Origin of the sequence: Pectinatus brassicae, from assembly GCF_014201835.1 — a bacterium.
GTDB lineage: Bacteria > Bacillota > Negativicutes > Selenomonadales > Selenomonadaceae > Pectinatus > Pectinatus brassicae.
Map to the genome: position 1 here is coordinate 1 of NZ_JACHFH010000011.1, position 57,671 is coordinate 57,671.

The window sequence follows — 57,671 nt, forward strand, 5'->3', positions numbered from 1 at the left end:
CTGGCAGGCTTATATACAGGTTACCACATTAGGGTTTACCGCTTAAGCTTTCCGGAACCACGCGACTATCGCGTGGTTTTCTTATATACAAAAAAAGAATGCTGCACAAAAATAAACTGTGCAGCATTCTTTTTCTTTTAATATTTAATTTAATAAAAATTATTTTTGAGTTGTAGGTTTAGTAATAAAGCGACTGCTTAAAATAACTAATATTAAAAATGCAATAATACCAGTAGTTAAAGCAACTTGCCCAAGAGCACCTAAATTCCCAAGTAATATTCCGGGAATAAGATAATCTGTATCAGCGAAAGTAGAACTAGCAAGACTCATATTTCCAAGAACCGGCAATATAAATAATGGCAGCCAGCTGATTAAAAGACTGTTTATTATAGTTCCAATAATTGCACCGCGTCTGCCGCCCTTAGCATTACCATAAATAGCTGCTGCTGCACCACAGAAGAAGTGTCCGACTACACCAGGAATAATTACAACTGTATGCATTGCAACCATAGCAAACATCGAAATAGTACCAACGATAAAGCTGATAAAAAATCCTAGTAAAACAGCATTGGGCGCATAAGGGAAGATGATAGGAACATCTAATGCCGGTTTTGAATTTGGAACAAGTTTCATGGCAATTCCTTGGAAAGCAGGAACAATTTCAGCTAAAATCATACGAACACCTTGAAGTACTACAGCAAAACCAGCAGCGAAGGTACCTGCCTGTACAATAGCAAATACGATAAAATTAGTACCATGGCTCAATTTTTCTTCGACAAAGGTCTGACCAGTCAAAGATACTAAAATTAGATAAACAACTACCATAACTATCGTAATAGATACTGTAGAATCTCGCAAAAAAGAAAGGCTCTTTGGAACGTTGATATCCTCGGTGCTATGTTCTTTATTACCAAAATGTTCACCAAACCAACCCGATATGGCATAACCAATATTACCTGTATGCCCCATGGCTACAGCATCACCACCGGTAATAGCACGCATATATGGCTGACATAAAGCAGGTGTAATTGTTAAAAGAGTGCCTTCAAATATACCACCAAGCAGGATAGTCTGTATACCACTGCCCATACCAGCAGATACAAGTACGACAGCTGTTAAACAAGAAACATATAACATGGCCTGACCGGTTAAAAATATGTATTTATAACGGGTGAATCTAGATAATAATACATTTACTATCATACCAACAAACATAATTAGTGCAGTTAAAGAACCATATTGAACCAGCGCAATAGCGACTACAGCTTCATTACTAGGAACAACACCTTGTACATTTAGAGCAAACTGAAACATCTTGGCAAATGGGTCTAATGAATTACAGAGAATACCAGCACCGCCGGTTAGAATTAAAAAGCCAGCGAAGGTTTTTATTCCCCCTTGTATAACGGCAGTTCCTTTCTTTTTCTGTAAAATTAAGCCAAGAACTGCTAATAAGCCAACAAGTAATGCTGGTGTTTGCACAATACTAATAAATAAGTTTCGAATCTCATCCATTGATATCTCTCCTTACTAATGGAATAATTGTAAAATGACATGTACTATATAATATTAACTGTGTGAGATGCTTTCTTTATCAAGAATATTACTAACGGCGGTTTTGATTTCATTTTGGTCTATTAAGCTTTTTAATAAAATAACCCGTTCAGCTGGAAGATTTGCTACAGCTTCGCCAAGTGTTTGGTCGACAAAAAAATAATCAGCAAGATCCGGGGTTGTACTTCCAACATCTGAATGGTCAACAGAGATCTCTTCTGTTACATTCATAGCATTTAAAACGTTCTGAATATTCATTTGGACCATAAAGCTGCTTCCTAACCCTGATTGACAAATACATAAAAATTTCATAATAAAATTCCTCCTTTGAATTATAAACGGCGATATTATTCGCCTGAAAACACATTGGCAAGGTCATCAATAGTTACAGCAGCTAATAATTGCTGGACTTTATCAGCATTTAATAATACGGATGCTAATTGCTGCATAATAGCAACATGGCTGGTATTATCGGGAGTTGCTAAAAAAAACCATAATCGTGCGGGATGCTTGTTATCGATAAAAGAAACTTCTTGGGTGGTTTTGAGTAAGGAAATACAGGCCTGTTTTGTACTAGACAGCGGTCTGGCATGTGCAAGAACAATCTGCGGACCAATATTCATATACGGACCTTTTTCCAGGCATATCGATATTACCGAGTTAATATATTCGGTAGTAATTAATTTTTTATCAAGCAATGGCTTTGCTGATAGGGTAATGGCATCCTGCCAGGATATGCCATCTCCAGTTACTTGCTGGATTTGCTCTTTACCAAGTAATTCCATAAAGATCATATCCTTTCTTGTTTTTATTATGCTATTATAATATCGCTTTACATGATTAGGAACAAGTGCAATAATGATATTATGAAAATGCAAGTAATGAACTACTTTGATAAAAGGAAATTTACAAAATATGATTATTTTTTCCCAGTATAAACATGGTAATGAATTATTAGATACTCTTTATAAATCAGAAACAGCAATTTCTATTGAAAATCTTATGGACAGGCTCCAACTATCACGCCGGAGCATTATGTATATTTTAAAGAATATAAACATGGAATTATCTAGAAAACAGATTTTACCAGTAGAAAATATCAAAGGTATTGGTTATGTTATTTCCCCAAAAGCCAAATGTAAATTGAAGGCTTATGATACAGTGGTACAAAATAAAATAGTTTTATTTATACCCAATGATTGGCGGCTGGATATAAAAAAGATGACGCAAGAACAAAGTTTAATTATTTTTGAGTATATCATTATTACCAATGAAACAACGTCAATTAATGAGCTTATGCAAATCTTTCAGGCATCACGAAATACGATATTAAGTCGGCTGCGTGCATTGGATGTTTATAACAAAGAGAATCGTTTTGAGGTTCAGGTAACTTCCAAAGGCAGAATAATTATTGGTACTGAATCGGCTCAACGCAAATGGATTTTAGAAAAATTTGAAATAATACTATTGCTTTTAAAAAATAATTATAAAATTGATTATGATCAGGAAATTGTGCAGTATCTTCATGAATTTGAACAACAATCAGGAAATTATTTTACTGATGACGCCAGATATATTTTGAAATATTTCTTGACGTGGTATTTTAATCGGCTGTCGAGAAAAAAGACACTGAATACAGGGGATACGGAAAGAGGTAATGCTGTAAAATATGATATTGACTGGGAAATAAAGTTTTTACAGGGAAAAGGGGTCTATCAGCAAAATGAATATGAATATTTAGCAGAAATATTAAGAGCATATGCATTAGCTAAAATAAATAATAAAACGCAGCTTTATAACAAAATGCATAAAGTCGCCGAAGCAATGACTGATAAATTTTTCTTAATTTCTGGTATGACACCAGGAATTAATCATCAGATGATGATTGATTCGCTAGCAGTGCATTTAATATCGCTTTATCATCGTGTTACCGCTGGTCTTAAGTATAATAATCCTCTTTTAGAGCAAATAAAGACATCATATCATAATTTATTTATAATCACTCGAACTGCAGCACAAGTATTGACTAACTATTTGGGTGAACAGCCATCAGATGATGAGATTGCCTTGCTTGCTACATATTTTGGCAGTGATATTCGTAGCGAGCAGATGAATGAATGCGCTAAACAGATACTGGTAGTATGTTCCAGTGGAATAGGTACATCACAATTTCTTTTAATGCAGCTACGGGAAAAATATCCCAATATTCAATTTACCGGGCCATTCAGTGTAGCAGAATATCTCCAGCTGTCTTTCAAAAATATTGGTTTAATCCTTACGACTACTTTATTGGAACAATCGCCAAACGAAATGGTGCCCATTGTGCAGATTTCAGTACTGCCAACTAAATACGAATGGGATTTCCTTGATAAAAAGCTATTGTTATCGGGATTCGCTGTTGCTGAATATCAGCAGGAAAATATTCAGCAACTTATGGATTTAATCTCAAACTATGCTAAGATTGAAGATATTAATGGATTAAACAGAAGCCTTACAGAATATTTTAAAGAAAAGAGAAAAGAACAGGGCGGAGCCTTAATTTCTCAGCAGAATAACAATGATTCATTGTTAAAATATATTACATTTATTCCTGATCAGATTGCAGATTGGAAAAATGCAATTCGAAGTGCTTTTCAGCCACTATTACAGCATCATTTTGTAAAGAAAGAATATATAGAACGCATTATTACGTTGACGGAAAATAATGGCGATTATATGCTGCTGGGAAGAGGATTCTTGCTGGCACATGCCAAGCCGGATGACGGCGTTTTAAATCTGTCTGCAGCTGTTTCTTTGTGTAAAAAGCCTATTCAATTAAATTCAGGTAAGCATATAAAATGTATAATTTGTCTGGCACCAGTCGATCAAACAAGCCATTTGAATTTTTTGTCGGCACTGCTGCAAAATATTAATGATGATGTCTGGTGTAATAAGTTGTATGAGACAAAAACTAAAAATGAGCTGGAATATTTTTTATTGGAGTCATTTTAAAGTATATATTAATTATAAATAGTAAAAATGCTGGTAACCTTGAATAATAATTACAAGATTATCAGCATTTTTTATGGAATTAGAATTGTCATTTATTATTAGTGCAGTATTTTTTTATTAAGCGGCTGGCCTTACTTTGGCTGATTTTTAATTTCTGTGCGGTTTTATAAGAACTTTTTGTTTCCTCATAAGCAGAAATGATAATTTTTTTCTCTACATAATCTAATGTTTCTTGTAAAGAGCCACAGAAAAAATCTTCGGTAAAGTAATTATCTTGTGTTTTTTTTGAGTTGTCTTTATCAATAGCAGGTTCTGATATAGGCAAATCAATACTATCAATTACAGTTCCCTTGTTAATGACAACAGCACGTTCAATAATATTGGATAATTCACGGACATTTCCCGGCCAGGAATATTTTAGGAATAAATTAAGCACTTCTTCAGAAAATTTACGCTTTCGACTGTATTTATTATTGAATTGTTTTAAAAAATAAAGTGCCATTGATATTATTTCTTCACGGCGGTCTCGCAAGGGCGGAAGTTCTACTTCAAAAACATTAAGGCGGTAGTATAAATCTTCACGGAACAGTTTATCCTGTATCATTTTATAAATATCTCTGTTGGTAGCGGCTACTATACGGCAATTCATATGCTGCAAAGTACGACCGCCTACTTTGTAGTAACTTTTATCCTGTAATACCTGAAGAAGTTTAGCTTGCATTTTTAGCGATAATTCGCCAATTTCATCTAGAAAAAGTGTACCATTATTCGCCAGTTCAATAAGGCCGCTGTTTCCTTTGCTGTTTGCACCAGTAAAAGCACCACGGGCATAGCCAAATAATTCGGATTCCATAAGCTCATCAGGGATAGAAGCACAATTTATGGATATGAATGGACCATCAGGCTGGGGGCTGTTTTTGTGGATATAATTAGCCATATGACTTTTACCAGTACCAGACTCACCCAATATTAAAACGGTAGAATTTGTTTTGGCGATTTTATGAATTGTCGGGATTAATTTCATCATTCGTTCACTGTAGGAAAATACAGAGGGAATATCACCGCTATAGTTGCGTAATGCTTCCAATTCCTTTTTATAACGAGCTATAAGTTTGTTAGCTTTGGTTAAATCATTGGTGATTTTTTTATTTTCGGTAATATCACGCGAATTTTCTATAATATATTCTATATTGCCTTCTGAATTAAATATAGGTATAGCTGTAGTTAATAATGTTCGTCCGGTTTTGGTATATTGTTCAATAGTCATTGGAATTTTTTCTTTAAGTACTCGGGGACTTAGGCGAGGATACCAATAGTTTGCTAATGAGATTTCAGTATTGTTTTTACCGATGAGTTCAGCACATTTTGTGCCGCAGTGTTCTTCAACAGCACGATTAGCATAGCAGACAATACCTTGAGCATCAATAACATATATTTCATTTGGTGAATAATCGAGAAATTTTTTTAATATGTCGTAGCTGATTTTTTTATTAATAGTCATATTATTCCCTCTAAATAAAAAAAAATCCCTGAAAGCAAAAAGCTCTCAGGGACATCATTGTCGCAGATATAGATATAGATATAGATAAATGATATCATATAAGTAAATATTATTTTGTTTTAAACAATTGTTTTTGCTGATAGATATTAAAATATTGGTAAAGTAACTTGTAAAAATATAGGTATAATGCTATAATTACAAAAAAAAGGTACTGTTATAATGAGCGAAGAAGCTTAGAAATACTTTGGATAAAAGATTTCTAAGCTTTTTTATTAAAACTATTATGATGACAAATGATATTGATGAGGCTGTTTTTTAGCAGCATTATATTTAGGCTCAGGTCATGGTGCAGCTGTTGGAGCATTAGGGCATTTTTTTACAGCATTATTATCTGGATTTTCGTTGTCATTACCGGTGCATATTATAATTATGATTGATATGGTAGTTACGATGATCATATTTGGTAATATTTTTAAAATATAAAATACTATATAAGACTGTTTATGTAAGATATTAATATAAGGTGTGTCATCAAAAATAAGTAAAAATAGTTAATTAAAATAATATTTACTTATTTAACTACAACTTTTATATTGTATTTGTGTAAATGTTGTGCTATAATTTCCTTGTGATCAAAAAAATTAATACCGTTATTATAGCAAAGAAGCTTATAGATATATCTATCAGAATATCTATAAGCTTTTTTATTCTGAAAGAGGACGATTGATGTGAAAAAAAATTTTCTTATGGATGGCCTGCGTCGTGCACTGGAAGATTTAGATACTGAAAAAGTTCTTCAGTATTCCAGGCAGATAAAGATGATTGCGTTTGATCCGCTTATGGTAATAAATGGTGCATTAATACCAGCAATGCGGAATATCAGTAACGCTTTTGATGAGGGCTCATTGTTTGTACCTCAATTATTAGTGGCAGCAGATGCATTTGAGCAATCAATAAAAATTCTGACGGCAAAAATGTCAGGATCACAATTAAAAAAACTAAAAAACGGTAAAATACTAATCTATACAGTGGAAGGCGATATCCATGATGTTGGCAAGAACATCGTTAATATTGTTTTTCAAAGCAATGGTTTTGAGATAATAGATTTAGGCAGAAATGTTAATGCCCATAAAGTTATAGATGCAGCACAAGCATACGATGTTGATATGATTATTTCATTTGCCTTAATGACAACTACTCTGCCGCGCCAGAGAGAATTAATTGATGTTCTCGAGGAAAAAGGCATACGTAATAAATACAATGTTATTATTGGCGGGGCAGCTGCATCATACCAATGGGCAGCAAAAATTGAAGCCGATGGTTATGCGGGATCTATATCTGAGGGAATAGTTATGACTATGAACTTAATAAAGGAAAAAGTAGAAGCTGTATAATTATTAAAATATGCATGGAGGATGGATCGAATAGATCACGCAGACTCTAAATCTGTGCAGTCGAGTGAAACTCTCGGATTCTCCGCCAAAATATTATCCTGTGAAAGGTGAATATACATATGTCCAAAAATAATGCAGTAAAAATTGAAAATAGTGAACTGGAACAAACTAAAAAGCGTTATTATCGCAAAAACACCGATTTTGCCAAATTGATTGAGAAAATAAAATTATGGCCTGCACGTTCAGGGGTTTTACATGGAGTGAAATCTGTGCAATTAAAAGGTGAAATTATTGAAATAACTACTCACTGTGGAGAAAATTTTATTGTAAGAAATTCACGCAACAGCAGAGCTGCTCGTTGGCTGCGTAATAAATGGTGTGGTTCAGCATGTCGTGCCTGTAAAATTCCTGACTGGAAAATACAAAAATATAGTTCTACAATGCTCAGTAAGCAATGGGGTTCAACATTACAGTAAGCTAACAATGGATTTTATAAATGAATAGTAGTTTGGAAAGCAGGCAGTATTATGAAAAAATTAATAAAACTTTTTCTTTTGACAGGTTTTCTGGGAGCAGGAAAAACAACCTTATTAAAAAAAATAATTGACCATTTAAAAGAACATAAAATTGGCATTATAATGAATGAGTTCGGCAATATAAGTATTGATGGAATGCTTTTGCGTGACCAGGGGATGGAAGTGCATGAAATAAATAATGGCTCAGTATTTTGCAGCTGTTTAAAAGGCGAATTTGTTGATTCTTTAATAACGTATTCGCAGCTGCCTATTGAATATTTATTTGTTGAAAGCTCTGGTATGGCTGATCCGTCTAATATTAAATCATTATTAGAAGAAGTTATTGGCAAATCTGCTGGCATTAGTTATGATTATCGTGGTGCTATTTGCATTGTTGATGCCAATAATTTTCTTGATCAGCTTGAAGTTTTGCTGCCGATCGAAAGGCAGGTTAAGACAGGTAATTACATTGTCTTAAATAAAATGGATATGGTTTCAGCTGATATGGCTAAACAAGTAACAAATAAGCTGATAGCTTTAAATTCTAATGCACAAATAATTGAGTCGTCATATTGTGATGTTTCCCTTGACTTTATGGATGGTAATGTAACTGATATTTTAGATGATTTTCCAGGTGCACAAAGCTGTAGCATAAATACGCCATCTAATAGACCGGTAGGACATATTATAAAACTAAAGGGGATATTTGAGGAAGATAAAATACGCTTGTTTATTGATGGGATAATTCCCTGTATGATTAGAATAAAAGGGTTTTTCCACTTTAACACTGGCTGGAAGCAAATTGATGTATCAGGGAATCATATTGAAATAAAAAACACCAATATTCGGCCGGAAATGTCTGAAATGGTACTTATTTCTACGAAAGGGTTGCCGGCGTTGCGCGAAATATATACTCAGTGGAGTAAATATTTTGACATAGAATTAGAACTGAGTTAAGTAAAATTAATATGGATAATTTTCAGATGGAATTATTTGGAAAATATTAATGGTAAAAGCCCCCTTATCATTTATTAAAGATAAGAGGGCTTTTACCATGTGATTAATTATTAACTGCAAGTCAGGTAGGTTATAATATCTGTAGGATTTATAGGAAGGGATGTATTGTTTTTAGAGTTATGAATCGATGAGTTAAAAGGAATTTTACCATGATTATTTATTTCCTGAATAAGCATATTAATTGCCATGGTCATAGTCAGACCCGACTGTTTAAGAATGTTTTCCGCATTCTTTTTGGCAGGTTCATCGATTTTTATTTTTAGAATAGTTTCATTAGACATAATACCAACTCCTTTTATGTGTGATTATTATAGCACAATAATATTTTTTGTGTAATAGTATAAATTATTATTTTTATTAAATATTGTTGTAATTGATATCATGTAAATAATTGCAGGAATAAGATATATTTTATAGAATTAAAATGTATCTTATTAGAATTAAAATAACAACAACTTCTATTGTAAAAATCATTTTGTATTTCAATTATGTACGGAAATTTTATATTAATATCAGCAATATTCAAAAATAATATAATATAGTTAGTTGAACCATTTACCTTTTAGTAACCGACATAAATATTGTTGAAAAGCGGAAAGGAAATGAGAAAATGAAAAAAATAGAAATTGAAGATTTACAAAGAATTACTGAGCTTTCAAAAAGAAAAATTTGGAAAATAGCAAAAAGAAATGGCAGGGACCCTAAATTATATTTACATTGGTCAGCTAAAAGATATGAAGATAAATTTGAAAATTACCATATAAATATTACGGGGGACGGAGAAGTATACATCAGTACGGAAAATTTTGCTGATATATTGACGCATACTTTTCATCGTAATAGAGGAGCTATTGGTATTGTTATGTGCTGTGGATATGAGTCTGATACAGACTGTCTAGGATCGTTTGCACCTACATTAAAACAAATTGAAGTTATGTCTAGGATTATTGCCATCGTTGCCGAAATACTTCATGTAACCATTGATTTAAAGCATGTAATGACTCATGGAGAGGCGGCTGATAATGAAGATGGAATGTATCTCCATGATCCATATGGGCCAAGATCGACAGGTGAAGAATGGGATCTTGAATATTTGGGAACAAATGATTCACATGATTATAATCCGTGGGCTGCTAATGGAACACGGGGCGGAGATGTTTTACGAAAAAAAGCACTTTTATATGAACATACGCTTATTAAATAAATTATTATGAATATTTAAGTATAAAAATAAGGTTGCATAAAACATATTTATGAGGCATAATGGAAATACTAAAAATTTATTTATGGAGGTATTTCTATGAAAAAAATTATATATATTTTTAGTATGTTATTTGCACTGAGTATTTCTACAGCCATGGCAGCACCGGTAAATACGTTATCAAATAATGAAACCGCTGTTGGACTTGGTACAACTGATTCTTACATTGAGCATAAATTCACACCTAAATTGACTATTGGGTACCAATATTTAGATCGTGATGAATATGATCACCAAAATGATCTTTATGCCCAGTATGACTTGTTTGGTTCTAACTTAAAAGCTGTTGCTGGATTCCGCAATAATCTGCCCGGTGATAATTCCAATGCATATGGCGGTTTAGCTGTTGTAAGTCCGAGTCTTTTAGGCAGTCAACTATATGCATCATATGTTACTGGCAGTGATTTTGGTGAAACTCAGGTTGGCTTAAATATGAATATTATTGCTAATATTGATTTTAACATTAATTATCATAATTTTGATCCTGATAATGGTCACGACAAACATGGTTTTGGTGTAGGTGCGACTGTTAAGTTTTAATTAGTATTTTAAGGTTGTCGTTTACGTAATTAGGAAAATTTCTGATTACAGCGATAGCCTTTTTTATTGTCTGCTTTAAGTTGATATAGCTAAGAGAAAGTATAAGTTATTATCAGCTTGCTTAATAAACAAGCTTGCTGTATCATATTAATATATATGTTTATAAATAAAACATTATAATAGCTGTTTTAATGCTATTATTCGGAGGGGTACTATTTGTCGGAGCAGCTGCGAAATATAGGTAATAATATTATGAAATTTATTCGTTATATTAAAAATAATACTATTGGAGGAATTCTGTTAAAATATATTACGGGGATAGCGGTATTATTTATAATGGCAGTGATTATTGGTTTTCATTATCCATCGGGACAGACTGATAATGCTAATAATAAGCAGATTGTCATTGAAATAAAATCTGGTATGCAGACAGCACAGATAGCAGCATTGTTAAAAGATAAGGACGTTATTGACCATGACTTTTATTTTCGCCTTCTAGCCAAAATAAAGGGACTGGATAAACAATTAAAAGTCGGCAGCTATATTTTGCAGAAGGATATGTCCGATAGTGCTGTAATGGAATTATTGATTAAAGGGCCAACATTAAATACAATAAAAGTAACGATTCCTGAGGGGTATACAGTAGAAAAAATAGCTGATGTTTTATCTAAAGACAATATTGTAGATCGCAATGAATTTTTACGATTAGCAAAATCATATACTCCGTATGAATATATGAAGAACAATGATCCCAATGTAAAATATAAGGTAGAGGGATATTTATTTCCAGATACTTATGAATTCCTGATAAATTCATCACCAAAACAGATTATGGATATTATGCTGAATGAATTTAATAAAAAATATGATGAAGAATTACGTAAGCGTGCTAAAGATAAAAATTTATCAGCACATGAACTAGTGGTATTGGCATCACTGGTTGAGGCTGAAGCTCGTTATGAAAATGACAGACCAATTATTGCACAAGTGTTTTTTAATAGATTAAAGATTAATATGCCGCTGCAGTCGGATACGACTATTCAATACGCCATGAAAGAACGAAAAGAAGAATTGATGATAAAAGACACTAAAATAGATTCGCCTTATAATACTTATATGCATTACGGGTTACCGCCAGGAGCCGTTGGCAATCCGGGAATGGCTTCAATAAAAGCAGTTCTTTATCCACAAAATAATGATTATTTATATTTTGTCGCTGATAGTACAGGGCATAATCACTATAGCCGTACATATCAGGAGCACCTTCGAATAATTGACAGTATAAAATAAAAGATAGGATTTTTTAATGAACGCGTTATTACAAGAGATGCAAATATTTGCTAAAGACAATAATGTTCCTATAATAAAACCATCAGCAGCAGAAATTTTATGCAGGACTGTTGCGGAACAAAAATCCCAGCGTATATTAGAAATTGGCACCGCTATTGGCTATTCTGCCTTATTAATGGCACAAAACGCTGCTGATAATGTTGAGATTATAACACTTGAATTATCTGCTGGCAGAATTGCGACGGCACGGAATTTTATTAATAAATCACCCTATAAAAAAAATATTACTATTATTGCGGGTGACGCTGAAGAATCTCTGCATAAATTGTCAGGCAAATTTGATTTTGTTTTTATTGATGCTGCCAAAGGTCAATATATTAAGTATCTGCAGGCAGTATTGCCGCTTCTTACGGATGCAGGAATCATAGCTGCTGATAATGTAATGTTTCGCGGCTATGTTGAGAGCAGCGAAAAACCGCCGCGTCGTTATAAGACAATAGTTAAACGCTTGCGTGAATATCTGCAGGAAATAAATGAATTAAATGAACTAGAAACCATCATTTATCATGAAAATGATGGTTTAGCCATTTCAAAGAAAAGGATCTGAAGATGATAGAAAAAGTAGAATTATTAGCCCCAGCTGGGAATTTAGAAAAATTAAAGATTGCTATTATTTATGGCGCAGATGCTGTATATATCGGCGGGAAAAAATTTGGTCTTAGAACATATGGCGGTAATTTTTCACCGGAAGAAATGCAGGAAGGTATTGAATTTGCCCATAGTAAAAATAAAAAAGTTTATGTCACGGTGAATATTTTTGCTCATAACAATGATTTAGGTGATTTACCGGAATATATATTGGAATTGGAAAAATTGCAAGTAGATGGTGTTTTAGTATCTGACTTGGGCGTGTTTTCTATTGTACGCAGTACGGCACCTGATTTACCTGTGCATATAAGTACTCAGGCTAATAATACTAACTGGGCATCAATTAAAGCTTGGACTGATATGGGGGCACAGCGTGTTGTATTGGCACGTGAACTTTCACTCAGAGAAATAAAGAAAATTCGTGAAAAATGTGATGTAGAATTAGAAATGTTTGTGCATGGAGCAATGTGTATATCTTATTCTGGCCGCTGTGTTATGAGTAATTATATGACAGGACGTGATTCTAACCGTGGAGCTTGTGCGCAGGCGTGTCGCTGGAAATATGCCTTGGTAGAATCACAGCGTCCTGATGAATATTTTCCGATTGAAGAAGATAGTAATGGAACATATATTTTCAATTCTAAGGATTTATGTCTGCTGCCATATATTAAAGATGTTATTAATAGTGGCGTAAACAGTCTAAAAATTGAAGGACGCATGAAGAGTATTTACTATGTTGCGGGAATAGTTAAAATTTATCGTGAAGCTATTGATATGTATTACGCTTCACCGGAAAAAATGGATGCTCAGCAGAAAAGCTGGCAGGAGGCACTTACTAAGGTGTCTCACCGTCAATATACAAGCGGATTTTTCATTGATAAACCTACTGGTGACGATCATGTTTATAACACTTCAGCTTGTACACAGACAGCTGATTTTGTTGGTATGGTACTAGAATATGATGAAAAAAGCGGCTATGCTTTAGTTGAACAGCGTAATAATATGAAAACTGGTCAGCGTATTGAAGTGTTTCAGCCTAACCTGCCCGCTTATGAACAAGAAATAAGTGAAATGATCGATGAAGATGAAAACACCATTCTGGTTGCTCCGCATCCACAACAAAAGGTTAGGATGAAAATGCAGCAGCCAGTAGAACCTTTTGCTATGCTTAGACGGGATATTACTACTAAATAATATATATGCTAAGGGGGCTTTTCTATGTCCAGATATTTTGCCGCAGCACATGGTCGTGTACAGGGAGTCGGCTTTCGCTATTTTGTACAAAATACCGCCAAAAAGTATAAACTTACCGGCTGGGTGAAAAACATGTCTGATGGTACTGTTACGATGGAAGTCCAAGGGAATCAAGAGCAAATCGATATGTTATTTAATGATATTAAAAAAGGTAATATGTTTATCAAGGTAAAAAAAATGGATATAAATATGATTAATGACTGTGAAAATGAAGAGAATTTTACAATAAGGTATTAAATATATATGATGGAAAGTGATAATGTGAAAAAGATACTTGTTTTACATGGTCCCAATTTGAATTTACTGGGTACGCGTGAACCGGAAATATATGGTTCAACAACACTGACAGATATAAATGAAGATCTTTGCCAGCAAGCAAAAAAAGCTGGTATAGATCTAGATTGTAAGCAAAGTAATTATGAGGGCGAATTAATTGATGCAATTCAGCAATCAGGTGAATATGCCTATATTATTTTAAATGCAGCTGCTTTTACCCATTACAGCATCGCTATTCGTGATGCTATTGCAGCAGTAAAAACACCAGTAATAGAAGTGCATTTGTCTAATGTTCATAAAAGAGAAGAGTTTAGAAATAATTCGGTTATTTCTCCTGTCGTTGAAGGACAAATTTCTGGTTTTGGTATTAATAGCTATAAGATGGCCTTATATCATGCTATTTTGAAAATGAGCGGAGATGATTATAATGGCAAATGATCGTCTGCTGCGGTTACGTCAATTTATTACAGAAAATGAAGCACAAGCAGTATTAATCAGTAAAAATGAAAATGTGCATTATTTCAGTGGATTTTACGGTGATGATTCAGCTTTAGTAATTACTATGGATAAGGAATACTTATTAACCGATTCACGTTATACCGAGCAAGCATCTGCTCAAAGTGATTTTACAATTATTGAGCAAAAAAAAGGCCTGCTAAGCAAAATAAGTGAAACTATTGAAAATGAACATATAAAAAATTTAGCATTTGAATCTAATGTTTTAGTGTACGATTCATTTAAAGCCCTACAAAAAATGCTGCCTAATGTAAAATTTTCGGCACCAATATCTTTAGATAAATTGCGCGTTGAAAAAGATGCTGGTGAAATTGAACTGATAAAAAAGGCTGTTGCCATAAGTGATGCTGCGTTTAATGATATATTGGATTTTATTAAACCAGGAATATCCGAGATAGCTGTTGCAGCCAGATTGGAAAATACTATGCGGCAATTAGGCAGTGAACGTCCTGCTTTTGCTACTATTGTTGCATCTGGCAAAAGAGGAAGTCTGCCTCATGGTGTTGCCAGCGAAAAGTTGCTTCTTGACGGAGAATTTGTTACAATGGACTTTGGAGCAGTATATAAAGGATATCATTCAGACATTACTCGTACTGTTTGTATTGGCAAAGCCAGCACTCAGCAAAAAAAACTTTATGATATCGTTTTAAAAGCACATCTAATGGGGATAGACTCTATTGAGATAAATAAAGATGGATGCAGTCTTGATGCACCATCCCGTCAGTATATAAAAGATATGGGATACGGTGACAATTACGGTCATGGACTAGGCCATGGCGTTGGGTTAGAAATACATGAACTGCCGAGACTTTCACCTATGGCGCAGGATATAATATTTAGGCCAAATATGCTTGTTACAGTAGAACCTGGAATATACATTCCAGATTATGGCGGTCTGCGCATAGAAGATACTGTATTGGTTGGAGAAAAAGGAGCAATTCCTTTAACAAAAAGCCGTAAAGAATTAATTGAGCTATAATCTATAAATTTTATATATCAATTTAAATTCAACTTATGAATTTATCCAAATCTGTTCTTTGAGGATTTATTATATATTATTGGATAAAATAAATGTAAATATTAATTGGAGGTTTATTTTTAATGATTTCAAGCAGTGATTTTCGTACAGGCCTTACTTTGGAATTTGACAATGGTGTATGGCAGATTGTTGACTTTCAGCATGTTAAACCGGGGAAAGGTGCCGCTTTTGTCCGTACAAAAATTAAAAATGTACAAACTGGTGCTGTAGTTGAACGTACTTTTAATCCAAATGAAAAATTACCAGCAGCTCATCTTGAAACCAATCAAATGCAATTCCTTTATGAAAATGATGGTATGTTTACTTTCATGGACAATGAAACTTATGAACAAACAGAACTTAGCAAGGAACAATTGGGTGATGCCTTACGTTTCTTAAAAGAAAATATGGACATAAGCCTGCAGACTTTTAAAGGCAAAATCATTGGTATTTCTTTGCCTAATTCTGTTGTCTTAGAAGTTATTGAATGTGAACCAAGCGTAAAAGGTGATACTGCAACTGGTGCTACCAAAATGGCTAAAGTGGAAACAGGTTATGAAGTACGCGTGCCGCTATTTATCAATGAAAATGACAAATTGCGTATTGATACCCGTACAGGTAATTATATCGAACGTGCATAATAGCATAAAAAGCACATTAATTTATAATCTTATTATAAATTAATGTGCTTTTTTGCTTATCTTATAAATATTATATTACTGTAAAATTAGTACAGAAATTGTAACTTTGTAATTTTTTTCTTGCGTTTAAAATTTGACAGGTGTATAATGTATTCATTCTACAAATGATAGGGGATATTTATATGAACGAAGTAAATTTTGTACAAGCTAGTAATTTGAAAGAAAAACCCGATGTATCAAAAATTGGTTTTGGTACGCACTTCACTGATCATATGTTTGAAATGACATATACAGAAGATAAAGGATGGCATAATCCACAGATTATCCCATTTAGCGATATAACTATCAGCCCGGCTAATGCGACTATTCATTATGGACAGGCAATTTTTGAAGGTATGAAAGCCTTTAGACAAGGTGATAAAGTAGTTATCTTCCGCCCACTCGATCATTTAAATCGCTTAAATAATTCGGCTCGTATTTTAGATATACCTCAGGTAGATGTAGAACTAGTACATACTGCGTTAAAAAAACTTATTGAAATAGAAAAAGCATGGGTTCCAGCACAGCGCGGACAAAGCTTATATATTCGTCCTTTCATCTATGCTGATGACGGATTTTTAGGTGTAAGTGTTGGGAAATCATATAAATTATATATAATTTTATCACCAGTTGCAGCTTATTATTCACATGGTTTTTCACCAGTTAAAATTATGGTTGAAGATACTTATGTACGTGCAACTCAAGGTGGATTAGGCGAAGCTAAAACACCGGCTAATTATGCTGCCAGTCTTCATGCCGGACTTGTTGCTCACAAAAAAGGCTATGATCAGACTTTATGGCTCGATGGTGTTGAACGTAAATATATTGAAGAAGTAGGATCCATGAATATCCTCTTTAAAATTAATGGTGAAATCGTAACGCCGGAACTAGATGGCAGTATTTTAAGCGGTATAACCCGCCGTACAGTACTGCAGGTCGCTAAAGAATGGGGTTATCCTGTTTCTGAACGCCGTATTTCCATTGATGAAGTTAAAGATGCTTACAAAAACGGAACTCTGGAAGAAGTGTTTGGCTCCGGAACAGCTGCTGTAATTTCGCCTGTAGGTGTTCTTGGCTATAAAGGCGAAGACATGGTAATCAACGATGGTAAAATAGGTCCATTTGCACAAAAAATGTTTGATTATGTAACAGGTGTTCAATGTGGTGCCGAAAAAGACATCCATAACTTTACGGAAGTAGTAGCTGAAGTTTAATTAAACATATAGCAAAAGAGGCATCTGATAAATTAATCAGACGCCTCTTTTGCTATATAAAAAAAAGCAGGGATTAAATCCCCGCTTTTTTATTCAGCGTAAACGCTGATTTGTCTTTTATAACGACCGTTGCGTTCAAAAGCAACTTTACCGCTAACTTTTGCAAATAAAGTATCATCTTTACCGATGCCTACGTTAGCACCTGGATGAAAATGAGTACCTCTTTGACGTACTAAGATACTTCCAGCTGAAACAACAGTTCCAGCCTGTTCTTTAACGCCTAGACGCTTGGATTGGCTATCACGACCATTACGTGTACTACCAACACCTTTTTTATGTGCGAAAAGCTGTAAATCAAAATTAAACATTCAATTCACCCCCTGCTTATTTGAAATAGTGACGAATTTTGAATACTTTTTTTCTATTTCTGCAAAGCCTAAAATAGCCACAGAAAAAACTGCTTCTGTAAGATCACTAGGTGAATCTTGCAGCTGTAATTTTAAGCATCCTGATTTAACGTCATAATCAACATTTGAATGTAAATGTTGAACTAAACTCAAAATAACTGATTGAGCTAGAGCCGATACGGCAGAACAAACAATGTCCTCACCATACGCTCCGGCACCAGCATGACCTTTTATCGAAAAGCCTTCGATTTTATTGTCATTTTGGTGCATAATAACAATTTTAATCATTATGCTTCAATTTTTTCGATAGTTATTTTTGTAAATGGTTGACGATGTCCTTGACGACGACGATAGTTTGATTTAGCTTTGTATTTGAAAATCAAGATTTTTTTAGCTTTATCTTGTTTTTCTACTTTAGCAGTGATTTTAGCGCCTTCAACAACTGGAGTACCAATTTTAACATCTGCATCATTAACAACTGTTAATACTTCATCAAATGTTACAGTAGCACCTTCTTCAACCGCAAGCTTCTCAACAATAACAGTATCTCCTTCGGAAACACGATATTGTTTGCCGCCTGTTTTAAAAATAGCGTACATTCTTATTACACCTACCTCTTTATATACTCGCCAGCTACGGTTAGCAAAAGCTATTTTGACCTCACTGTGCGGTTGATAAGCCGTCTACGACAAACTTATACTTGATAAGTTTAGCATAAATAATATATTGATGTCAATAAATAATATATGTTATTGTTCATCATCTTCGATTATTTCATCTTCCGGATCGATGGCAAGGTCATCGATTAGTTCCTGAGGTAAAACGTTTTTCATCGTAAAGCCGCGACCAGCGACATCTGATGTATCTGATATTATCATAAAAGCGCTGGGATCTAAGGCATAAACAATCGATTTAATTTTACCGACCTGAGTAAGACTGACAACGACAAACATCACTTTTTTGGGCTGACGGGTAAATGCACCTTCTCCATGAAAAAAAGTAACACCACGATTAAGATACTGCATAATAAGCGGGGCCATTCTCTCCACCTGCGGTGACATTATAGTTATGGATTTTTTTCGATTAAAGCCAGCTACAACTTTATTGGTTATTTCACCAGAGACATACATTGCTATTAATGTAAATAACCCTGTTTTAAAGTTAAATATAAGTACCCCGATTAAAACTACTACCAAATTTAAGAAAAAAATAGCCGTGCCTACATCAAAGGAATAATATTTTTTGATAACCGCACCGATAACATCAAGACCGCCGGTATTTGATACAGCTCGAAAAATAAGGCCATAACCAATACCACCAAGCACGCCGCCAAAAATAGAGCAAAGCATCCTATCATCTACTAAATTGTAACTGCCTAAAAACCTAGTGGCATCTACACAGACGGAAAATAATACCATACCTACTATGGTATCAACGGCATAGAGTTTACCGAAAACCTTATACGCTATATAGACAATAGGTATATTATAAACAATTAACTGAACCCCAATCGGCAGTTTAAATAAATAATATAACATCATTGCTATCCCGCTAAGACCACCTGATAGTAACTGGGCTGGTATTAAAAAAATATTCATGGCAATACCACCTAACAGGCAGCCAACAAAAATTTGCAGATAGCGTTTAAAGTGAGCAGTAAATAACAATTGTAACCCTCCATAAATATATAATTACATTTCAAATATAACACATTTTTTATTATATTTATATCTCTAAAAACATATTTACGATAAAATGTTGTATATATTTATAATTGGGATACCAGTTGATGAGTTTTCCAAAATATGTGCTGGACAGTTTTCAATACATACATTAGAATGGATACATTTTTCTTCGTCAATTTCAATTAATTTCATAATAAAGCACTTCCTTATATAATATATTTTTATTATATGTTTTTACTGAAAAATAAGTAAGTACGCACTTTAAAGATAGGTACTATCTTAACAGAGAGCGTTAGTGGAAATTTGCTACATGATAATATACTGCTTTATTAGAAAAACTTTAACTTTTACAATAATAAGAAGGAACTACAGTCATTTACTAAAAAAATATAGTTATATAGTTTATAAAAATTAATAAAAACTATTGACAAAAACAATTGTAAAATATATAATCAATAACATCATACGTAAAGGCAGCGTAGCCTACACGCAGGGAATCCCCTGCATGTAGACTACGCTTTTTTTATTGTAATAAATTTGTAAAAGAATATATTTCGCTAAACTATCGTAAAACAAAAAATTAAAAGGTAATTATAAATAATATATCCAGTATTGCTTATATTATGATAGTAACTTCTTTTACGCGATGAGAGAAAGGAACGATTTTGTATGAAAAAACATTGGTCTGTATTTTTAACAACATTTATGTCGCTGTTATTAGCGTCACCGGTAGCTTTTGCTGCTAGCCCTGCTCCACAAGTTAATGCTGGAGATACAGCATGGGTATTGATAAGTGCTGCATTAGTTTTTATTATGACTCCAGGCCTTGGTTTTTTCTATGGCGGTATGGTCAGAAGTAAAAATGTATTAGCAACAATAATGCACAGTTTCTTTATTGTTGGCATGATATCAGTTGAATGGATTATTTTAGGTTATTCAATGGCTTTTGGCGATGATTCAGCAGGACTTATTCCTGGTGTTATTGGCTCACTAAGTAAAATAGGTTTGGCAGGCACAGCTGGACAAATCGTTTCTGGTACATCAATTCCTGAATTAGCCTTTGTTATCTTCCAATGTATGTTTGCTGTTATTACTCCAGCACTTATTACTGGAGCTTTTGCTGAAAGAGTTCGCTTTAAAGCATATGCATTGTTTACGTTATTATGGTCAATATTTATCTATAACCCAATGGCTCATATGGTATGGGGCGGCGGTAAATTATTTGCTCTAGGAGCACTTGATTTTGCTGGTGGTTTAGTTATTCATATTCTTTCCGGGGTTTCTGGTCTTACCTTATGCTTATTGATTGGAAAAAGACGTGGTTATGGCAAATTGCCAATCCTGCCACATCACTTGCCAATGACAGTTTTAGGTGCTGCACTTTTATGGTTTGGCTGGTTTGGTTTTAACGCTGGTAGTGCACTTGGTGCCAATGAATTAGCAGCTAATGCTTTTGTTACTACTCAGGCGGCTGCCGCAATGGCAACAGTATCATGGGTTGTTTGTGAATGGCTGCATAATGGTAAACCTACTATTTTAGGTGCAGCTTCCGGCTGTGTAGCAGGTCTTGTTGCTATAACTCCTGCCGCAGGTTTTGTTGCTCCGATACCGGCAGTTATCATCGGTCTTGTTGGTGGTGCAATATGTTACTTTGCTGTTGCTGTATTAAAAGCAAAATGTGGTTATGATGATTCACTTGATGCTTTTGGGGTTCATGGTATTGGTGGTACTTGGGGAGCTATTGCTACTGGTTTATGGGCATCTACCGCAGTAAATCCAGCAGGTGTTAATGGATTGTTCTATGGCAACGGTGGTTTGTTGGTTGCTCAGATAATTTCTATAATCGTCGCTTATTTATTAGGTGGTATAGGTTCTTTTGTTCTCTTTAAGATTGTAAATGCTATTACAACCTTTAGAGCAGATGAAGAAGAAGAAACATCCGGTATTGATATTGTGGAACATGGCGAACGTGCTTATTCTCAATCTATAATGACTGGTGAATCATTGGGTCTGCCTAATGAATTTAATAAAATGAATTAAAATTTTGCTACAGTTTCTGTTATAATATAGAAAAGAATAAATATAATTTTAGGGGGTAAGTAAAATGTCTAAAATTACAAAAATAGAAATTATAACCCGTGCTAATAAATTAGAAGAATTAAAAAGTGCTTTAAATAGCATTGGGGTTGAAGGGATGACCGTTATTCCTGTTTATGGCTGTGGTCTGCAGAAGGGACATAAGGAAGTATATCGTGGTCGTGAATATTCGATAAACCTTGTTCCAAAGATAAAATTAGAAACAATTGTTTGTGATGTCCCAGTCGATCAAGTATTGTCAGTGGCACAAAAAGTTTTGTGTACTGGACAGGTTGGTGACGGAAAAATATTCGTGTCAACAATTGATAATGCCATGCGTATACGTACAGGTACACAGGGAACTAAGGCTATTACTGATAACGAAGCATAATAGATATAAAAAGGCTTGATACATGCTGATAATTTGCATGTATCAAGCCTTTTTTTATAAAGTATTTGGCTATAATATCAGATAAAATTTTATCTCATCAAATTTTCTTTAAGTAAATCAACGGAGATTATTTTAAATGAATTTTTATAATAATCAATTATTCCAAGGCTTTTCATCGTAGCCAGTTCTCTACACATAGAAGTACGTGAGACATTTAGATACTCTGCTAATTCATTACGATTTAGGCTGATAGCAAAAATAAGACTGTTACGTTTATTTGATTCAGCTAAAAGAAATGTAGCGAGTTTTTCACGTAACCCTTTTAGCATTAAAAGCTCCATTTTCCGATTCAAGTAATAATTTTTTTCACCTAATAAAAGCATCATGTTTTTGATTAATTGAACATGAAATCCGCAGGAATTACTACATGTTTTGATTATTTTATCGAAAGGGATAAATAATACTGTTGAATTTTGTTTTGTTCGTACTGTAATTGGCGAAATATGTTTTTTTGTACAGGCTATTCCTTCTGCAAAAATATCAGCGGGACTAAGGTAGTCCATGATATATCGGGTACCTACTAAATCTTCCTTGATGAGTTCTATAGAACCAGAAATTAAAATTCCTATGTAATTTATTTCATCTCCAGCAAAAAATATATATTCATCACGTTTAAACTTTTTGGTAAATGAATTAACGCACGATAATAAGCTTTTAAATTCACTTTCACCAATATTTTCAAATAATGTGCATCTTGATAAAACTGAGTAAACTTCATCCATAACTGTGTCTCCCTTAAAATAATATATAAAAAATGTAGCAGTAGCTACAAAAAAAGTCAACAACTTCTATTATAATTACAGCAGAAAGAGCAAGCAGAAAAAATGCTCTGAGGTCGTTAAATATTCTAAATGCGGTTTTTATAGAAATTTTACATGAATAGTTTAAATATGTTCTACTTCTATATTAAAAGTTTTTAGAATAAAGCTGTTTATAATTTTTAAGAATGGAGAAAATGATATGGCCGAAATTATGAAAAATATTAAAAAAGCTGAAATCATCAATCTCAAAGACCAAATATCGTATCAGGAAGGTCAAATTATTAGTAAAACACTGATACAAAATTCAGCAGTTAGTATAACAATTTTTTCGTTTGATAAAGGTGAAGAAATTGGTTCTCATGAATCTGCTGGAGATGCTTTTGTCACCTGCTTAGATGGAGTTGGAAAAATTACCATTGACGGTAGTGATTATGAATTGCATGAGGGTGAATCAATTGTAATGCCTGCAAAACTTCCACATGCAGTATATAGTCAGGAACAGTTTAAGATGTTATTGACTGTAGTTTTTTAACATAACTTCTTAAACTATTAACAGGAAAATGTAAAAAAATATAGAAATACTATCAAAAGAATGTTTATGATGTTTTCGATGAATTATATATCATTTGAATAATTTTAATTTTCCCACTATATTTCAGCATCTATCAATAAAGTTAGATGAATGGTTATACCAAAAATACCGGTGCACTTTAATTAATAGTTGTAAATGCACCAGTTTTAATAAGAATATTATTTTAAGGAGGATTTTTTCTATGAGTATGTTTTGTTATCAATGTCAGGAAACAGCAAAAAATACAGGCTGTACAATTCAGGGGGTCTGTGGTAAAAAAGAAGAAGTCGCAAAATTACAAGATCTTTTGATTTATTCCTGTAAGGGAATTGCAAATATTGTAATAAAAGGAAATTTAGACATTGCTGCAATCAGTGAAGTTAACCATGAAGTGATGAAAAGCTTATTTATTACAATTACAAATGCGAATTTCGATGAGGATGCAATCGAAAAACAAATTATAAAGATGCTGGCTCTCCGTGATGAATTAAAAGCAAAAGTAAATAATGCAGATCTTCATGATGCAGCAGTTTTTATAGTATCAGACAGGGATTCTATGCTTAAAAAAGCTTCTGTAGTGGGCGTTCTTGCTACAGAAAATGAAGATATTAGATCTCTACGAGAACTGATCACATATGGTTTAAAAGGTATGGCTGCCTATGCGCATCATGCATTAAATGCTGGCAAAGAAAATGTCGATATTTATGGATTTCTTTATAAAGCTTTGGCAGCTCTTTTAAATGATGCACTTTCTGCTGATGATCTTGTTGCATTAACATTGAAAACTGGCGAATTTGGTGTATCCGCCATGGCACTTTTAGACGAAGCCAATACATCAAAATATGGAAATCCAGAAATTACTACGGTTGATATTGGCGTAAGAAATAATCCATCAATCTTAATTTCCGGACATGATTTGACTGATCTTGAACAGTTACTAGAACAAACCAAAGGAAGCGGCGTTGATGTTTATACGCATAGTGAAATGCTTCCGGCACATTATTATCCATTCTTTAAAAAATATGACAATTTTGCAGGGAATTACGGCGGATCATGGTGGCGTCAGGTTGATGAATTTGGACCATTTAATGGACCAATTTTATTTACAACAAATTGCATAGTTCCTCCAAGAAAAGAAGAAATCAGGGACAGAATTTTTACAACTGGTGCTGCTGGCTATCCAGGCAGCCAGCATATTGAAGCAGATGCTAATGGAAAGAAAGATTTCTCCAAAATCATTGAATTGGCTAAGACATTGCCTTCACCAACAGAAATCGAAACCGGAACTATCACCGGTGGCTTTGCTCATGAGCAGGTATTTGCACTTGCCGATAAAGTTGTAGATGCAGTAAAATCAGGCGCAATTAAAAAGTTTTTTGTTATGGCTGGCTGTGATGGAAGAATGAAATCAAGAGACTACTATACCGAATTTGCAGAGAAACTACCAAAGGATACTGTTATCTTAACAGCAGGATGTGCAAAATACAGATATAACAAATTACCGTTAGGTGATATTGGCGGAATCCCAAGAGTATTAGATGCGGGTCAATGTAATGACTCTTATTCACTAGCTGTAATTGCCTTAAAATTAAAAGAAATTTTTGGAGTTGATGATATAAATGAACTTCCAATTGTTTACAATATTGCATGGTACGAACAAAAGGCCGTAATTGTACTTCTTGCACTTTTATATCTTGGAGTAAAAAATATTCATTTAGGTCCAACACTTCCTGGGTTCTTATCTCCCAATGTAGCAAAAGTCTTAGTAGATAATTTTGGTATTGCCGGCATTGGAACTGTTGATGATGATATTAAATTTTTTATGTCATAAGATGAAAATATATGATAGCAAAAATTGTTAGAGATGGCTGTATTTTATGTGGACTTTGTGCTTCGACATGTCCTGAAGTATTTCAAATGGGCGTTGATGGGCCAAGGCTATGTTGATACTGCGCCAATAGAGGCAATGGATACAGTACATGATGCGTGTGATGCCTGTCCGGTATCTGTAATTACAATAAAATAATAAAAATGGGGCTGACGCACATTAATAACTGTGTGCGTTAGCCCTATTTTTTTCTAGCAAGTATACTATACAGATGTTTTATCATATATATTATTGTAGCCTGGCAAAATAATTTGTAACCGAATAATAAAACAGTGTATGTAAAATACTCCTCAAATATAAAATGATTTCATTCGAGTTTTCAGAGCAGGTCGAAAAAGTCTAAAGGGTGATTTTTTCATAAATAAGCAGGGATTTGATTGAAAAATATGGGCAAACTAATGAATGGGATGACCGATACCCTGGTTATTAATCTATTGAAACATATTGCATATTATGCTATTATGGACATAAATAAAGGATAGTTGGTTTATGCCTCTGCGAAAGGCACAGCTTTCCTCAAATATTGATTAAGGTTGAAAAAAGCTGGGCCTTTAATTAATGTCTGGCTTTATTTCTGTTTATTTACAGACAGAAATAATAGCGACAATGAGTATTCCAAAGCTTATCATTAAAGATAATACTTGAAAAGTGTTCATAGCGCCACCTCCCCCAAAGAGGAAAAAGCCGGATCAACTATCCATGAAAACCAGTATAATATTATAAAATAAATAATCAACTGGATTGGTTACAATAAACTGGATAAAAATGATAATATCATGTATAAATGAATTAGAAAATAAAGGAAAATTTACATGATGAAAAGACAATCCAAAAGAACATTTACTACTGAATTTAAGCATCAAATGGTCTAACTGTATAACATTGAAAAATCGTAGAATGAAATTATTAAAGAATATGATTTAACATCATCGTCACTTAAAAAATGGGGCACTAACATTAATGCTACTGGTTCTACAAAAAAAGCTGCATGCTTATGCTTTATTTAAAGTACAAAAGTTTTCCAGATCCTGCAGTAAAGAGCTACTTTATATTTAGAATGCTTAGAGACTGAGTGGAAAATAATATATGCACATTGTTCATTCCAGCCAGATAAATGAAAATAAAATAATTACTTTGCATAAATAATGTAAGATAGAGGGCCTAAAATGAATTTACAAACTAACACTATTGAGTCAATAATGTTAATTGGTATTGAGGAAACAACAAAAAATGAAAATGAAATAAACGGTAAAGGAAAAATTCCGAAGCTGGTACAAACTTTTTACTCAGAAATGTTAAGTAAAATTTCGAACCGTTATGAAAACCATATTTTATCAGTCTACACAGATTATGAATCAGATGAAAATGGATATTATACTTATTTCATAGGTGCAAAAGTTAAAGACTTAAGTTGCATTCCCGAGGGAATGGTGGGGAGAACAATTCCTTCATCTCGTTACGCAATTATCACTTCTGCTATTGGGAAAATTCCAGATATCGTCATAAACGAATGGACACAAATCTGGTTAGACGATGACTTAAAGAAAAAAAGATCTTATTCAACGGATTTTGAGCTATACGACCAACGATGTTCAAATGTTGATTATGCCCAAGTTGATATATATATTGCTATTAAAGATTAGATGTAGGAAAAAATTGCTTAGCGTACGAAATCTGCGTTTTGCTGGCGAGCCCCCTAGTATAAATTGATTTAGCCCTATAAAAACATAATTTTAGATATGAAAAGAGTACTCGATGAGTATAAAAAAGTGAAGTGACCCCAAAAAGTTAGACCTGAGCGTAGCGGCCATCATGCTGCTACGCTTTTTCTATGCTACGTTGGCTAGTCGATATTCTATGGGACTAAGCCAGCCTAGCTTTTGCTTGATACGTTTCGTATTATAATAGTCAATTCATTGATCGATGGCCGCTTTCAATTCCTCAAAGCTTGCATAGGTGCATCCGTAATAGATTTCCTTTCAGCAGCCCGAAGAAGTTTTCCACCATGTTGTTGTCAAGACAAGTTCCCTTCCGTGACATGCTCTGAAATATTTGTTCTTTCTTGAGTCGCTTTTGCTATGCTTTCATCTGATATCCCCAGCCTTGATCCGAGTGGAACGTTCTCCGATACTTGCAGTCCGATATTACGTCTAGGAAGCGATTTTGCCGACAGTTTCCTTATAGGGCTTTTGTGCGTATAAGACGTTACTTGTAGGAAAAGCTGCTCATGATACGCTGGATGCGCTTCTTGTTGACTGTGATTCCATTCTGCCGCAGGAATCCCCAGATACGTCGGTAGCCGAAATCCTTATGCTCAGCAGCATGTAATGCAAGGATTTTATCTCGCAGCAGCTGGTCTTTCGGTGTGTGCTCCAATCTCTTCTACAGGATTTTGCTTGAATTGAAAAGTATATTTCATCTGTTGACGGTTACGTAGAAATCCTTCTTCTCCAAACTCCTGATAGGCGGTTACCCATTTTCGCACGCTCGTGCAGCTGGTAATACTATGTTGTTTAGCGAGTGTTTTAATACCGGCTTTTCTTTATTGATACTCCTGTAAGATTTTCATCTTTAAGTTGAAGCTATATTTTGCCATACAAATACCCCCGAAAGTTAAATTTCTTTAAGTCTAACTTTCGGGGGTCGGTACAAAATATCGAGTGCTCTTTTTGTTAGCAGTATTTATGATTTAATTAGCTTTCGAATAATGCTTTGGCAAAATCTTCAGCAATAAATGGCTGTAAGTCATCTTCACCTTCACCAACGCCTACCCATTTAACCGGCATTGATAATTGTGATTTAATACCAATCACAACACCGCCTTTAGCAGTACCATCAAGCTTGGTAAGTACTACACCAGAAATTGGTGCAGTCTTAGTAAACAGTTCTGCCTGATGAATGGCATTTTGTCCGGTAGTGGCATCTAATACCAATAAGGTTTCATGTGGTGCTGCCGGAACTTCTCTTTTTATGACGCGATATATCTTATTTAATTCTTCCATTAGATTTGATTTATTATGTAATCTACCAGCTGTATCAATTAATAAGATATCCGTTTTACGGGCTATAGCTGCCTGTACAGCATCAAATACAACTGCTGCCGGATCAGAACCTTCTTCATGGGCAATTACATCGACATCGGCTCTTTGCCCCCATATTTGTAATTGGTCGATAGCAGCGGCACGGAAAGTATCAGCTGCTGCCAGCATAACGGATTTTCCCTGATTTTTATAATACCTGGCCAATTTACCAATAGTTGTCGTTTTGCCAACACCATTAACTCCTATTACAAGAAATATGGTTGGTGGTGCAGCGGCTACTACCGTGGTGTTTTCGCCTGTTATTAATATTTCACTGATTCGTTTTATCAAAAATGGGCGTAGATCCTCAGGTGAATTTATTTCTTTTTTGCGAATACCAAGGCGAACATCTTCCATAAGCTTCATGGTGGTTTTAATACCAACATCAGCAGATATAAGGATTTCTTCTAGTTCATCCAAGCAATCATCATCGATATCAGCATAGCCGACAACTAATTGTTCTATTTTTTCTGTGAAAGATTTTCTTGTTTTATTTAAGCTGTTTTTTAGTTTATCAAAAAATCCCATTTATTCATTTTCCTCCGTGTCTTCCATTTTTACGGAAACGACTTTAGAAACGCCGGCTTCCTGTATAGTAATACCATACATTACATCGGCGGTTTCCATTGTTTTTTTACGATGTGTTACTATAATAAATTGTGTATTTAGAGCATAATCTTGTAAAAATATTCCAAAGCGGCCAATATTGGCTTCATCCAAAGGTGCATCGATTTCATCGAGTACAGAAAATGGTGCGGGGCTATATTGTAAAAAGGCAAATAATAAGGCAATAACGGTTAATGTCCGTTCGCCGCCCGATAATAATGCCAGATTTTGATTTTTTTTGCCCGGTGGCTGAACCATTATATCAACACCGGCATTCAATACATCATCGCTATCGGTTAGCAGTAGTTTTGCCTGTCCACCACCGAATAGTTTCATAAAAATATCATTGAAATAGCCCTGGATAGTTGTAAATGCTTCTTGGAATTGCTTAGCCATAGTAACATCCATTTGTTCAATAATATGTTCTAAATCAATTCTGGCAGTTTTGAGGTCCTGTATTTGGGTATTCATAAACTGATAACGTTCATTGAGGGCATCATATTCTTTGATAGCATTTGGGTTAATATCACCAATTTGCTTTAATTCCATATCCATTTGTTTGATATTTTTTGCTAAAAGGTCTTCGGGCAAATCTTCTTTAAAATTTGCGGCCGCCTGTGGTGATAAATTATATTGTTCTTGCAGTTGTTTTTCACATTGTTCTAATTCAAAAGTAATTTTAGTGGCCTTTAAATCAAGCTGGTGAATATTTTCCTGCAGTTTATTAACCTTATCAGTCAACTCTTTGCGTTGAGATAAATACTCTTTATGCTGGACTCTCTTATCCATTAAGAGTTTATAGATATTATCATATTCTTCACGGCCAGTTTGATTTAATTGCTGTAAATTTTGGCTGGAAATTTTTAACTCGTTTAATTCATTAAGACTCTCATCAATGGTTATTTGCAGACGGGCTTGCTCGAGTTTATTGTTTTCTAAAGCTGCTGATGAACGATTATATTCATTTTGCAGTAAGTCCTTTTTTTCTTTATTACCAGACAGTGTTTGTTCAACAGCTGCAAATTGGGCTGTTTGTTGTAATAAAGATTTTTGCAGGTCTTTTTGCTGCAAAGTGTATTCATTAATTTTAGCAGTTATCTGCGCAGAATTATCCTGTTCGTGAATATTTTTGGCCTGCAGTGTTAATAATTCTTCTTCTGCTGTTGCCTGTGAAGTTTGTAGTTTTATTATTTCCTCTTGAATGTTATTGCTGCTGTAATTTAAGCTTTTAACACTATTATCAAGTTCGGTTAATTTTTCCTGCAAATGCTGTAAACTGATTTTTTGCTGAGCCGTCAATAATGAATTTTTTTGCAATAAATCATTAGCCTTATCGATATTATCTTCTATTTTATTTATTGAAGATAATATCTGTCCCTGCTGGGTTTTATTGCGTAATAGCTGGCTGATTGTCTGCTGGTTCTTTATTTCCAGTTCACGTATTTCATTTTCGCGATTGAGAAAACTTATTTCACGACGAATACTACCGCCGGAAATAGCACCACCTGCATGTAAAATTTCACCGCCTAATGTGACAATGCGCAGTGTATAATTATGCTGCTTTGCTAGTAGCAAGGCGTTGTCAATTGTATCAACAACAATAGTACGTCCTAGTAAGCTTTGAATAATTGGCTGGTATTTATCTGCTGTTTGAACTAATCTGTCAGCAAAATTAATAAAACCTTGGCTGTTTATCGTAATTTGTGGTCGATTATTTTTAGCTTTTACAGTGGTTAATGGCAGAAAAGTTACCCGTCCGGCCTTTTCTTTTTTTAAATAGGCAATTGCTTGTTTTGCAGCAATGTCATTGGTTGTGACAATATTTTGCATACTTGCGCCCAATGCTATTTCTATAGCTGTTGTATAATCAGACTCCACCTTTATTAATTCGGCAATTGAGCCGCAAATATCTTTATGCCATAATTGTTCAGAGGCAGTTAACACTTTTTTTACGCCTTTGCCAAAGCCTTCATAGGCTTTTTGCATATTATTTAAAATCTTGACACGTTCATTAACACGATCAATATTTTGGTTAAGCTCATTGCCGTTTACCTGTAATAAATGATGTTCTTCCTGTAGAGAAATATGCCGCTGTTTATCTTGTATTAACTGGTCAGCAGCTGTTTTTTGCTGATCAATCAATGTATTTAAAGCGTCTTGGCTTGCTGTTATTTTTAACTTAAGCTCTTTTATATTAGTAGCTAATTGCAGCCCATCAGCTTGACGCTGCTTTAATAATCGTGTTTTTTCTGTAATATCATGATCAATAAGAGCAATTTGCCGTTCTTTGTCATTTACAGCTTGTATTTTCTGGACAGATTGATTTTTTAATTCTGTCAGTATGTTTTCTTGCTGTTTTATATTTTTTTCCAAATTACCAATAGCTGTATTAGTTTCTTCCAGAGCTTTTTCATCAGCGATTTTTTGTTGCTGTAATTTGGTAATATCTTGTTGTAAGTTTTGCAAATTTTCATTAGCCGCTGTTTTTTCCTGCAGGCTGACTTCATAATTTGTTTTCAGGGAATTCAGTGAATGGCTGTTTTGCTTTACTCGTTCTTCTAACACAGTGCATTTACTGCGATTACGTTCAATTTCCTGAGTAAGTTTCCTATTATTTTGTTCAACATTATTTAAATTTTGTTCCGTTAAAGCAATATTATTTTCTGATGTACTTATTTTACTATCAAGCGTTTCAATATTGATATCGGAATTATCATTATCCTGCTGCAACTTTTGCAGAGCCTCAGTAATATCTTTTTCAGCAGCGGAAAATTTTTCAAATATCGCTAAAATATATGATAATTTATATTTATCATATTGTGCTTTTAACTCGTTGAATTCGCGTGTTTTTTTAGCTTCTTCCTGTAAGGGTGTTAGCTGTTTTTCAATTTCACCAATTATATCATTGATACGAATAGCATTTTGCTTGGTGCTTTCCAGTTTGCGCATTGCTTCTTTTTTACGATCACGATATTTGGTAATGCCTGCGCATTCCTCAAATAATAGTCGCCTATTTTCCGGCTTGGCATTTAAGATGTCATCGACTTTATTCTGGCTTATAACACTAATGGAGTCTTTCCCCAGACCAGTATCAGCAAATAATGTATAAATATCTTTTAAGCGGCAGCGTGCTTTGTTGATATAAAATTCACTTTCACCTGAGCGAAATAAACGTCTGGTAATTGTTATTTCCTGAAATTCTAAAGGTAGTTTACCGTCAGTATTATCAAAAGTAAGTGATACTTCAGCAGCTCCCGCAGGTTTGCGCAGGGAACTACCAGTAAAAATAATATCTTCGGCTTTATTGCCACGTAAACTGCGAATGTTTTGTTCGCCTAATACCCAGCGTATAGCATCAGTTACATTGCTTTTCCCACTGCCATTAGGCCCAACAATACTAGTTATGCCTTTATCAAATTCTATTTCAATTCTATCAGCAAAAGATTTAAAGCCAAAAGCTTCCAGTCTTTTTAATAGCAACTATCTTCACCTGCTGTCTTTATATAATATTATTAGGCATTGTTTTGTATGGCAATATTAACAGTAGCCAGCATATTGGGTTTAATGCCGTCCATTTTATCAGAAGGGATAAATATTTTTATTATATATTTTTTCTCTTTTCCTGCAGGGGCAATTATGTCCGCAACTGTGCCATTTATGTCTTTGCCATTAATACTGCAGTCAGCATAAGCCCCTTTTTTTATATTAACTATTTGCTGTTTATCTGCTTTAGCTTCAAGCCACATCGAATCTGATGTACCAATATTGAAAATATTTTCACCGGCAGTTATTTTACTGCCAATTTTTATATTGGTATAATATAAAATTCCGTCAGCAGCAGCTTCTAAAGAAACTAAATTAGTGTTTTTTTGGGCAGTTTCCAGTGCTTGCTTGGTCTGTTCTAAACGAGTTTTAGCCGTCTCAATGTCCTTAGCTGTTACGCCGCTAGGAACAGTGTTTACGACCTGTGTTGTGTGACTGGCATTCAAAGCTGCCTGAGCTGAACTTGCTGCCGCAGCAGCTGCTTCATATTCTGCTCGGCTGACAGCTCCTATAGAATATAATTGTTGCATTTTACTGGCTTGCGCGGCAGCTGCTTGGTATTGATTATAGTCAGCTGCTGACGGTCCGGATGAATGGGCCACTGTTCTAGTGGTGCTGCTTTTACTTAAAGCTACCATATTGTCATACTGTTCCTGCGCTTTTTGTACAGCCTGCTGCAGATTTTCAATATCCTTTTGTGTAACATTTGGTTTTATTTGTGCTAAAGCTTGTCCGGCTTTTACCTTTTGTCCATCTTTTATTAGTACTTTTTCCAAGGTACCATTAGTTAAAGTTTTATTATTAACTAATGTCCCTACGACACGAACGTCATAGAAAGATATATGTCGATGGTAATGAGAATAAGCCCATATACCAAAATTAATACCGAGGATTATTATTAAAAGCATGGGTAACGCAAATTTTATTATTGGTGCTATTTTTCGACTAATGTCAGTTTCCAAAATTGAGCCTCCTAAATGAATATCCATTAGCACATAGTATGAATTATTGTTATGGACGGATGATATTGATTTTCTAATACAGTATATTTTAACAAATCTTTGTTGTTTTAGACAGTATTATTTCAAAAGAAACATGATTTTCCAATAAATTCCCGCAAAATCGAATTATTAGGGATGTCATCTTCATTATAAATATCCTTAAAGAAATTTAAAAAATCTAAAAGCTGTTTAGCAGTACTGTGTTCTGGCACATTGCTGCTTATTTTTTCTAATAGTGGATAAGCGTATTTTTTTAGTACGGCCAATTCGTAAATCATGGCAGAGTTAAACATTATGTCGGCATTTTCCTGATAAGGAAAAATATTCTTTTCCTCGCCGGCACGGACTTCTTTCCATTGTTTAATAGTCTTTAATGCGGAAGATCCGCGGAATTGATAGTCGCGCACAATACGACGGATCAGTCGAGCTACCGTTGTAGGTATATTATTATGATCGTCAATCCCCAGCTGGGTCAAGGCACTTATATATATTTTATAGACAGCATCCGTTGGCAGAAAATTGGTTAATTCTGGATTAAGCCCATGAATTCCTTCAATTATTATTGGCTGATAATTTTGCAGCTGTAGATAATCACCATTCCATTTTTTCTGTCCGCTAATGAAATCATATTTGGGAATATTTATTTGTTTTCCAGCAAGAAGCTGCAAAATATCTTTGCTTAAAAGCTCCTTATCAATGGCATTAAAAGATTCAAAATCATATTCGCCATTTTCATTACGCGGTGTTTCTTCTCTATCACGAAAATAATCATCAATTGATAATGATACAGGCTTTATGCCATTTACTAATAATTGTATGCGTAATCTTTGGGCAAATGTTGTTTTTCCAGAGGAAGAGGGGCCGGCAATGCATATAACACGCGCGTGACTCATGTTTTTTACAATATTATCGGCAATTTGTGCAATCTTTTTTTCCTGCAGGGCTTCGGAGATGCGTATGAGTTCACCAGTTTGATTTTTCTTTATATATCTATTTAAACTACTGACATAATCACAATGAAGTATATTAGCCCATTTGTCAGCTTCAGATAATAATGCCGCTAATTTTTCCTGATTTTCTTGCGGTGGCAATTTGTCAGGTGCTGTTATTTTAGGCGTACGCACTATTATCCCTGGGGCATAGTGATCAATAGCAAATAAATTTAAATCCTTTGTGCTTGGGAGCATCGGCCCATAGAGATAATCATAATAATTATCACAATAATAAATGCTGACTTCGTCTTGTTTTAAGGATTTTATTAAAGCTACTTTGGCTAGTTGATTCTTTTTTTGAAATAATTCAATAGCTTGTTTTTTACTTAATGTTTTTTTTATAATAGGCAGCTGTTGTTTAATCATATTTTGCATTAAATCTGAAATTTTTTTAATATTTTCCGGTGTAACTAATTCCTGTGGTGTAATGCGACAGAACATACCATGATTTACTGAATGCTCCACAATCATATGTGCATGGGGAAATGATTGTTTTAAGGCTGCCATTAGCAGAAATAAAACACTGCGACGGTAGATAATAATTCCTTCGCTGGAATGCATATCAACAAATTCGATATTTTCTGTGGCGTTAAATGATGATTGCAAATCACGCAGGGTATTATTTACCTTTACTGCCAGTATGGGCTGAGTATATTTATTTTTTTTATCATTAAGCAAATACGATATTTTTTGATTAACATGATTAGGAACCATAATTATTCAACTCTTTTCAATAATAAATAAAAGCCTAAAGCAGTGAATACTTTTTTAGACTTTTAAAATAATTACTATTCAATTAAAAAAATAATTTTAAAAATTTATAAATGATTGCAGCCAGCGCTGCTGTAGCTGGAATTGTCAATACCCAGGCAACAGCCATTTGCTGTGCTACTCCCCAACGAACAGCCTTTATTCTTTTAGCAGTTCCTACGCCCATTATAGAACCAGAAACAACATGAGTGGTACTTACAGGTAAGGACATCAATGTTGCAGAAAAAATTATCAGTGAAGAGTTTAAATCAGCAGCAAAACCACTAATTGGTTCAAGTTTAAATATTTTGCCGCCAACCGTTTTGATTATTTTCCACCCACCAATAGCAGTACCACAACCCATGGAAACCGCTGCCATAATTTTTACGAAGGTAGGTACTTCAAATACACTTATATAGCCGGCACTTAATAGTGCTAAGGTGATAATCCCCATCGATTTTTGGGCATCATTGGATCCATGCGAAAAAGCCATCATTGCAGCTGACAAAATCTGCATTTTCTTAAAGCGATTATTTATTGCTGATGGTCGGCATTTCCCAAATATCATAAATAACAGGGTCATTATGATACAACCTACTATCGCTGCACATAACGGAGATAAAACTAATGCTAAGATAATTTTACCTATTCCCCAGTAATTAAGCCCAACCGTTCCTGTGGAAATAAGTACGGCACCGATTATTCCACCGACAAGGGCATGTGAAGAACTGCTTGGCAGAGCCAGCCACCAAGTTAATAAATTCCATATAACTGAACTGGCTAAAGCAGCTATTAATATTAATTCATTGACATGCTCAGCCGACTTAACGATATCGCCCCCAATGGTATGGGCAACACCAGTACTATACATGGCTCCGCAAAAATTTAATATAGCTGCCATTATAATTGCAATACGAGGGCTCATAGCCCTGGTTGATACTGAAGTAGCTATAGCATTGGCAGTATCATGAAATCCATTTATAAAGTCAAAAACCAAAGCTAGGGCAATAACTAAGATCATTATTATTTGGAGTTCATGCATATTTCATTACCACGCCTCTTATCATGTCTGCAAGCGATTCGCAATGATCCAACGTATTTTCAAGATACTCTAGGATATCTTTCCATTTTATGATTTCAATTGGGTCTTTTACTGTAGCAAATAATTGTGCAACTTCTTCACGATACAGTTTGTCTCCAGCACTTTCCAATTTACTTATCCGTGCGGTGTAATTTAAGATTTTCTTTTCATTATGCTGCAATTTATGCAGTAATTTGAAAACCTCACTAATATCAACAGTTGCTTCAATCAGCAATTGTGACATTTCTAGAGCTGTCGGCCGTATCTCATCAATACGGTACATTATCGCACGTTGTAGTGTCCCTTGCAAAAAATCTACGCCATCATCAAGACCATTGGCAATAGCATAAATATCTTCGCGATCTATCGGAGTTATAAATGTGTGATTTAGTTTATCAATAATTTTATCATTGATATCATCAGCAGCATGTTCCAAATCAGTAATGGTCCGCATTTTTTCTTCAGCTCTGCTATAATCAGACATTACCTCATTGATAATTAAAGCGCCTTTATGAAAATATTCGGCACTTTGAGCGAACAGGTCATAAAATTCCGTATTCTTTTTTACAAGAAACATAGACTTCCTCCCAAGTATGCAACAGCAAACAATTATTTAGATATTGTAAAAATTTAAGCACGCTTTTACAATGCCTTAATAATCATTTTACAATATTTACTTAGGATTATACAATACACTAATTCATATATCCCTTAAATTTTTAAATATTTTTTTATTGCTTGTGCCATTTTTTCAGGTTGGCAAATGCCGGAATGTATTGTAGCTGCGCCATTTAAAGCAGTTAATCCAGCTGGGATATTTTGTTTATTATATTTTTTTAATTCAGCCAAAAGTGTAAACTCATCTTTACCGGAAACTTCAATATTTAATGCTTTTAACACATTATCGTTAAATTTATAAGGGCTGGCCGTAGATAATACTACCATACAACTATCATCATTTTGCAAATTTTTATAAGCTTGGGCAGCATGCCAGGCTACAGCTGTATGTGGATCAATAACATAATTATATTTATCATAGACATCTTTTATGGTGGTTAAAGTATCTTCTTCATTAAGCCATTGAGCTGCAAAAACAGCTGTGATTTTTTCTAAAATTTCTTTATTGACGGTATAAGTACCTTTTGTCTGCAGATCATTCATCCATGTATTTAGTTGTTTGTCATCATTAACCATATGAAACAGCAGGCGTTCTAAATTACTGGAAATTAAAATATCCATTGATGGAGAAATTGTTTTGAAGAATTCTCTTTTTTTATCGTATGTGCCGGTAGCAAAGAAATCTGTTAATACATTGTTGGAATTAGAAGCACAGATTAATTTATTAACAGGCAATCCCATTTCTTTGGCATAAAAGCCTGCCAAAATATCACCGAAATTACCGGTAGGTACTGTAAAATTAATTTTTTGGCCCATTTCAATATCGTTAGTATTTACTAAATCGCAATAAGCACTAAAATAATATACTATCTGTGGCAGCAATCGACCCCAATTAATTGAATTGGCTGATGATAAATTATAGCCTTTACTAGTTAATAATTCATTTATTGCATTATCATTAAAAATACGTTTTACACCAGACTGAGCATCATCAAAATTTCCTTCAATAGCAATTACTTCAACATTTCTACCTTTTTGCGTAATCATTTGGCGGCGCTGGATATCGCTTACGCCTTCCTGCGGATAAAATACGATTATTTTTATATTATCGACATCACAGAATCCTTCCAGGGCGGCTTTTCCGGTATCACCAGAAGTTGCTACTAATATTACAATATCATTTTCTGCTTTAGTTTTCTTCAGGGCTGTCGACATAAGCTGCGGTAATAGCTGCAAGGCCATATCCTTAAAGGCACTGGTTGGTCCATGCCATAATTCAAGGCAATGCTCATCATTAAAGCTCACTATTGGGGCAATAGCTGCTGTATCAAATTTATTATGGCCATAGGCATTATCGACACAAGTGCTGATTTCTTCAGCACTATAATCACTTAAGTACAATGCAAGTATTTTTTTTGCCCGTTCCTGATAGGAACAGTGCTGCAGAGAAATTAAAAACTCTTTATCAATTTGCGGAAAAGTTTCCGGTACGAATAGACCGCCATCAGAAGCCATTCCTTTTATAATAGCCTCTGATGCTGATACTTTATTATTGATATTTCTGGTACTGATGTATTTCATATTTATCCCTCTTTATTATTCTAAGTAATTTATTTACAAAAAATGCTGTAGATAGTAATAAGTGCCTTACAGAATTATTCCCTGTAAAGCACTTATTATTCTTATAAAAGTTTATAAGTCATCTTTAACAGTAATTAAAATAAAAATTAACTATAATGGCTTATATATTATTTTTCAGCAAAAAATTCATTGTGGATAATATTTACAGCTTCTTCTAAAGCGGCACTTTTTATCAGGCAGGAAATGCTTATTTCAGAGGTGCTTATTACGTCAATATTTATACCAGCATTGGATAATGCGCCAAACATTCTGGCAGCAATACCAGGATTGCCAAGCATCCCTACACCAACAATGGATACTTTAGCCACATCTTTTTCAATAAGAACGCCAATGGCTTTAAGATCAGCAGCTACTTTATCTACAACTTCTTTAGCAGTATTAAGATCATCAAGGGCAACAGTAAAGACCATATCAGTGACATTTTTTTCAACATTACGAATGCTTTGTACGATCATATCAACATCAACATTATTATCGGCTAAGGCTGAAAAAATGGAATAAGCTATGCCAGGGTTATTTGGTACTCCTAATACAGCAATTTTAGCAACTTTAGCATCATGACTTACTCCTCTTATTACAAAACCCTTTTCTTCCATTGTATATTCCTCCCTAATTATTGTACCAGGCTTATTGGTGAATGTGGATCTGACATGAATCGGCATATTCAACAGCTGGCCTACTTCAACCGAACGTGGCTGCATTACACCAGAACCAAGACGTGCCATCTCGAGCATTTCGTGATAAGTAATTTCTTTCATTCTGCGAGCATTTTTTACAATGCGCGGGTCAGCTGAATAAATACCATCAACATCTGTATAGATTTCACAGCTATCGGCTTTTAAGGCACCAGCTAAAGCCACAGCTGATGTATCGGAGCCGCCCCGCCCCAAAGTAACAGGATCACCTAATTGGTCACAGCCTTGAAAGCCCGCTACAATAACAATGTTACCTTTATCTAGTTCATCTATTACACGCTGAGGCTTGATATCAAGAATCTTGCCTTTCGTATGAATATCATTTGTTTTTATGCCCGCAAGTGGTCCTGTCAGGGAAACAGCATTTTCGCCTAATACCTTAAAAGCCATCGTCAATAAAGCTATGGACATTTGCTCACCGGTAGTAAGCAGCATATCCATTTCTCTAGTATGCTTATAAGGCTCTTTATCTATTTCTTTAGCTAATTTTATTAAGTTATCAGTAGTGTCCCCCATAGCAGATACTACAACAACTACTTTATCATTTTTTTCTTTTTCAGCAATAATCCTTTTGGCTACATTCATTATTTTTTCTGTACTTCCAACAGAACTACCGCCAAATTTTTTAACAATCAGTGACATTCTTATCCCCCTAGGTTACTTATTTAATACGAAAGAGCCAATAGCCTTTTTTATTATAAACTAACGTCTTTACAATTTTATAAAAATAAAATAAAACCGACAATATAAAAAAACTATATAACTTTTAGTATTATCAAGCATAACAATTGTTACATTATACAACATAAACAACTATTATGTATAGATGCTATAACAAAAAATATTACGTTTTGACCATGAAATTTAATATATGATTATCGTTTTTTCGGAAAATCATAAAAAAACCACATTAAAGTCCTGTTTACACTTAGGTTATAGATTTAACCTATAATAGCATAAGTTGAATAAAAAAATAACAAAAATTTAAGTAACATCATATATTATATTGCAGTTTGTTGTCTGTTTTGCTATTATTGTCATGTAGTAGATTATTATTTTTTTAGGAGGAGATCTAATGAAAGTAGCTGTTGTAATGGGCAGCGATTCAGATTTACCGGTCTTAAAACCGGCTATTGAACTATTACATGAATTCGGCGTAGAAGCTGAAGTAATAGTAGCTTCAGCACATCGTACTCCCTTGAAAGTTCAAGAACTTGTCAGTTCTGCACAAGACCGTGGGGTTGGCGCCTTTATTTCGGCAGCCGGCGCAGCGGCTCATTTAGGAGGCGTAATAGCTTCTTATACTACACTTCCTGTAATAGGTGTACCAATTAATGCAACTGCATTAAATGGCATTGATGCACTACTAAGCACTGTTCAAATGCCATCAGGTATTCCCGTTGCTACTATGGCAATAAATGGCGCAAAAAACGCGGCTATTTTTGTTGTAGAAATTTTTGCGCTTAGCAATCCGGAACTCAAACAAAAATTAGCACAATATCGAGCTAAAATGGTTGAAGAAGTAGAAGCAAAAGCTGCAAAAGTAGCTAAAGAATTACAATAATTATTTAATTTACAGGGGGATTTTATTATGAGTAAAGAAAAATTATATGAAGGTAAAGCAAAGGTTATATACACTACCGATAATCCTGATGAACTACTAGTTTATTATAAAGATGATGCTACCGCTGGAAATGGTGCTAAAAAAGGCACTATCATGGAAAAAGGTATTTTAAATAATAAAATTTCAGCATTTTTCTTTGATATGCTGGCTGAAAATAATATTGAACATCATTATATCAGCATGCCTAGTGAAAGAGAAATGATTGTTAAAAAACTTGATATAATTCCTCTTGAAGTTGTTCTTCGTAACGTTGCTGCTGGAAGTCTTGCTCAGCGTTTAGGTGTTGAAGAAGGCACAAAGCTTTCCACTCCTGTTCTTGAATACTACTACAAATGCGATGAACTTGGTGATCCAATGATTAACCAGTTCCATATTAAAGCAATGAACTGGGCTACTGAAGATGAGTTAGCTCAGATTGAAAAACTTGGTCTTAAAATCAATGATATTATGACAAAATATTTAAAGACTAAGAATATTGATCTTATCGATTTTAAACTTGAATTTGGTCGTTATCATGGCAAAGTTATTTTAGGTGATGAAATATCTCCTGATAACTGTCGTTTCTGGGATAGTGAAACACATGAAAAACTTGATAAAGACCGTTTCCGCAGAGATTTAGGAAATGTTGAAGATGCTTATAAAGAAATACTGCATCGTTTAACAGGCGAAAAAGCTTAATTAATAGGAGAGATAATAAATAGATGGTTGATATTTCCGCATCAAGCAAATGGCATGAAGAATGCGGCGTCTTTGGCGCCTATTCACATACGGAAGATGTATCATTAATGACATATCTGGGGCTCTATGCCCTGCAACATCGCGGTCAGGAAAGTGCTGGTATAGCTATAACTGATGGTGCATGGATGGATGTTACCCGCGGTATGGGACTTGTAAATGAAGTCTTTCGTCATCAGCTTCCTCATATGGATAATCAATACATAGCCATTGGCCACGTACGTTATTCTACCACCGGTTCTAGTTTATTAGCTAATACCCAGCCGTTAATGGTAAATTATGCTGGCGGTAAAATAAGTTTGGCCCATAATGGTAACTTGACAAATGCTTCTCAGATTCGTCGCGAAATGGAAGAACAGGGAAATGTTTTCCAAACTTCTATTGATACAGAAGTCTTCGTCAATCTGATTGCAAAATCGAAACAGCCTGCCATTGAAGATAAGGTAATGGAGAGCCTAAAAAAAATTAAAGGTGCCTATTGTCTTACCATCATGACTGAAAACAAGTTAATCGGTGCACGTGACCCACATGGTTTTAGACCGTTATGCATAGGTAAGTCTGATACAGCTTGGGTTTTATCATCTGAATCCTGCGCTCTTGAAGTTGCTGGTGTAAAATATGTTCGTGATGTTGAACCGGGAGAACTTGTTGTAATTGATAAAGATGGCTTAAAATCATATAAATTTGCTGAGGTAGAAAAAAAAGCTGCCTGCATTTTTGAATATATTTATTTTGCTCGTCCCGATAGTGTTATTGATGGACAATGTGTTCATGATGCCCGTTTTATGATGGGACGAATCTTAGCCAGAGAATCTGGTTTTAAAGGCGATGTTGTTATATCGGTACCAGATTCAGGAACTACAGCAGCAACAGGTTTTGCCTATGAATCAGGAATTCCTTTTATTGAAGGTCTTATAAAAAATCGTTATATTGGTCGTACATTTATTCAGCCTACCCAAAAGAAACGTGATACAGCTGTTAAATTAAAATTAGGGGCGATTGTTTCTGCCGTTAAAGATAAAGACGTTATAATGGTTGATGACTCAATAGTACGTGGCACAACCAGTGGTAAAATTGTGCGCATGCTGCGCAATGCTGGAGCAAAATCCATCAAAATGTGCGTGAGCTCGCCACCGATTGGGTATCCGTGCTATTATGGCATTGATACATCGATACGTAAGGAACTCATTGCAGCTACTAAAAGTGTTGATGAAATTCGTGAATATATTGGTGCAGATGCACTGCACTTTTTATCCATAGATGGTTTAAAACAAAGTATTTCTGAAGCTAATAGCGATGATATGTGCTATGCCTGCTTTAATAATTCCTATCCTGTAGAACTGCCAAAAGATGATGCCGTTGGCGCTGATAAATATGTATTTGAACATGCAAAGAAAAAATAAATTTACTGATATTTATGGGGGATAACATGCCTGATAAAGATAATAACAGTTTGACTTACCGTGATGCTGGCGTTGATATTGATGCTGGTAATTATTCTGTTTCCTTAATAAAAGATAGTGTAAAAGCTACCTATCGTCCAGAAGTTTTGGGCGATTTGGGTGGTTTTGGCGGTTTATTTGCCTTAAATACTGGCAAATATAAAGAACCTGTACTGGTTTCCGGCACCGATGGTGTGGGAACAAAGCTGAAGCTGGCATTTATGCTTGATAAACATGATACTATTGGCCAGGATGCTGTTGCCATGTGTGTAAATGATATTTTAGTACAAGGAGCAGAACCATTATTTTTCTTAGATTATTTAGCAGTAGGAAAATTAGAACCAGAAAAAGTGGCTGCTATTGTTAAAGGTGTTGCTGCAGCCTGCAAAGAATCCGGCTGTTCATTGATTGGCGGCGAAACAGCAGAAATGTCAGGTTTTTACCCTAATGGTGAATATGATATTGCTGGTTTTACTGTTGGTGCTGTTGAAAAATCTAAAATCATCACTGGGGAAAAGGTAAAAGATGGTGATGTCTTAATTGGATTGCCATCAACCGGTATTCATTCTAATGGCTATTCATTGGTAAGGAAAATCTGTTTTGATCATAAAAAATTTACTGGACAGGAAAGATTCCCAGAATTAGACACTACTTTAGCCGAAGAATTATTAAAACCAACGCGTCTTTATCCTAAAGTATGTCTGCCAATAATCGAAAAATTTGATCTTCATGCTATGGTTCATATAACAGGCGGCGGTTTTTATGATAATATTCCACGTATTCTACCGGAAAATTGTGATGCCCAGATTAATGCAGCGGCTTGGCAAATGCCTGCCATATTTGGTTTGTTACAAAAATGGGGCAATGTCGATTGGCATGAAATGTATCGCACTTTCAATATGGGAATAGGCATGATATTAGTTGTAAATGCAGCTGATGTTGATGCTGTACAGGCTGAATTACAAGCTAATAATGAACCTTCTTATGTTATCGGGAATATAGTCCATGGTGAAAAAAGCGTAACTATAAAAGGCGGCGTATTTGATGAGTAAGCCAATATTAGGAGTACTTGCATCAGGACGCGGTACAAATCTGCAATCTATTATTAATGCTATAGATGCCGGACAATTTGCAGCTGAAATTGGTGTAGTAATAACCGATAAACCAGAGGCGCTGGCATTAGAGCGTGCTAAAGACGCAGGCATTATTGGTATTTGTATCAATCGCAAAGAATATAATACACGTGAGGATTTTGAAAAAGCCCTAATCAAGGAACTTCATGCGCATAACGTTGAACATATTATTTTGGCCGGTTTTATGCGTATATTAAGTCCACTGTTTATTCGCGAATACAAAAATCATATATTAAATATTCATCCAGCCCTTTTGCCAGCCTTTGTCGGTGCACATTCTCATCGTGATGTTTTAGAATATGGTGTAAAAATCTCTGGCTGTACTGTTCATTTTGTCGACGAAGGCATGGACAGTGGTCCCATCATTATTCAGTCAGCAGTGCCTGTTGAGGATAATGATACTGAAGATACTTTGGCAGCACGTGTTTTGGAACAAGAGCATATTATATATCCAAAGGCAATTGAACTTTATTTAAATGATAGATTACAAATAAATGGCCGTAAAGTTTTAATAAAATCATAATAGGCGGGAATTTTTATGACAATAAAAAGAGCATTACTAAGCGTATCAGATAAAACAGGTATAGTAGAATTAGCAAAATCTCTTCATGCAGCTGGTGTGGAAATAGTTTCTACCGGTGGTACTATGAAAGCGATAAAAGATGCTGGTATTCCGGTAATGTATGTAAGTGATGTTACTGGTTTTCCAGAAATTATGGATGGCCGGGTAAAAACCCTTAATCCTTATATTCATGGCGGAATTTTAGCTGTTCGCGACAATAAAGAACATCAAAAAGCTATGCAGGAACATAAAATTACAGGAATTGATATGGTTGTTGTAAATCTTTATCCGTTTAAAGAAACAATTGCTAAGCTGAATGTTTCTTTGGATGAAGCCATTGAAAACATCGATATTGGCGGTCCGGCAATGATTCGTGCTGCTGCCAAAAATTTTAAATATGTAACTGTTGTGGTAAATCCTAAACATTACGATGCTATTGCCCAAATGGTCAGCAATAATGGTGAAGTAGATGCAAAACTTCGCATGCAGTTGGCACAAGAGGCTTTTAATCATACCGCAAAATATGATGAATGCATTCAAAATTACTTATCAGCGCAATTAAGTAAATAATATATTAACTAAAAAACGCACTTAATCTTATTTAAGTGCGTTTTTTGATAATAGGAGGATTTTGTTAGTGGATGTTTTAGTAATTGGTTCAGGTGGACGTGAACATACTTTAGTTTGGAAATTAGCTCAAAGCAAAAAAATTGATAAATTATATGCATTGCCCGGTAATCCAGGAATGAATGATCTAGCTGAATGTATTACCGATATAGCTGTAGAAGAAAATGAAAAAATAACAGCTTTTGCCAAAGAAAAGAAAATTGATCTTGTTGTTGTTGGACCAGAAGTCCCTTTAATAAATGGGTTGGTTGATGATTTACAGGCAATAAATATTGCAGCTTTTGGACCAACAAAAGCTGCCGCTCAGCTGGAAGGGTCGAAATCTTTTTCCAAGGAAATAATGAAAAAGTATAATATTCCCACAGCTAAATATGAAATATTTACTGATGCAGATAAAGCTAAGGAATATATAAAAGAACAGGGCGCGCCTATAGTTATAAAAGCTGATGGTTTAGCTGCTGGTAAGGGTGTAATTGTAGCTGAATCTGAGCAGCAGGCACTTGATGCCATTGATGAAATTATGTGTGATAAAGCCTTTGGTGCAGCTGGTGACAGTGTTGTTATTGAAGAATGTCTTATTGGTGAAGAAGCCTCTGTTTTAGCTTTTACCGATGGTGAAACCATTGTACCGATGATGCCTTCGCAGGATCATAAACGAGCATTCGACGGTGATAAGGGACCTAATACCGGCGGCATGGGAACTTATGCACCAGCACCTGTAGCAACTCCGCAAATAATGCAATGTGTTCAAAGCAAAATATTAGATCCAATGATAGCTGCCATGCAAAAAGAAGGCAAAATTTATAAAGGCTGCCTATACGCTGGCCTTATGATAACTAAGGATGGTCCTAAGGTAATAGAATTTAATGCCCGTTTTGGTGATCCGGAAACACAGGTGGTGCTGCCACTGCTGGAAAGTGATCTAGCCGATATAATGATGGCTTGTGCTAATGGTGGTTTAAAGAATCAGGAAATTAAATGGAGTAATAAAGCAGCGGTGTGTGTAGTACTAGCTGCTGGTGGTTATCCTCGCCAGTATAAGAAAGGCGATATTATAAATGGACTCGATATTGCTGCTCAAAAGGGTGCACTTGTTTTTCATGCCGGAACAAAGCAAACTGGGGATAATATCGTAACCAATGGCGGACGTGTACTTGGAATCACTGCTTTAGGCAAAGATATAAAAGAAGCTATTGCTAATGCTTATGCCGATGTAGATACTATCAAATTTAGTGATATGTATTATCGCAAGGATATTGCCCAAAAAGCTTTTAAGCATATTTCTTTATAAGTAATTTATAAATGTTTTCCGAGGAGACTATAAATGAGTGAAGAATATTTATGCCTCGATATTGGTGGCACTAATATAAAATATGCAATTATAACTGCTGATGGAAACTTTAAATATAAAGCTCTTTTGGCAACCGAGGCACAAAATGGCGCTAAAAGCATTATCGCGAAGATAAAAAATATTGCGGCTAAATATAAATTGCAATATAATTTACAGGGCATTGCTATATCTACTGCCGGCATTGTTGATCAAGAAAAAGGATCAATAATTTATGCTTTCCCTGAAATTTTTCCTGGATATAGTAATACACCATTAAAACGAACATTAGAAGATGATTGTAATTTGCCATGTACCGTCGAAAATGATGTAAACTGCGCGGCTTTAGGTGAAACCTGGCTGGGATGCGCCCGTGGTACAGATTCAGCGTTTATGATGACAATTGGCACCAGTGTCGGCGGCTGTATTATATTAGATGGGAAAATTATTCATGGCGGGGCTAATAGTGCTGGCGAAATTGCATATATGAATATTCCCCAGGGAAATTTTCATGACATTGTTTCAACAACTTATTTAGTGAATGAAATTTCTCGTCAGCATAATAATAATTCAGATGAATTTAATGGTAAAGCGGCTTTTGAAATGATAGCCAATGGTGATAAGATTGCCAATATCGTACTGGATAAAATGCTGCAAAGTCTTTTATATGGCATAAATAATGTCTGCTCAATCTTAAATCCAAAGACTATTATTTTGGGTGGCGGCATAATGCAGCAAAAAGAACTATTACAGCCGCGCATAGATTATTGGGCAAAAAAAATACTACCAGCTATTTTTTATCAAAATACACAAATTAAATTTGCTGAACTTGGCAATGATGCCGGTGTTCTTGGTGCATTATACTATCATTTAAATAATTGAACAAAAAATGCGTTAGGTTTAAAATAATTAAACCTAACGCATTTTTTTATTATATTAATCCAATAATATGCTGGACGATTAAAGAAACTATTGCTACAGCAAACCAGCAGCATAATCCCAAAAAGATAGGACGAATACCATTTTTTACTAAGGATTTAAGATTCGTGTTAAGTCCAATGGCACTCATAGCCAGAATAATACAGAATTTACCAGCAGCACCAAGAAACTGCGTAATTTGAGCAGGTAAAAATCCCAGTGTATTTATTATTGAAGCAACTACGAACCAAAGAATAAACCAAGGGAAAATTTTACTTATCTTAAAATTGCTGTTCTTGCTCTTTTCTCGTGCGGTAATAGCGGCAAATAATAAACAAACAGGTACGATCATAAGGGCCCTGGTAAGCTTAACGATTGTTGCATAACTGCCAGCAGCTGTACTATAAGAATAACCGGCTGCTACCACTGATGAAGTATCGTTGATGGCCGTTCCGGCCCACATGCCAAAACCAGTATTGGACATTCCCATTAAATGTCCCAAAAATGGGAAAAGGAAAACAGCAATTATATTAAATAAAAATATTGTAGATATAGAAAAAGCAATATCCTTATCCTTGGCACCAATTACCGGAGCTACAGCAGCTATAGCTGAACCTCCGCAAATAGCTGTCCCCGCACCAATCAATGTTGTTGTGTCTTTATCCAAATGAAGCCATTTTCCCACAATCCAAGCAATAAAAAATGATGTTAAAAGGGTAAATATCATTACAGAAAAAGATTGTGCTCCTACATGTAAAACATTTAAAAGATTCATTTCAAAACCTAAAAGAATAATCGAATATTGTAATATTTTTTTACCAGTAAATTTTATACCTGCTTCAAAACTTTCCGATCGTTTAAAACCCGCGAATAAAATACCCAGTAATATACCAAAAACTGGTCCACCTACTAGAGGAAATAATTTTCCTAAAAAATATGCGGGTACTGCAAAAACGAGAGAGAATAAAATACCTTTTACATAAATCTGCATTAATTTGCCTCATTTCTTTTAATTATGAATTACCATAAATATAAAAATTATAGGGTAATTACTATGATTTTATTTTACCAAAAAATAATAATATGTAAAATTATATAATTTTATATTTTTGATAGGTAAATTGTTATGTATTGCTTTATAAATAAATACCATTAATTAATATTTTTTCTATAATATATTTGCTAAGAAAAAATTTAGCATAATAATTATTAATATTAATTGGTTTTAAATGAAACCATAAAACTTTTTTATAATCATAAATATTTATTATAATATACTAAAAAAAATTTATATATTAGCAGGAAAATAAATTTTTTTAGAGAAATTACTAAATATAATTAAAGAAAGAAGGGGTTCGTAATGTGTAAAAGTTCTTTTGTTAAACAACGTCCATTTTGTATGAAATTGCAGGAAAAAGTAAATGTAATACGTTTTTACGAAGAAAGAGATGGAAACAAGCCGGTTTGTTATAAACAAGAATGTGAACATCGTTTTGATTGTAAAGAATCAACTAATTGCATTCATGCTTTTCATCCTATCGGTTCTGAATATTTGCATGGCTGAATAATACTTGGTAAGTGTAACTTATACTGTCTGTATTTATATTTATTTTTCATATTTTTCTTTATTGTCGGATATATTGAAACAATTCTATATAAATGCACTTATATATTTTTTATTATTAATTATGTTCAATTTTTATAATTTAGCATGGAACATTAGATGATGTTAAGCGCTAAAGAGTGGGAGAATGTTATTATATCTGACAATATTTGAAAAATCAATAAAAGCCTAAGCACACTGTACTAAGTTGCTTAGGCTTTATTTCTGCAATTATATTTATTCTTTTAAAGTATCCTGACAAAACTCAATAAATGATTGAGCCGCCTTTGATATATATCTATCTTTTTTCCATGCCAATCCAACGTCAACAAAAATGGGCTCATCGAACGGCAATACTTTAATATTTGGTGTATCTTTTACAACAAAATCAAGTAAAAATGCCATGCCCACATTAGTACCGACTAACCCTTTTATTGTTTCAATCTGATTCGATTCGAGAACTACATTAGGTTTAATGTTTTCTTTTGCCATCTTTTGCATTAAAAGATTTCTTAAATAAGAACCATCTTTTAACATAATAACATTTTGGCTTTCAATATCATTTATTGAAATGGAATCTTTTGCAGCCAATGGGTGATTTAATGGCAGACAGGCAACTAATTGATTTTTGGACATTGGCAGTAATTCTAAACTTGAAGAAGCACCAGAAATTATGACAATACCAAAATCCAATTCATCATGATCAATTTGTTCGCGAATTGTCATAGAACCTTCTTCATATAAATAAATATCTAAATGAGAATATTTTTGTTGAAAACTGGAAAATATCTTAGGAAATAAAAAAGCTCCAATCATTGAAGGAATACCAATTTTTATTGTACCTTTTTGCAGTTTCTTGTAGTCGTTAACTTCCAAAACTGCATCTTGAATATTGCGTAAAGCCAAATCAATTCGATTGAGGAAAACTACTCCCTCCGGAGTTAAGGATAATTGTTTTTGACTTCTGTCAAATAATTGAATACCAAGTTCTGCTTCCAGTTTTTTTATTGCTACTGTTATATTTGGCTGGGAAACACGCAGTCTTTTGGCCGCCCTAGTAATATTTTTTAATCTGCTGGTCATTTGAAAATATTCTAATTGCTTGAGTTCCATTATGCCCTCCTGAAATTTACGGATTGAAATATTATACCAATTTATTATCCCGAGTATATATATTTATATTATTTATTATAACATAATTTAAACTGTAAAAACTACCGTATTTAAAAATATTATAAAAAAATCTTTGCAATTGTCTGATATATTGTCACAAAAAAATAATTGACATCTAATATTTTTCATGTTAATATTAATAGCGTTGATTAACAAGTAGAGGCCACCGCTTCTCACCTGTTGGCAGAAGTCAAACGGGTTAATATTTTCGTCAGGAAACCGGGTGGCTGTGTGCTATCCGTTTTTTTATATTGTTTTATATTTTTTATAAAGAGGTGAATTTTTATTAGTAAAGAATCGTTGAGAATTAATGGCGAGATTCGCGTTCGTGAAGTACGTGTAACTGATGTTGATGGTAATCAACTAGGTATCATGGCAACCAGAGATGCTTTAGCTCGTGCGGAAGAAGTTCATTTAGACTTAGTTGAGGTTGCTCCTAAGGCTAAGCCGCCGGTTTGCCGCATAATGGATTTTGGTAAATATCGTTATGAACAGCAAAAACGTGATAAAGAAGCTCGCAAAAAACAGAAAGTAATAACCATAAAAGAAGTTAAACTTCGTCCTAACATTGAACAGCATGATTTTAACGTAAAAACTAAAAATGCTTTACGTTTTATAAATGATGGTAACAAGGTAAAAGTTACGATTATGTTCAGGGGAAGAGAGCTTTCTCATCCAGAACTTGGTCGCGACTTGTTGCTTAAAGTTGCCGATGCGCTTTCTGAATATGTTGTTGTAGAACGCGCACCAAAGCTTGAAGGTCGAAATATGATTATGATTTTGACTCCCAAGCAAATCAAAGGAGGAAACTAAATAATGCCAAAAATGAAAACTCGCCGTGCAGCTGCTAAACGTTTTACTGCAACTGGTACAGGTGAATACAAACGTAATAAAGCTTTCAAAAGCCACATTTTAGAAAAGAAAGCACCTAAACGTAAACGTAACCTTAGAAAAGCTGCTATGATTACAGCTGCTGACCACACACGCGTTCGTAGAATGCTTCCGTACGCTTAATAAAATATCAGGAGGAAATTTAAATGCCAAGAGTTAAAGCAGGCGTTACCGCTCATGCTCGTCATAAAAAAATCTTAAAATTAGCTAAAGGATACAAAGGTTCTAAGAGCAAACAGTTCAAAAAAGCTAATGAAACCGTAATGAAGGCTCTTTATTATGCAAGAAGAGACCGTCGCGCTAAAAAAGGTGACTTCCGTAAATTATGGATTGCTCGTATAAATGCTGCTGCACGTATCAATGGTATGTCTTACAGCCGTTTGATCTGTGGTCTTACTAAAGCAGGGGTTGAAGTTAACCGTAAAATGCTCGCTGACTTAGCTGTCAACGATGCAGCTGCTTTCGCAAAATTAGTTGCTGTAGCACAAGACAACCAGTAATATAATAGTAATTTTTAAAAAGCTGTGCATAATACTTTGTGTTTTATGGACAGCTTTTTTTATAATTTCAGATATGAGGTGTAGTATATGACATTAATCAATGAAAATTATCTAAAATTACAAGGTAGTTATTTATTTGCTGAAATAGCCCGTCGTGTTAAGATTTTTAAAGAAGAAAATCCTACAGCTGAAGTTATAAGCTTAGGCATTGGTGATGTTACTCAGCCATTAGCACCTGTAGTAATAGATGCCTTACATAAAGCTGTTGAGGATATGGCAAGTGCTGAAACCTTCCGTGGTTATGGACCAGAACAAGGTTATGATTTCTTGCGTGAAGCTATTGTTAATACTATTTATAAAGCACGTAATACAGATATTGCCGCTGATGAAATATTTGTCAGTGATGGTGCTAAAAGTGATTGCGGTAATATACAAGAAATATTTGGCAGTGACAATGTTATTGCCATAACAGATCCAGTATATCCAGTATATCTTGATACGAATGTTATGGCTGGCAGAACTGGTGAATATATTGCTGATAAAGGCATTTTTGAAAATGTTGTTTACATGCCGTGTACTGCCCAAAATAATTTTCTCCCGCAAAAACCAACTCAGCATGTTGATATGATATATATATGTTGTCCTAATAATCCTACCGGAACAACAATGACAAAAGATCAGCTGGCTCAGTGGGTTAAATATGCTAAAGAAAACAATGCTGTACTGCTTTATGATGCAGCTTATTCTTATTTTATTACTGAAGACGATGTACCTAGAACAATTTATGAAATTGAAGGTGCACGCGATGTCGCTATTGAGTTCCGTTCATTCTCTAAAACTGCCGGATTTACTGGTATGCGCTGTGGTTATACAGTAGTGCCAAAAACAGTTATGGGTTATACAAAATCAGGAGAAAAACAGGCACTTAATCCACTTTGGAATCGTCGCCATACTACTAAATTTAATGGTACAGCTTATATTGTTCAACGTGCTGCTGAAGCTGTCTTATCTGCCGAAGGTCAAAAACAGATACAAGCAACCATTGATTATTATATGAATAATGCCAAAATAATTCGTCAGGGATTAAGTGATGCAGGTATTGAATATTTTGGCGGCGTAAATGCGCCTTATATATGGCTCAAAGCACCTAATGGTATGAAATCATGGGAATTCTTTGACCTACTGCTTACTAAAGCGCATATAGTCGGTACTCCTGGTGCAGGCTTTGGTCCTTCTGGTGAAGGCTATTTCCGTCTTACAGCGTTTGGTGATACAGCTAATACACTTAAAGCGGTTGAGCGCATTAAAACTAATTTAAATTTTTAAGTATTTTAATAAAAAGAGGCTGTTAATTAATTAATGCCAGTCTCTTTTTTATTATTATATACGTTTTTATCAATATAAAATTATAAATAGCAAAAATTCTTTGTAATCTATAGTTATTTTTGCTAAAATTATTTTATTATAGTAATTTATGTGGAGAGGGGTTCTTAGATATGAGCAATAAAATTACTATTGATGATTTAACACAAAAACTCAAAGGACCGCATCATAAAATCACGCCACAGAGAAAAATAGTGTTGGAAGTTTTTATTGAAAATCCCGGTGAACATTTAAGCGCAGAAGATGTTCACTATATTTTGCGTGATAAAGGTTATGATATTGGTCTTGCCACCGTATATCGCAGTTTGGAATTATTATCCGATCTTTCTATATTACAAAAAAATGATTTTGGCGATGGCTGTCGTCGTTATGAACTTAATACAGCTACGGCCGATGCTCATCAACACCATCATTTAATTTGTGTTAGCTGTGGTAAAGTTGCTGAATTTGCTGATGATTTACTTGACGAACTGGAAGATGATATTATGAAAAAAAGTAATTTTAAAATTACCGATCATCAGGTTACTTTTTATGGATATTGCAGTAAATGCCAGAAGAAAAAATAAATATAAAAGAACTTGTCCTAAATAATGAAAAAGAAGTTGTTTATAAAATTGTAAAAGAAATATTAGTCTTATTTAAGATTGATATTACAAATACAGATAGTACCTATGACAGCATTGAAATATGCAATACTGAACAAAATTGTATTCCTGTTGCTGTTACTACGAAAATAATATTTAAAACAGGCGCTAATAGTATTTGTTTGCAAAAAAAATCAATAGCAGATAACGATGAAAAACCACGTGCTGCAATAAATCGCTTAATAAAATGGAATTTATATCACTTGTTAAGTGAACAGTTTGGCAGTGTTATCGCCCCCTGGGGAATTTTACACGGTGTCCGTCCGACCAAGATTGTTCATCGTTATATTGAGGCCGGCTATAACCGTGCTCAAATAATCGATAAATTTATAAAAAATTATGCTGTAACTGAGGATAAAGCACTTTTATTAACAGATATTGCTTATAAACAGCTGCCAATATTGCAGACTTCTGATAAAAATACCATAAGTATTTATATTGGAATTCCATTTTGTCTATCCAGATGTCTCTATTGTTCGTTTCCTTCTAATTTGTTACCGGACAGCTCTGTTTTAGATGCTTTTATGCAAGCTTTGAGCAGTGAAATTGCTGTGTTAAAACAACTTATAGCGCAATATTCTTTAAAGGTTCAGACAATATATATTGGCGGTGGTACGCCAACTAGTCTGCCGGAAAAATATTTCTCCGATCTATTAAGACAAGCCAACAAATTGAAAACTAACGATACAATCGAATTTACGGTAGAAGCTGGACGTCCCGATTCTATAAATAAAGAAAAAATCGACTTAATGCAAACATATAATGTCAGCCGAATTAGTGTTAATCCACAAACTATGCAGGATAAAACATTAAAAGTCATTGGTCGTAAACATACTGCGCAGGATATTATTGATACCTATAATGAGATTCGCCAGATTACTACTGCTAAAGTAAATATGGATTTAATAATAGGCTTGCCTGGGGAAACAGCAGCAGATGTAGAAGATACCTTAAATAAAGTCATAGCTATGGCACCAGATGATATAACGGTCCATGCTTTAGCTATTAAAAAAGGTTCCTACTTAAAACTGCATCAGACTGATATTAATATACCTGACGATGATACAGCTAGAAATATGGCAGCAATAGCTTCAAAGCTATTATCCCAAAATGGTTATAGTCCATATTACTTATATCGTCAAGGTTATATGAGCGGACAGCTTGAAAATATTGGCTATTGCTTGAAAAATTCAGCAAGTATTTACAACGTACAAATAATGAGTGAAAAGCAGACAATATTAGGGATAGGCGGTAATGCTTCGACAAAGGTTGTTGCTCCGTCTGGAACTTATTTAAAGACGCTGTTTAATCCTAAAGATTTAAAAACTTATTTACAAAGCGTCAACGAATACAGTATGCGGCGTATTTCCTTGATGGAAGAAGTATATGAAAAATAAGGGGAGATATTTATGCTAACAAGTGTTCCACGCGGGACAAAAGATATTTTACCAGATACCATTCACCAATGGTTGTATTTGGAAGAAAAAATTAGAGAACTTTGTGCTAAATATGGATTTAATGAAATCCGGACACCACTTTTTGAGCATACAGAATTATTTTTACGCGGTATTGGTGAAACTACTGATGTTGTAGAAAAAGAAATGTATACTTTTGAAGATAGAGGCGGCCGCAGTATAACTTTACGCCCGGAAAATACAGCCTCGGCAGTTAGAGCTTATTTACAAAATAAACTTTATGCCGATAATAATCTGACCAAGTTATTTTATATTGGCTCGATGTTTCGTTATGATAAACCGCAGGCTGGGCGTTATCGTGAATTTCATCAATTTGGAGTTGAAGCTATTGGTGAACAGAATCCATTGATGGATGCCGAAGTTATCAGCCTTGGTGCAGATTTTCTCAAGGAACTTGGGCTTACCGATGTTATATTAAAAATTAACTCTGTAGGCTGTCCGAAATGTCGTCCTGTTTATCGGGAAAAATTACAGGCTTTTTTCAAAGATAAATTTGAACATTTATGCAAAGATTGTCAATCAAGATTCGATAGGAATCCATTGCGAATACTTGATTGCAAAAATCCTACCTGTAAAGAATTATCTGTGGGTGTTCCTGAAATAACTGACTGTTTGTGTGATGAATGTGCTGATCATTTTGAGCATCTTCAGCATCATTTAAAAGCAATTGGTGTTGATTTTGTGCTGGATCCGCGTTTAGTACGCGGCCTCGATTATTACACCAAAACTGCTTTTGAATTTAAATATACTCCGCTTGGAGCTCAAAGTGCTGTACTTGGTGGTGGTCGCTATGACGGACTCATTGAAGAATGCGGTGGAAACCCAACACCCGCTGTAGGTTTTGCTACAGGCCTGGAACGTGTATTATTAGCATTAGAAACTCAGCAGCTGCTACCGAAAAATAAGGAAAAATGCACGGTCTTTATAGTTGCTATGGGCGATAAAGCCAAAGAACCAGCATTTAAATTATTGCATGAGTTGCGCAGTAAAAATATTGCAGCCCTCATGGATTATGCTGGTCGCAGTATGAAGGCACAAATGAAACAGGCTAACAAACATAATGCTCAATATGCCATTATATTAGGCGAAGATGAAATCGATAAACAAATTGCTACTGTTAGAAATATGAACGATAGTGAACAAATGGAAATACCATTTGATACATTAATAGATAAGATTATTTTTGAGGTGAATAAATAATAATGGAAACATTAGAAGGAATGTCCCGTACACATCATTGCGGGTTAATCAGCAAGGAAGATGTTGGCAAAGAAGTTGTTATCTGTGGTTGGGTATCACGTCGTCGTGACCATGGTGGATTGATATTTGTTGATCTGCGTGATCGCTCAGGTTTAGTGCAGACTGTATTTGCTGAAGATAAAATGGGGGCAGAAGCTTTTCATAAGGCTGAAACATTACGCTCTGAATTTGTTATCGCTGTTCGCGGTAAAGTAAGTCATCGTTCAGAAGAAACTGTTAATCCTCATATGCAAACAGGCGAATTTGAAATATATTGTGAAGAATTACGTGTATTAAATTCGGCTAAAACTCCACCTTTTTACATACAAGATAACATTGATGTAGATGAAACACTGCGCTTAAAATACAGATATCTTGACTTACGTCGTCCGGAAATGCAAAAAAACCTTATTCTTAGACATCGTGTTACCAAAATAATGCGCGATTATTTTGATAGAAACGGTTTCTTAGAAATAGAAACACCTATGCTTACCAAAAGTACACCAGAAGGCGCACGTGACTTTTTAGTACCAAGCCGTTTAAATCCTGGTAAATTTTTTGCATTACCACAATCACCACAGATTTTCAAACAGATCTTAATGCTTGCTGGCTATGAAAAATACTTCCAAATCGTACGTTGTTTCCGTGATGAAGATTTACGCGCTGACCGTCAGCCGGAATTTACCCAGCTTGATATTGAAATGTCCTTTGTCGACCAGGAATATATTTTAACTACCATGGAAAAAATGGTAATAGAATTATTTAATGATTCTATTGGCGCTAAAGTAAATGGCCCATTCTTGCGTATGACATGGCAGGATGCCATGGACAGATTTGGTTCCGATAAACCAGACCTTCGTTTTGGTATGGAATTAATGGA

61 protein-coding genes and 1 pseudogene (1 of these 62 running past the window's edge) are annotated in these 57,671 nt (G+C 34.6%); 37 read left to right on the plus strand and 25 right to left on the minus strand.

Going from position 1 to position 57,671, the window contains the following annotated elements; genetic code table 11:
* Window positions 1-159: 159 nt before the first annotated feature.
* The 3 genes from ulaA to HNR32_RS05460 are packed head-to-tail and all read right to left on the minus strand — an operon-like array spanning window position 160 to window position 2,339.
* Window positions 160-1,515, minus strand: a complete 1,356-nt coding sequence (gene ulaA, locus HNR32_RS05450) for a PTS ascorbate transporter subunit IIC (protein WP_183860480.1) — start codon at window positions 1,513-1,515, stop codon at window positions 160-162.
* Window positions 1,516-1,569: 54 nt separating this feature from the next.
* Entirely contained in the window at window positions 1,570-1,866 is a 297-nt protein-coding gene (locus tag HNR32_RS05455; RefSeq protein ID WP_183860482.1) for a PTS sugar transporter subunit IIB, read from the minus strand.
* Between the two features lie 35 nt (window positions 1,867-1,901).
* The gene (locus tag HNR32_RS05460; RefSeq protein WP_183860484.1) at window positions 1,902-2,339 is read right to left on the minus strand and encodes a PTS sugar transporter subunit IIA; all 438 of its coding nucleotides are present in this window, start codon (window positions 2,337-2,339) and stop codon (window positions 1,902-1,904) included.
* Window positions 2,340-2,445: 106 nt separating this feature from the next.
* Here HNR32_RS05460 and HNR32_RS05465 point away from each other — a divergent pair, with 106 nt between their 5' ends.
* A complete protein-coding gene (locus HNR32_RS05465; RefSeq protein ID WP_183860486.1) occupies window positions 2,446-4,545 on the plus strand; it encodes a BglG family transcription antiterminator in 2,100 nt (699 codons plus the stop codon).
* A gap of 88 nt (window positions 4,546-4,633) precedes the next feature.
* On the opposite strand, the gene HNR32_RS05470 is transcribed toward HNR32_RS05465, so the two are convergent.
* Window positions 4,634-6,046 carry a sigma-54 interaction domain-containing protein gene (locus HNR32_RS05470; protein WP_183860488.1) on the minus strand — a complete coding sequence of 471 codons (1,413 nt, stop codon included), beginning with the start codon at window positions 6,044-6,046 and terminating at the stop codon, window positions 4,634-4,636.
* A gap of 728 nt (window positions 6,047-6,774) precedes the next feature.
* Here HNR32_RS05470 and HNR32_RS05475 point away from each other — a divergent pair.
* The 3 genes from HNR32_RS05475 to HNR32_RS05485 all read left to right on the plus strand — a co-directional run bounded on the left by HNR32_RS05475 (window position 6,775) and on the right by HNR32_RS05485 (window position 8,912).
* Window positions 6,775-7,440 carry a cobalamin B12-binding domain-containing protein gene (locus HNR32_RS05475; RefSeq protein ID WP_183860490.1) on the plus strand — a complete coding sequence of 222 codons (666 nt, stop codon included), beginning with the start codon at window positions 6,775-6,777 and terminating at the stop codon, window positions 7,438-7,440.
* Window positions 7,441-7,559: 119 nt separating this feature from the next.
* Complete coding sequence (gene pylSn, locus HNR32_RS05480) at window positions 7,560-7,916, plus strand: pyrrolysine--tRNA(Pyl) ligase small subunit (protein ID WP_183860492.1); 357 nt, start codon at window positions 7,560-7,562, stop codon at window positions 7,914-7,916.
* A gap of 51 nt (window positions 7,917-7,967) precedes the next feature.
* Window positions 7,968-8,912, plus strand: a complete 945-nt coding sequence (locus tag HNR32_RS05485) for a GTP-binding protein (protein ID WP_183860494.1) — start codon at window positions 7,968-7,970, stop codon at window positions 8,910-8,912.
* Between the two features lie 110 nt (window positions 8,913-9,022).
* On the opposite strand, the gene HNR32_RS05490 is transcribed toward HNR32_RS05485, so the two are convergent.
* Window positions 9,023-9,253, minus strand: a complete 231-nt coding sequence (locus tag HNR32_RS05490; RefSeq protein ID WP_183860496.1) for a type II toxin-antitoxin system RelB/DinJ family antitoxin — start codon at window positions 9,251-9,253, stop codon at window positions 9,023-9,025.
* A 329-nt stretch (window positions 9,254-9,582) separates the two neighbouring features.
* On the opposite strand from HNR32_RS05490, the gene HNR32_RS05495 reads away from it, so the two are divergent.
* From HNR32_RS05495 to HNR32_RS05540, 10 genes are all read left to right on the plus strand, one after another.
* Window positions 9,583-10,176: an N-acetylmuramoyl-L-alanine amidase gene (locus HNR32_RS05495; RefSeq protein WP_183860498.1), complete on the plus strand. Its 594-nt coding sequence runs from the start codon at window positions 9,583-9,585 to the stop codon at window positions 10,174-10,176.
* A gap of 96 nt (window positions 10,177-10,272) precedes the next feature.
* On the plus strand, window positions 10,273-10,773 hold the full coding sequence (locus HNR32_RS05500) for an autotransporter outer membrane beta-barrel domain-containing protein (RefSeq protein ID WP_183860500.1): 501 nt from the start codon (window positions 10,273-10,275) through the stop codon (window positions 10,771-10,773).
* A 252-nt stretch (window positions 10,774-11,025) separates the two neighbouring features.
* A complete protein-coding gene (gene mltG, locus HNR32_RS05505) occupies window positions 11,026-12,063 on the plus strand; it encodes an endolytic transglycosylase MltG (RefSeq protein ID WP_183860502.1) in 1,038 nt (345 codons plus the stop codon).
* Window positions 12,064-12,079: 16 nt separating this feature from the next.
* Window positions 12,080-12,670 carry an O-methyltransferase gene (locus tag HNR32_RS05510; protein ID WP_183860504.1) on the plus strand — a complete coding sequence of 197 codons (591 nt, stop codon included), beginning with the start codon at window positions 12,080-12,082 and terminating at the stop codon, window positions 12,668-12,670.
* Window positions 12,671-12,672: 2 nt separating this feature from the next.
* Window positions 12,673-13,905: a peptidase U32 family protein gene (locus tag HNR32_RS05515; protein WP_183860506.1), complete on the plus strand. Its 1,233-nt coding sequence runs from the start codon at window positions 12,673-12,675 to the stop codon at window positions 13,903-13,905.
* Window positions 13,906-13,929: 24 nt separating this feature from the next.
* Window positions 13,930-14,202, plus strand: coding sequence for an acylphosphatase (locus HNR32_RS05520; protein WP_183860508.1), 273 nt, complete (start codon window positions 13,930-13,932; stop codon window positions 14,200-14,202).
* A gap of 6 nt (window positions 14,203-14,208) precedes the next feature.
* Entirely contained in the window at window positions 14,209-14,679 is a 471-nt protein-coding gene (gene aroQ / locus HNR32_RS05525) for a type II 3-dehydroquinate dehydratase (RefSeq protein ID WP_375782630.1), read from the plus strand.
* Window positions 14,666-15,736, plus strand: coding sequence for a M24 family metallopeptidase (locus HNR32_RS05530; protein WP_375782631.1), 1,071 nt, complete (start codon window positions 14,666-14,668; stop codon window positions 15,734-15,736). Before aroQ ends, HNR32_RS05530 begins: the two co-directional genes overlap by 14 nt.
* A 122-nt stretch (window positions 15,737-15,858) precedes the next feature.
* Window positions 15,859-16,416, plus strand: coding sequence for an elongation factor P (efp, locus tag HNR32_RS05535; protein WP_183860511.1), 558 nt, complete (start codon window positions 15,859-15,861; stop codon window positions 16,414-16,416).
* 182 nt (window positions 16,417-16,598) lie between these two features.
* Window positions 16,599-17,669, plus strand: a complete 1,071-nt coding sequence (locus tag HNR32_RS05540; RefSeq protein ID WP_183860513.1) for a branched-chain amino acid aminotransferase — start codon at window positions 16,599-16,601, stop codon at window positions 17,667-17,669.
* Window positions 17,670-17,758: 89 nt separating this feature from the next.
* Here the strand turns inward: HNR32_RS05540 and rpmA are convergent, their stop codons facing one another.
* The 5 genes from rpmA to HNR32_RS14075 form a co-directional block, all read right to left on the minus strand.
* The gene (rpmA, locus tag HNR32_RS05545) at window positions 17,759-18,037 is read right to left on the minus strand and encodes a 50S ribosomal protein L27 (RefSeq protein WP_183860515.1); all 279 of its coding nucleotides are present in this window, start codon (window positions 18,035-18,037) and stop codon (window positions 17,759-17,761) included.
* Window positions 18,038-18,364: a ribosomal-processing cysteine protease Prp gene (locus HNR32_RS05550; RefSeq protein ID WP_183860517.1), complete on the minus strand. Its 327-nt coding sequence runs from the start codon at window positions 18,362-18,364 to the stop codon at window positions 18,038-18,040.
* Window positions 18,364-18,675 (minus strand): 50S ribosomal protein L21, encoded by a 312-nt coding sequence (gene rplU / locus HNR32_RS05555; RefSeq protein WP_183860519.1) that lies wholly within the window; start codon window positions 18,673-18,675, stop codon window positions 18,364-18,366. Before rplU ends, HNR32_RS05550 begins: the two co-directional genes overlap by 1 nt.
* A 150-nt stretch (window positions 18,676-18,825) precedes the next feature.
* Window positions 18,826-19,743: a YitT family protein gene (locus HNR32_RS05560; protein ID WP_231038046.1), complete on the minus strand. Its 918-nt coding sequence runs from the start codon at window positions 19,741-19,743 to the stop codon at window positions 18,826-18,828.
* Between the two features lie 78 nt (window positions 19,744-19,821).
* Window positions 19,822-19,953 carry a hypothetical protein gene (locus HNR32_RS14075; protein WP_260162445.1) on the minus strand — a complete coding sequence of 44 codons (132 nt, stop codon included), beginning with the start codon at window positions 19,951-19,953 and terminating at the stop codon, window positions 19,822-19,824.
* Between the two features lie 477 nt (window positions 19,954-20,430).
* Between HNR32_RS14075 and HNR32_RS05565 the strand changes: the two genes are divergently transcribed.
* Together HNR32_RS05565 and HNR32_RS05570 are read left to right on the plus strand one after the other, a co-directional pair.
* Entirely contained in the window at window positions 20,431-21,801 is a 1,371-nt protein-coding gene (locus tag HNR32_RS05565) for an ammonium transporter (RefSeq protein ID WP_183860521.1), read from the plus strand.
* Between the two features lie 64 nt (window positions 21,802-21,865).
* Window positions 21,866-22,228, plus strand: coding sequence for a P-II family nitrogen regulator (locus HNR32_RS05570; RefSeq protein ID WP_183860523.1), 363 nt, complete (start codon window positions 21,866-21,868; stop codon window positions 22,226-22,228).
* 89 nt (window positions 22,229-22,317) lie between these two features.
* On the opposite strand, the gene HNR32_RS05575 is transcribed toward HNR32_RS05570, so the two are convergent.
* Window positions 22,318-23,010, minus strand: a complete 693-nt coding sequence (locus HNR32_RS05575) for a Crp/Fnr family transcriptional regulator (protein WP_183860525.1) — start codon at window positions 23,008-23,010, stop codon at window positions 22,318-22,320.
* A 238-nt stretch (window positions 23,011-23,248) separates the two neighbouring features.
* Here HNR32_RS05575 and HNR32_RS05580 point away from each other — a divergent pair, with 238 nt between their 5' ends.
* The 3 genes from HNR32_RS05580 to HNR32_RS14445 all read left to right on the plus strand — a co-directional run bounded on the left by HNR32_RS05580 (window position 23,249) and on the right by HNR32_RS14445 (window position 25,567).
* On the plus strand, window positions 23,249-23,581 hold the full coding sequence (locus tag HNR32_RS05580; protein ID WP_183860527.1) for a cupin domain-containing protein: 333 nt from the start codon (window positions 23,249-23,251) through the stop codon (window positions 23,579-23,581).
* A gap of 241 nt (window positions 23,582-23,822) precedes the next feature.
* The gene (gene hcp, locus HNR32_RS05585) at window positions 23,823-25,451 is read left to right on the plus strand and encodes a hydroxylamine reductase (RefSeq protein ID WP_183860529.1); all 1,629 of its coding nucleotides are present in this window, start codon (window positions 23,823-23,825) and stop codon (window positions 25,449-25,451) included.
* An 11-nt stretch (window positions 25,452-25,462) separates the two neighbouring features.
* Window positions 25,463-25,567, plus strand: coding sequence for a ferredoxin (locus tag HNR32_RS14445; protein WP_196611008.1), 105 nt, complete (start codon window positions 25,463-25,465; stop codon window positions 25,565-25,567).
* A 519-nt stretch (window positions 25,568-26,086) separates the two neighbouring features.
* Here the strand turns inward: HNR32_RS14445 and HNR32_RS14450 are convergent.
* Entirely contained in the window at window positions 26,087-26,164 is a 78-nt protein-coding gene (locus HNR32_RS14450) for a putative holin-like toxin (RefSeq protein ID WP_221300572.1), read from the minus strand.
* 510 nt (window positions 26,165-26,674) lie between these two features.
* On the opposite strand from HNR32_RS14450, the gene HNR32_RS05595 reads away from it, so the two are divergent.
* Complete coding sequence (locus HNR32_RS05595; RefSeq protein WP_183860531.1) at window positions 26,675-27,151, plus strand: GyrI-like domain-containing protein; 477 nt, start codon at window positions 26,675-26,677, stop codon at window positions 27,149-27,151.
* A gap of 186 nt (window positions 27,152-27,337) precedes the next feature.
* Here HNR32_RS05595 and HNR32_RS14455 read toward each other — a convergent pair whose 3' ends face one another.
* The 11 genes and pseudogenes from HNR32_RS14455 to HNR32_RS05640 form a co-directional block, all read right to left on the minus strand.
* Window positions 27,338-27,421 carry an IS3 family transposase gene (locus HNR32_RS14455; RefSeq protein ID WP_375782632.1) on the minus strand — a complete coding sequence of 28 codons (84 nt, stop codon included), beginning with the start codon at window positions 27,419-27,421 and terminating at the stop codon, window positions 27,338-27,340.
* 64 nt (window positions 27,422-27,485) lie between these two features.
* Window positions 27,486-27,623 (minus strand): annotated as a pseudogene (locus HNR32_RS14460) (IS3-like element ISEnfa3 family transposase); the annotation flags it as partial.
* 90 nt (window positions 27,624-27,713) lie between these two features.
* Window positions 27,714-27,884: an IS3 family transposase gene (locus HNR32_RS14090; protein WP_231038048.1), complete on the minus strand. Its 171-nt coding sequence runs from the start codon at window positions 27,882-27,884 to the stop codon at window positions 27,714-27,716.
* Between the two features lie 317 nt (window positions 27,885-28,201).
* Window positions 28,202-29,116, minus strand: a complete 915-nt coding sequence (gene ftsY, locus HNR32_RS05605; RefSeq protein ID WP_183860533.1) for a signal recognition particle-docking protein FtsY — start codon at window positions 29,114-29,116, stop codon at window positions 28,202-28,204.
* Entirely contained in the window at window positions 29,117-32,674 is a 3,558-nt protein-coding gene (gene smc, locus HNR32_RS05610) for a chromosome segregation protein SMC (RefSeq protein ID WP_183860535.1), read from the minus strand.
* A 32-nt stretch (window positions 32,675-32,706) separates the two neighbouring features.
* Window positions 32,707-33,699 carry an HlyD family secretion protein gene (locus HNR32_RS05615; RefSeq protein ID WP_183860537.1) on the minus strand — a complete coding sequence of 331 codons (993 nt, stop codon included), beginning with the start codon at window positions 33,697-33,699 and terminating at the stop codon, window positions 32,707-32,709.
* Between the two features lie 122 nt (window positions 33,700-33,821).
* On the minus strand, window positions 33,822-35,444 hold the full coding sequence (locus HNR32_RS05620) for a nucleoside kinase (RefSeq protein ID WP_183860539.1): 1,623 nt from the start codon (window positions 35,442-35,444) through the stop codon (window positions 33,822-33,824).
* 82 nt (window positions 35,445-35,526) lie between these two features.
* Window positions 35,527-36,522 carry an inorganic phosphate transporter gene (locus HNR32_RS05625; RefSeq protein WP_183860541.1) on the minus strand — a complete coding sequence of 332 codons (996 nt, stop codon included), beginning with the start codon at window positions 36,520-36,522 and terminating at the stop codon, window positions 35,527-35,529.
* Window positions 36,515-37,138, minus strand: coding sequence for a DUF47 domain-containing protein (locus tag HNR32_RS05630; protein ID WP_183860543.1), 624 nt, complete (start codon window positions 37,136-37,138; stop codon window positions 36,515-36,517). Before HNR32_RS05630 ends, HNR32_RS05625 begins: the two co-directional genes overlap by 8 nt.
* A gap of 134 nt (window positions 37,139-37,272) precedes the next feature.
* Entirely contained in the window at window positions 37,273-38,760 is a 1,488-nt protein-coding gene (gene thrC / locus HNR32_RS05635; RefSeq protein ID WP_183860545.1) for a threonine synthase, read from the minus strand.
* 167 nt (window positions 38,761-38,927) lie between these two features.
* Entirely contained in the window at window positions 38,928-40,157 is a 1,230-nt protein-coding gene (locus HNR32_RS05640; protein ID WP_183860547.1) for an aspartate kinase, read from the minus strand.
* A gap of 433 nt (window positions 40,158-40,590) precedes the next feature.
* Here HNR32_RS05640 and purE point away from each other — a divergent pair, with 433 nt between their 5' ends.
* The 8 genes from purE to HNR32_RS05680 all read left to right on the plus strand — a co-directional run bounded on the left by purE (window position 40,591) and on the right by HNR32_RS05680 (window position 47,847).
* Window positions 40,591-41,079: a 5-(carboxyamino)imidazole ribonucleotide mutase gene (purE, locus tag HNR32_RS05645; protein WP_183860549.1), complete on the plus strand. Its 489-nt coding sequence runs from the start codon at window positions 40,591-40,593 to the stop codon at window positions 41,077-41,079.
* Window positions 41,080-41,106: 27 nt separating this feature from the next.
* Complete coding sequence (gene purC / locus HNR32_RS05650) at window positions 41,107-41,817, plus strand: phosphoribosylaminoimidazolesuccinocarboxamide synthase (RefSeq protein ID WP_221300569.1); 711 nt, start codon at window positions 41,107-41,109, stop codon at window positions 41,815-41,817.
* A gap of 23 nt (window positions 41,818-41,840) precedes the next feature.
* Window positions 41,841-43,277, plus strand: coding sequence for an amidophosphoribosyltransferase (purF, locus tag HNR32_RS05655; protein WP_183860551.1), 1,437 nt, complete (start codon window positions 41,841-41,843; stop codon window positions 43,275-43,277).
* A 26-nt stretch (window positions 43,278-43,303) separates the two neighbouring features.
* Window positions 43,304-44,368 carry a phosphoribosylformylglycinamidine cyclo-ligase gene (gene purM / locus HNR32_RS05660; RefSeq protein ID WP_183860553.1) on the plus strand — a complete coding sequence of 355 codons (1,065 nt, stop codon included), beginning with the start codon at window positions 43,304-43,306 and terminating at the stop codon, window positions 44,366-44,368.
* Window positions 44,361-44,972 (plus strand): phosphoribosylglycinamide formyltransferase, encoded by a 612-nt coding sequence (gene purN / locus HNR32_RS05665; protein WP_183860555.1) that lies wholly within the window; start codon window positions 44,361-44,363, stop codon window positions 44,970-44,972. The genes purM and purN overlap by 8 nt, the downstream gene beginning before the upstream one ends.
* 15 nt (window positions 44,973-44,987) lie before the next feature.
* Complete coding sequence (locus HNR32_RS05670; protein ID WP_183860557.1) at window positions 44,988-45,581, plus strand: IMP cyclohydrolase; 594 nt, start codon at window positions 44,988-44,990, stop codon at window positions 45,579-45,581.
* 67 nt (window positions 45,582-45,648) lie between these two features.
* Window positions 45,649-46,929 (plus strand): phosphoribosylamine--glycine ligase, encoded by a 1,281-nt coding sequence (purD, locus tag HNR32_RS05675; RefSeq protein WP_183860559.1) that lies wholly within the window; start codon window positions 45,649-45,651, stop codon window positions 46,927-46,929.
* A 33-nt stretch (window positions 46,930-46,962) separates the two neighbouring features.
* On the plus strand, window positions 46,963-47,847 hold the full coding sequence (locus HNR32_RS05680; RefSeq protein ID WP_183860561.1) for an ROK family protein: 885 nt from the start codon (window positions 46,963-46,965) through the stop codon (window positions 47,845-47,847).
* A 49-nt stretch (window positions 47,848-47,896) separates the two neighbouring features.
* Here the strand turns inward: HNR32_RS05680 and HNR32_RS05685 are convergent, their stop codons facing one another.
* Entirely contained in the window at window positions 47,897-48,874 is a 978-nt protein-coding gene (locus HNR32_RS05685; RefSeq protein ID WP_183860563.1) for a YeiH family protein, read from the minus strand.
* Window positions 48,875-49,243: 369 nt separating this feature from the next.
* Here HNR32_RS05685 and HNR32_RS05690 point away from each other — a divergent pair, with 369 nt between their 5' ends.
* Window positions 49,244-49,447 (plus strand): hypothetical protein, encoded by a 204-nt coding sequence (locus tag HNR32_RS05690; RefSeq protein WP_183860565.1) that lies wholly within the window; start codon window positions 49,244-49,246, stop codon window positions 49,445-49,447.
* 276 nt (window positions 49,448-49,723) lie between these two features.
* Here the strand turns inward: HNR32_RS05690 and HNR32_RS05695 are convergent, their stop codons facing one another.
* Window positions 49,724-50,599 (minus strand): LysR family transcriptional regulator, encoded by an 876-nt coding sequence (locus tag HNR32_RS05695; RefSeq protein ID WP_183860567.1) that lies wholly within the window; start codon window positions 50,597-50,599, stop codon window positions 49,724-49,726.
* A 360-nt stretch (window positions 50,600-50,959) separates the two neighbouring features.
* Here HNR32_RS05695 and infC point away from each other — a divergent pair, with 360 nt between their 5' ends.
* From infC to aspS, 8 genes are all read left to right on the plus strand, one after another.
* Window positions 50,960-51,472 carry a translation initiation factor IF-3 gene (gene infC / locus HNR32_RS05700; RefSeq protein ID WP_183860570.1) on the plus strand — a complete coding sequence of 171 codons (513 nt, stop codon included), beginning with the start codon at window positions 50,960-50,962 and terminating at the stop codon, window positions 51,470-51,472.
* 3 nt (window positions 51,473-51,475) lie between these two features.
* A complete protein-coding gene (gene rpmI / locus HNR32_RS05705; protein WP_183860571.1) occupies window positions 51,476-51,673 on the plus strand; it encodes a 50S ribosomal protein L35 in 198 nt (65 codons plus the stop codon).
* Window positions 51,674-51,696: 23 nt separating this feature from the next.
* A complete protein-coding gene (gene rplT, locus HNR32_RS05710; protein ID WP_183860573.1) occupies window positions 51,697-52,050 on the plus strand; it encodes a 50S ribosomal protein L20 in 354 nt (117 codons plus the stop codon).
* An 87-nt stretch (window positions 52,051-52,137) separates the two neighbouring features.
* Entirely contained in the window at window positions 52,138-53,376 is a 1,239-nt protein-coding gene (locus HNR32_RS05715; RefSeq protein WP_183860575.1) for an LL-diaminopimelate aminotransferase, read from the plus strand.
* 170 nt (window positions 53,377-53,546) lie between these two features.
* Window positions 53,547-53,999 (plus strand): Fur family transcriptional regulator, encoded by a 453-nt coding sequence (locus HNR32_RS05720; protein ID WP_183860577.1) that lies wholly within the window; start codon window positions 53,547-53,549, stop codon window positions 53,997-53,999.
* On the plus strand, window positions 53,981-55,474 hold the full coding sequence (gene hemZ / locus HNR32_RS05725; protein ID WP_183860579.1) for a coproporphyrinogen dehydrogenase HemZ: 1,494 nt from the start codon (window positions 53,981-53,983) through the stop codon (window positions 55,472-55,474). The genes HNR32_RS05720 and hemZ overlap by 19 nt, the downstream gene beginning before the upstream one ends.
* A 12-nt stretch (window positions 55,475-55,486) precedes the next feature.
* Window positions 55,487-56,752 (plus strand): histidine--tRNA ligase, encoded by a 1,266-nt coding sequence (gene hisS / locus HNR32_RS05730; RefSeq protein ID WP_183860581.1) that lies wholly within the window; start codon window positions 55,487-55,489, stop codon window positions 56,750-56,752.
* Between the two features lie 2 nt (window positions 56,753-56,754).
* Window positions 56,755-57,671, plus strand: the 5' portion of a protein-coding gene (gene aspS, locus HNR32_RS05735; protein WP_183860583.1) for an aspartate--tRNA ligase. The gene runs 898 nt beyond the window's last position; 917 of the gene's 1,815 nt are visible here — the first part of the coding sequence; the start codon lies at window positions 56,755-56,757; its stop codon lies off the right edge, out of view.

What these genes read in the sequence shown, in the direction of transcription:
- ulaA (WP_183860480.1), bottom strand. Translation starts at nt 1,515, where the DNA reads ATGGATGAGATTCGAAACTTATTTATTAGTATTGTGCAAACACCAGCA.
- HNR32_RS05455 (WP_183860482.1), bottom strand. Translation starts at nt 1,866, where the DNA reads ATGAAATTTTTATGTATTTGTCAATCAGGGTTAGGAAGCAGCTTTATG.
- HNR32_RS05460 (WP_183860484.1), bottom strand. Translation starts at nt 2,339, where the DNA reads ATGGAATTACTTGGTAAAGAGCAAATCCAGCAAGTAACTGGAGATGGC.
- HNR32_RS05470 (WP_183860488.1), bottom strand. Translation starts at nt 6,046, where the DNA reads ATGACTATTAATAAAAAAATCAGCTACGACATATTAAAAAAATTTCTC.
- pylSn (WP_183860492.1), top strand. Translation starts at nt 7,560, where the DNA reads ATGTCCAAAAATAATGCAGTAAAAATTGAAAATAGTGAACTGGAACAA.
- HNR32_RS05485 (WP_183860494.1), top strand. Translation starts at nt 7,968, where the DNA reads ATGAAAAAATTAATAAAACTTTTTCTTTTGACAGGTTTTCTGGGAGCA.
- HNR32_RS05490 (WP_183860496.1), bottom strand. Translation starts at nt 9,253, where the DNA reads ATGTCTAATGAAACTATTCTAAAAATAAAAATCGATGAACCTGCCAAA.
- HNR32_RS05495 (WP_183860498.1), top strand. Translation starts at nt 9,583, where the DNA reads ATGAAAAAAATAGAAATTGAAGATTTACAAAGAATTACTGAGCTTTCA.
- HNR32_RS05500 (WP_183860500.1), top strand. Translation starts at nt 10,273, where the DNA reads ATGAAAAAAATTATATATATTTTTAGTATGTTATTTGCACTGAGTATT.
- mltG (WP_183860502.1), top strand. Translation starts at nt 11,026, where the DNA reads ATGAAATTTATTCGTTATATTAAAAATAATACTATTGGAGGAATTCTG.
- HNR32_RS05510 (WP_183860504.1), top strand. Translation starts at nt 12,080, where the DNA reads ATGAACGCGTTATTACAAGAGATGCAAATATTTGCTAAAGACAATAAT.
- HNR32_RS05515 (WP_183860506.1), top strand. Translation starts at nt 12,673, where the DNA reads ATGATAGAAAAAGTAGAATTATTAGCCCCAGCTGGGAATTTAGAAAAA.
- HNR32_RS05520 (WP_183860508.1), top strand. Translation starts at nt 13,930, where the DNA reads ATGTCCAGATATTTTGCCGCAGCACATGGTCGTGTACAGGGAGTCGGC.
- aroQ (WP_375782630.1), top strand. Translation starts at nt 14,209, where the DNA reads ATGATGGAAAGTGATAATGTGAAAAAGATACTTGTTTTACATGGTCCC.
- efp (WP_183860511.1), top strand. Translation starts at nt 15,859, where the DNA reads ATGATTTCAAGCAGTGATTTTCGTACAGGCCTTACTTTGGAATTTGAC.
- HNR32_RS05540 (WP_183860513.1), top strand. Translation starts at nt 16,599, where the DNA reads ATGAACGAAGTAAATTTTGTACAAGCTAGTAATTTGAAAGAAAAACCC.
- rpmA (WP_183860515.1), bottom strand. Translation starts at nt 18,037, where the DNA reads ATGTTTAATTTTGATTTACAGCTTTTCGCACATAAAAAAGGTGTTGGT.
- HNR32_RS05550 (WP_183860517.1), bottom strand. Translation starts at nt 18,364, where the DNA reads ATGATTAAAATTGTTATTATGCACCAAAATGACAATAAAATCGAAGGC.
- rplU (WP_183860519.1), bottom strand. Translation starts at nt 18,675, where the DNA reads ATGTACGCTATTTTTAAAACAGGCGGCAAACAATATCGTGTTTCCGAA.
- HNR32_RS14075 (WP_260162445.1), bottom strand. Translation starts at nt 19,953, where the DNA reads ATGAAATTAATTGAAATTGACGAAGAAAAATGTATCCATTCTAATGTA.
- HNR32_RS05565 (WP_183860521.1), top strand. Translation starts at nt 20,431, where the DNA reads ATGAAAAAACATTGGTCTGTATTTTTAACAACATTTATGTCGCTGTTA.
- HNR32_RS05570 (WP_183860523.1), top strand. Translation starts at nt 21,866, where the DNA reads ATGTCTAAAATTACAAAAATAGAAATTATAACCCGTGCTAATAAATTA.
- HNR32_RS05575 (WP_183860525.1), bottom strand. Translation starts at nt 23,010, where the DNA reads ATGGATGAAGTTTACTCAGTTTTATCAAGATGCACATTATTTGAAAAT.
- HNR32_RS05580 (WP_183860527.1), top strand. Translation starts at nt 23,249, where the DNA reads ATGGCCGAAATTATGAAAAATATTAAAAAAGCTGAAATCATCAATCTC.
- hcp (WP_183860529.1), top strand. Translation starts at nt 23,823, where the DNA reads ATGAGTATGTTTTGTTATCAATGTCAGGAAACAGCAAAAAATACAGGC.
- HNR32_RS14445 (WP_196611008.1), top strand. Translation starts at nt 25,463, where the DNA reads ATGATAGCAAAAATTGTTAGAGATGGCTGTATTTTATGTGGACTTTGT.
- HNR32_RS14450 (WP_221300572.1), bottom strand. Translation starts at nt 26,164, where the DNA reads ATGAACACTTTTCAAGTATTATCTTTAATGATAAGCTTTGGAATACTC.
- HNR32_RS05595 (WP_183860531.1), top strand. Translation starts at nt 26,675, where the DNA reads ATGAATTTACAAACTAACACTATTGAGTCAATAATGTTAATTGGTATT.
- ftsY (WP_183860533.1), bottom strand. Translation starts at nt 29,116, where the DNA reads ATGGGATTTTTTGATAAACTAAAAAACAGCTTAAATAAAACAAGAAAA.
- HNR32_RS05620 (WP_183860539.1), bottom strand. Translation starts at nt 35,444, where the DNA reads ATGGTTCCTAATCATGTTAATCAAAAAATATCGTATTTGCTTAATGAT.
- HNR32_RS05625 (WP_183860541.1), bottom strand. Translation starts at nt 36,522, where the DNA reads ATGCATGAACTCCAAATAATAATGATCTTAGTTATTGCCCTAGCTTTG.
- HNR32_RS05630 (WP_183860543.1), bottom strand. Translation starts at nt 37,138, where the DNA reads ATGTTTCTTGTAAAAAAGAATACGGAATTTTATGACCTGTTCGCTCAA.
- thrC (WP_183860545.1), bottom strand. Translation starts at nt 38,760, where the DNA reads ATGAAATACATCAGTACCAGAAATATCAATAATAAAGTATCAGCATCA.
- HNR32_RS05640 (WP_183860547.1), bottom strand. Translation starts at nt 40,157, where the DNA reads ATGTCACTGATTGTTAAAAAATTTGGCGGTAGTTCTGTTGGAAGTACA.
- purE (WP_183860549.1), top strand. Translation starts at nt 40,591, where the DNA reads ATGAAAGTAGCTGTTGTAATGGGCAGCGATTCAGATTTACCGGTCTTA.
- purC (WP_221300569.1), top strand. Translation starts at nt 41,107, where the DNA reads ATGAGTAAAGAAAAATTATATGAAGGTAAAGCAAAGGTTATATACACT.
- purF (WP_183860551.1), top strand. Translation starts at nt 41,841, where the DNA reads ATGGTTGATATTTCCGCATCAAGCAAATGGCATGAAGAATGCGGCGTC.
- purM (WP_183860553.1), top strand. Translation starts at nt 43,304, where the DNA reads ATGCCTGATAAAGATAATAACAGTTTGACTTACCGTGATGCTGGCGTT.
- purN (WP_183860555.1), top strand. Translation starts at nt 44,361, where the DNA reads ATGAGTAAGCCAATATTAGGAGTACTTGCATCAGGACGCGGTACAAAT.
- HNR32_RS05670 (WP_183860557.1), top strand. Translation starts at nt 44,988, where the DNA reads ATGACAATAAAAAGAGCATTACTAAGCGTATCAGATAAAACAGGTATA.
- HNR32_RS05680 (WP_183860561.1), top strand. Translation starts at nt 46,963, where the DNA reads ATGAGTGAAGAATATTTATGCCTCGATATTGGTGGCACTAATATAAAA.
- HNR32_RS05685 (WP_183860563.1), bottom strand. Translation starts at nt 48,874, where the DNA reads ATGCAGATTTATGTAAAAGGTATTTTATTCTCTCTCGTTTTTGCAGTA.
- HNR32_RS05690 (WP_183860565.1), top strand. Translation starts at nt 49,244, where the DNA reads ATGTGTAAAAGTTCTTTTGTTAAACAACGTCCATTTTGTATGAAATTG.
- HNR32_RS05695 (WP_183860567.1), bottom strand. Translation starts at nt 50,599, where the DNA reads ATGGAACTCAAGCAATTAGAATATTTTCAAATGACCAGCAGATTAAAA.
- rpmI (WP_183860571.1), top strand. Translation starts at nt 51,476, where the DNA reads ATGCCAAAAATGAAAACTCGCCGTGCAGCTGCTAAACGTTTTACTGCA.
- rplT (WP_183860573.1), top strand. Translation starts at nt 51,697, where the DNA reads ATGCCAAGAGTTAAAGCAGGCGTTACCGCTCATGCTCGTCATAAAAAA.
- HNR32_RS05715 (WP_183860575.1), top strand. Translation starts at nt 52,138, where the DNA reads ATGACATTAATCAATGAAAATTATCTAAAATTACAAGGTAGTTATTTA.
- HNR32_RS05720 (WP_183860577.1), top strand. Translation starts at nt 53,547, where the DNA reads ATGAGCAATAAAATTACTATTGATGATTTAACACAAAAACTCAAAGGA.
- hemZ (WP_183860579.1), top strand. Translation starts at nt 53,981, where the DNA reads ATGCCAGAAGAAAAAATAAATATAAAAGAACTTGTCCTAAATAATGAA.
- hisS (WP_183860581.1), top strand. Translation starts at nt 55,487, where the DNA reads ATGCTAACAAGTGTTCCACGCGGGACAAAAGATATTTTACCAGATACC.